The sequence below is a fragment of the Collinsella aerofaciens genome, from assembly GCF_009876115.1.
In the GTDB taxonomy this organism is placed as follows: Bacteria; Actinomycetota; Coriobacteriia; order Coriobacteriales; family Coriobacteriaceae; genus Collinsella; species Collinsella aerofaciens_N.
The window spans coordinates 57,672-115,342 of record NZ_WWSY01000005.1 but is presented as its reverse complement, the minus strand read 5'-3'; the positions used below and the strand labels follow the sequence as shown (position 1 = coordinate 115,342).

Sequence of the window (57,671 nt, the reverse complement as noted above, 5' to 3'; positions counted from 1 at the left end):
TGCTCGGGCTCGCCCTTGCGCAGCAGGCCGTGGTTGATGAACACGCAGGTCATCTGCTTGCCCACGGCGCGGGCGCCCAGCGCAGCCACGACGGAGGAGTCGACGCCACCGGACAGGGCCAGAATCACGCGGTCGTCGCCGACCTTCTCGCGAAACTCGGCCGTCATGGTCTCGACCAGGTTGTCCATGCTCCAGTTGGGCTCCAGGCCGCAGATCTCAAACAGGAAGTTGCTCAGCAGCTGCTGACCGTACTCGGAGTGCTTGACCTCGGGGTGGAACTGCGTGGTGAAGATTTTGCGCTCGACGCACTCCATGGCGGCAACCGGGCACACGTCGGTGCTGGCGGTAATGGTAAAGCCCTCGGGCACCTCGGACACGGCGTCGCGGTGGCTCATCCACACGGTCTGCTCCATAGGCGTGGAGTTAAAGAGCTTGGCGCCAGCCGTGCGCGTGATGGTGGCGCGGCCGTACTCGCCCACCTCGGAGTGGCCGACCTTGCCGCCGAGCGTCACGGCCGTGATCTGATGGCCGTAGCAAAAGCCCAGGACGGGAAGGCCAAGATCAAAGATGGCGGGATCGATGGACGGAGCGTCCTCGGCGTACACGGAGGCCGGGCCGCCAGAAAGGATGAGCGCAGAGGCGTTCATCTCGCGAATCTCATCGGCCGAGATGTCGCAGGGAACGATCTCGGAATACACGTTGAGGTCGCGGACGCGACGGGCAATGAGCTGACCGTACTGCGCACCAAAGTCGAGTACGAGGACCTTTGCGGAAGCCTTTTGATCCATGGTTTCCCCCTCTTGTTGGCGGGGAGCCGATGCCCACCCGCGCGAATGAACGAAAATTGCCTTCATAGTGTACACGTTATATGGGGTTTCTCGTCCCTCGCAGCCATCAGCGCACGGCAAACGCACGACCTGGGCTCCTATTTGACAGCAATTGAAGTGTTACCAAACGTTACAGATGATGTAATACGTTTGAACATTGGACGCCCTGTGCCACAATACTGCCGAACGGCTCCGCCCTTGCGGCGGCAAATACGATAGGAATACCAGAATGAAGCGCATCCTTCTCATCGCCACGGGCGGCACCATCGCATCGACCGAGGACGGCAACGGCCTCTCCCCCGCCCTGACCGGTGAGGAACTCGCCCAGAGCGTCCCCGAGATCTCGGGCCTCTGCGAGCTCGACGTCGTGCAGCCCATGAACATCGACAGCACCAATATGCGCCCCAGTGACTGGATGCGTATCCGCGACGTCATCGTCGAGGGTTATGTCGACCACGACGGCTTCGTGATTCTGCACGGCACCGACACCATGAGCTACACCGCGGCAGCGCTTTCCTACCTGATTCAGGACAGCCCCAAGCCCATCGTGCTCACCGGCTCTCAAAAGCCCATGGGCAATCCCTTTACTGACGCCAAACTCAATCTGTACCAGAGCCTGCTCTATGCGCTCGACGAGCACTCACACGATGTCTCGATTGTGTTTGGCGGCGTCGCCATTGCCGGCACGCGCGCCCGCAAGCAGCGTACCATGAGCTTTAACGCGTTCATTAGCGTCAACTATCCGCCCATCGCCTATATCCGCAACGACCGCATCGTGCGCAACGGGCTTCACGGCACGCATCAGGGCGAAAACCCGGTGCGTTTCTACGACAGCATCGACCCGCGCGTGTTTGTCCTTAAGCTAACGCCCGGCGTGAACCCGGGTATCCTGGACGCCCTTGCCGACAGCTACGATGCTGCAATCCTTGAGACCTTTGGCATTGGCGGCATTCCCGAGTTTGGCGAGTCGGGCGAGTCGTTCCAAGAGGCAATTTTCCGCTGGGTCGATTCGGGCCGCACCGTCGTTATGACCACGCAGGTCCCCGAAGAGGGCCTCGATCTGGGCGTTTATGAGGTCGGCCGTGCTTACGCCGATTATCCGGGCATTCTGCGCGGCGACGACATGACCACCGAGACACTCGTGGCCAAGACCATGTGGGCACTCGGCCAGTCACGCGATGCCGCCGAGATCCAGCGCCTGTTCTACAGCCAAGTCAACCACGACCGCATCCCGATGGCGTAATTCGGTTGTCGACGGGTATCCCCTATTCGATACCCTCGAGAAGTTCTGACACCGTCATGCCGAGTGCGGGCGCGATCTTAAATAGAACCTTGAGCGTGAAATTTGCCGTCCCATCTTCGATTCGGTCGAGGTAGGGTCGGCTGATTCCTGTCGCCACACAAAAATCAACCTTGGAGATACCAAGGTCCCTGCGTGTCTCTTCGACCCGCCTGCCAAGAATCTGTTTCGCACGTTCGTCCATGCATCCGAGTTTGAAATGGAGCCGAACATAAACGTAAACTATAGTTTACGTTTTGCCGAATACACAGGAGTTTTCTATGTCGGGTTCTTCGGTCCGCATGTACCGAGCCACGCCTCGCACAAACAGCGCACCACCCACGCTCGTCGTCGTTGAAGCAGAATGCCTTTCGCCCGATGAGCGCACAGCATTTGCATTGCTATCAAGTCGCGTCGCCGCCGTTCTGGTCCATTGCCCGGCGCAAGGTGAACTTGCCATTCAATGCCAAGCGCACAGCTGCTCGCTCAATCAGGCTGCCGTAATCGCAACCAGCCAGCGTGGCCTGCCACTTCTCTTGGAAGCCGGTACCGCGCTCACCCTTCGCGGCGCCGGATACGAAAACGAGGCCGCCGCCGACATGGTCTTTAAACCACGATCGAGCGGCGGCCTCGCAGCAGCCATTGAATATGCGTGCAGGCTCGTTGCCTAAAAGGACAAGCTAGAAACCAAAGCCAAAGCCCGTTCCGGTAATCGCCGAGTACATAAAGTAAACGTTAATCACGTTGAGGAACACGCCCGTGATGCAGCCGTTTCGCAGGTAGCGCTCGCACACGATGCGCGCCATGGCGGCGGAGTCATCATTGTTTTTAGCCTGGCGTCCCGCCGTAAAGTACGTCGCCACGCTCAGCAACAGGTTGAGCACCGGCAGTGCCAGCAGCTCGTAGCTCTTGCCCCAGCGCGTCACCTCGCCGGCTGCGTTAAACTTTGTTGCAACCTCGGGACCAATGTTGGGGATAACACACGCTGCGACCACCAGCGGAATCACCGCAAGTACGAGCAGTGCAATACCCATGTAGCCAGCTTTTTTGCCATATTTAAACATATGCGTCGTCCTTACACGTTAAAGCGGAAGTGCACGACATCGCCATCGGCCATGACATAGTCCTTGCCCTCGATACGCAGCTTGCCGGCGGCCTTGGCGCCCTGCTCACCGCCGAGCTCGATGTAGTCGTCATAGCCAATGACCTCGGCCTTAATAAAGCCGCGCTCAAAGTCGGTGTGGATAACGCCGGCGGCCTGCGGGGCAGTCGCGCCCTGGCGAACCGTCCAGGCCTTGACCTCCATCTCGCCAGCCGTAAAGAACGACTGCAGACCAAGCAGCTTGTAGGCAGCCTGCGCGAGCATGTCCAGACCAGGCTGCTCCAGGCCCAAGCTCTCCAGGTAGTCGGCCGCATCCTCGGAATCGAGCTCGGAAAGCTCGGCCTCGATCTTGGCGCAGATCGGCAGCGGCTTGACGCCATCGATGGGCGCCAGATCGTCGTTGAGCATATCCTCGTCCACGTTAGCCACATACAGGATGGGCTTCATGGTGAGCAGGAACAGGCCCTTGGCAGCGGCGCGCTCCTCGTCGGTCATCTCCATGGACGCAGCACGCTTACCCTCGTTGAGCCAGGCGAGCAGGCGCTTGGCGACCTCGAACTTGGGCATGAGCTCCTTGTCGCGCTTGGCCTCTTTCTCGAGCTTGGGCAGCTGCTTCTCGAGCGTGCCCATGTCGGCCAGGATAAGCTCGGTCATGATGGTGTCGGCATCGCCGGCGGGATCGACGAACTCGCCCGTGCGGCCCACCTCGCGCATAACGTTGGGGTCCTTAAAGTAGCGCACGACCTCGCAGATGGCGTCGGTCTCGCGAATGTTGGCCAGGAACTGGTTACCCAGACCCTCACCCTCGTTAGCGCCCTTCACCAGACCTGCGATGTCGACGAACTCGACCGTCGCCGGCACAATGCGACCCGGGTTGACGATGTCGGCGAGCTTTTGCAGACGGCTATCGGGCACATCGACGATACCCACGTTGGGGTCGATCGTGGCAAACGGGTAGTTGGCGGCAAGGCCGGTCTTTTTGGTAAGCGCGGTGAACAGCGTCGACTTGCCCACGTTGGGCAGGCCCACGATACCGATGGAAAGGGACACGACAGCTCCTTTTGGTACAAGCATTTCAAACTGCATAAGTATAGCGCCGCCGCAGCATCTGGGCGAACCCGGACACCACGGCGGCACGAATGAAGCAGAGATAGGGGTCGCTGACTAGTCCGCGAGCTTTTCCACCTGGTCGAGCATCTTGTCAAGCTTGGCCTTTGCCTCGGCCTTGACCTTCTCAGCTTCTTCGTGAGCCTTCGCCTTCTGGGCGGCCTTTTCCTCGGCTTCGGGATCGACGACGACCAGATTGGACGCGTCATGCTTAACTAACTTGAGCGCATGCTCGGGGCACACCTTGACGCAGGCACCGCAGCCCAAACAATACGTGGACTCCAACGCAAAGCGGCCGCTTCCCACCAAATCGCAGGCGAACGTGGGACATACATTGACACACTCGCCACACGACGTGCACTTGTCAAAATCACACTCAGGCGTGCTCACCTGCATGTTCTGGGCAAGCTCGGGGTGGTTTTGCAGCGTCGAGAGCACCAGCTGCCGCCCGTGCGTGAGCGAACGGCGACGCTTGGTCGTCGTGGTGCCGCACATGGTGTTGAGCGTGCGCTCCAGTTGGGTGATCTGATGACGATGGGCTTTGAGCTTCTGCGTCACCGAGGCCAGTGCCGCCGTTGCCGGATTGAGCTTTGTCACGGTAAGGCCCGTGGTGCGGGCGATCTTTTCCATGTACTCCTTGCGCTCGTACTCGCGGCGCTTATGGCACTTGAGGCTTTTGGGATCGACCTCCAGACCCATGCCCGTGCCCGCCCACTCCTCGGCGGTAGCAATGGCCTCGCCCAGGATGTCCTCGCCACCGGTGTTACGGCACTTATCGCACACGCCCAGCGGCAGGTACACGCTCACGTTGGGATAATCGGCCAGCACCGAGAACCAGGTCTCGGCCGTAATATCGCCCACACAGGCGACGACGACTTCATTTTCGCGCGGCATGCGCTTGAGGGCGCGCGTGCAGGTGACGTAGGCGGTCTCATGGCTCGTAGCAGCAGAGACAATGTCGTCGTAAACGTTTTTGGGCGCAAGGCGCGGAGAGATGATCGCCTCCGTCGGGCAAGCAGCGGCGCACAGGCCGCACTTGCGACAGGAGTCGAGGATCTCGATGGCGTCTTCCTCGACCTCGATGGCGTTGACCGGGCACACGTCCATGCACGCGGTGCAGCCGCTCTTCTCGTTTTTGCAGGCCAGGCACGGAATCGTGTTGCCGCGCGGACGCTCCTTATAGTCGGCAGGATTCCACTGCGGCGCTGACGGATCGAGTGCATCGGTCACGCCGCCAAGCGGGTTTTTAAGAAAGTCGAAACCCTTGCTGATCTCGATAATGTCATCAAATAGATCGTGTTCCTGCGCCATGCGCGGCCCCTCCCTGAGCAGTGCAAACAAGCAAGAGATAATGATACGCTATCGGCCCACGCCTCGGGCAAATTACACGCGGAGCATCTTTGCGGCAAATAGCCCCGGTCTATCGCCGCCTCGATTGCACAAGGTAGATCAAGCGCCAAACTATGCCTCGCGCATGAGCTCGACGAGCTTTTGTTTGGTCACCTTGGCCTGCTCGTTGGCCATATTGCGTTCGTTTCTAAAGGCCGCATCCGCAACACTCATCAGGTCGGCATCGGAAATCTCGCCAAGGCCCAGCTCCTTGAGCGTCGTCGGCAGACCGACGCGCTGGCAAAACTCGAGCACCTGTTCAAGCTCGGGCGCACGCTCCAGGCGCAGCTGGACCACCAGACCAAACGCTACGGCCTCGCCGTGCATAGCCTTGCACTCGGGCAAAATCGTCAGGCCGTTGGCGATGGCATGCGCCAACGCCAAGCCACCGCTCTCAAAGCCAACGCCCGAAAGCAGGATGTTGCACTCGATCAGGCGCTCAACCGCCGGCGATGTACGCCCCTTTTTGAGATCGCGCTTGGCAGCGACGCCGCATTCCATAAGCGTGTCGTAGCAGGCACGTGCCGCGACCAGCGCCAAGTGCCCCGACGCGCCACCGTGCTCGTTGGCACCGTGCGCCGCGGCGCACGAACGCGCCTCGAAATACGTTGTCAGCGCATCGCCCATACCGGCGACCGTCATACGCAGTGGGGCCGCCGCGACCACGTTGGTATCGACCACGACCAGGTCCGGATTCTTCTCGAGCATCAGGTAGCGGTCGAACGACCCATCCTCGTGATACAGCACCGAAATCGCGCTGCACGGACCGTCCATCGAAGCCGCCGTGGGGCATACGCACAACGGCAGCTCGGCATAAAACGCAACGGCCTTAGCGATATCGAGCATCTTGCCACCACCGATACCGACTACCATGTCGCAATACTCAGCCCGGGCTTCCTTGGCCATTTCGACAACGGCATCTTCCGTACAGGGACCGTTGTAAATTTTAAAGAACGGCTCGCTTAGATCTTCATCCAGAAATCCATCGACGATCTGCCTGCACAGCCGATCCTCGGTGCCCTGGTCAAACAATACGTAGGCAGCGCAGCCCAACCATGACAAATACCTGCCCTGACGCGAAAGTTCGCCCGGCCCCTGAACATACCGGCCGGGACCGCCATAAACCATAGGAAGCGCCATACGCGAATCCGCCCTTCATCAAACAAAGATTGATGCAAAGTAACCTGTCCCCCCTGCACCAACTCGTGCATTGGAACAGGTTACTTTGCACCATAGCAAAAAGGGGCAAAGCCATCTTCCGGCTTTGCCCCTTCCTTAGCGTGATTTACTCATCCATGAGGTAGTAGTGACCCAGTGCGTCGGCACCCAGGATGGCGTTTGCGACCATCTCGGGCGTCACCTCAAACGGCATGTTGCACATGGTGTCATCGGGCGCGCAGGCGGCCTCGGCAACAATCATGGCCTGCTCGCGCGTAAGCTCGGCAACGCCAAGTTCCTTCATCGTGACCGGCAGGCCCAGCTCAATGCAGAAGCCCAAGACTTCCTCGAGTTTCTCAGTCGGAGCATCCTCGAGTACCAGCTGGACGATGGTGCCAAAGGCGACCTTCTCGCCGTGATACATGCCGTGGCACTCGGGCAGCATCGTCAGGCCATTGTGGATGGCATGAGCAGCAGCAAGGCCCGAGCTCTCAAAGCCAATGCCCGAAAGCAGCGTATTGGCCTCGATGATATGCTCGACGGCAGGCGTGAGCGCACCCTTCTCCAGCGCGACCTTGGCCTTGACGCCATCGGCCATAAGCGTCTCGTAGCAGAGCTTGGCGAGCGCCAGGCCGGCCATTCCGCCCTTACCGCCGGCGCAAGTGCCACCGTCGGCATCGTGCGTCGCCTGAGCCTCAAAGTAGGTTGCGAGCGCATCGCCCATACCGGAAACCGTCAGACGCACCGGGCTCGCCGCGATAACCGTCGTATCCATCAGGACAATGTTGGGGTTTGCCTTAAGGAACAGGTACTTATCGAACTGGCCGTCATCGGTGTAGAGCACCGAAAGCGCCGAGCACGGTGCATCGGTCGAGGCGATGGTGGGGCAAATGATAACCGGGGACTCCAGGTAGTAGGCAACGGCCTTAGCGGTATCGAGGATCTTGCCGCCACCGACGCCGACGATGATGTCGCAACCGTTGTCGCGAGCGAGCGCAACCAGGCGATCGACCTCGCCCTTGGAGCACTCGCCGTTAAAGTCCTCAAACAGCAGCTCGGCCTTAGCCTCGGCAAAGCCGCCCTCGATCTTGGCACCGACGCGCTTCTTGCCCGAAGGTGTCACGATGACGAGGGCCTTAGCGCCGAGCGGCTCGACATAGGAGCCGAGCTTGGCGAGCTCGTCCGGACCCTGGATGTACTTGCTGGGGCTATTGAAAATTGCAGCCATTTTTATCCCATTCTCTAAAAAAGAAAGGGGCTCCGTACAGATACGTGCGGAGCCCCTCGTTACGATAACAAGAGTCGATTAGAAATCGATGTCGGTGTCGTAGTAGCAGGCCTTGAGAATCTTCTCGAAGTCGGCAGCCTTGGTCTCACGCGGGTTCTCGGGCGTGCAGGCGTCCTGCTCGGCGTTCGCGGCGATCTCGGGGAGCTTGGCGAGGAACTCCTCCTCGGAGACCATCTGCGGGTTCTCGGCGTCGACCTTCACGCCACCATTCGCGTAATCCTTGATGGACTGCGGAATGTTGAGCTGGTCGTTGAGGTCGCGAATCTTCTGGACGAGCGCAGCGATGAGCTCCTCGTTGGTCTCGCCGGGAAGGTGCAGGATCTCCTTGGCCACGTAAGCGTAACGCTCGGCAGCACGCGGATCCTTGGAGTTCCACTGGATGACCTTGCCCAGGTACATGGCGTTAGCAGCACCGTGGATGATGTGGCCGTTCTCAAAGGCTGCACCGGTCTTGTGAGCCATGGAGTGAACGATGCCCAGCAGGCCCGAGGAGAAGGCGATGCCGGCGATGCACTGAGCCTCATGCATGTGCTGACGGGCCTCATGGTCACCAGCATAGGACTTGGGCAGCCACTCGACGATCTCGCGGATGCCGTGCAGAGCGTTAGCGTCGGTGAACATGGAAGCACAAGTGGAAACGTAAGCCTCCATGCAGTGGGTCAGAGCGTCCATGCCGGTGTGAGCGCACAGCTTGGCGGGCATGGTGTAGGTGAGCTCGGGGTCAACGATGGCGACATCAGGGGTGATGTTGAAGTCGGCCAGCGGGTACTTGATGCCCTTGGCGTAGTCGGTGATGACGGAGAAGGCAGTGACCTCGGTAGCGGTACCGGAGGTGGAGGAAATGGCGCAGAAGTGAGCCTTCTGACGCAGCTCGGGGAAGCTGAACGGCTGGATGATGTTATCGAAGGACTCCTCGGGATACTCATAGAAGACCCACATGGCCTTAGCGGCATCGATGGGCGAGCCGCCGCCGATGGCGATAATCCAGTCGGGCTCGAACTCGCGCATGGCCTCGGCGCCCTTCATGACCGTCTCGATGGACGGATCGGACTCGACGCCCTCGAACAGCTTGACCTCGAAGCCGCCCTCTTTGAGGTCGGCCTCAACGTCCTGCAGGAACCCGCCGCGACGCATAGAGCTGCCGCCAGAAACGATGATGGCCTTCTTGCCCTTGAGGTTCTTCACCTCGTGGCGAGCGCCCTCACCAAAGTACAGATCGCGAGGATTGGTAAAACGTCCCATACTGTGCCTCCTAAACAAGCCCCTCTTAGACTTGCGTATATAACGGAGCACCCAATTGGCTCCGTTAGGACCGTTTGCGCGTTGCCGGCGACGACAATGCGCGATGTCTAAACGTCTCAACGCTCAGACAAACACTATTTTACCGTTCTGGTTGGTCAGTTATTCACCTAAAGCCAACAATGATGAAACGTTTTTTCTATCCCTGAAGACCCTTGTGGGGCATTCATACTCCCAAGCTGGGCAAACGTTTTATCAAGGTTGACTACATATCCCAGGCAGGACTGTGCCCCTCCAAAATGCACCCCGTTCGCCGCCAAAAATCGACCGTTTGCGGCACCGTGATACCACTCAGTCGTCCAAGGTGCCGACATTTGTGCGACATCCGTCTTCGTGGTGCAAAGGTGCATGTCCAAGTGCGGCACCCCCGGTGTGCCACATGCGGGTAAACTAGAACCTTATATAGAGACATTTGAACCCTAACCGCAGCAAAGGAGGCCCCATGGCATTCGATCCCATTCAAGAGGATTGCCATCGCCTCGTTCTTGAGGCCTTGCGCCGCGACAATATCCCGCTCACCGACGGTGCCGCCGTAGAGCGTCTGATGGAACAATTCACCCGCGACCCCGCGCCGCTCATCGTGCACGACCGCGACCGCGCCGGGCACCTCATTGCCAAGGTGGTCGAGGCTGTCGACTACCGCATTCCCTTTATCCCTGACGATACCCAGGCAGAGCAAGAAGAGACCGCAGCCGAAAACATGCTTCGCGAGGCAGCCGCGCTCGACCCGACCAACTGGGACGCCCAGCGCATGCTGTGCGCCCTCACCGCCGAATCTAACGAGGAATACGTGCAGTATCTGGTGTCCAAGTGCGACGAGGTGGAGCACGATCTGGCGCTCAAGATTGCCTCGACGCAGGACCCCTACGAGCGTGAGGCCGCAGGCGACCTTATGCGCCGCCCCTACCTGCGCTGGCTTGCCGCCCTTGCGTCGCGCGCGCTCATTAGCGGCCGCTACCGCATGTCGCTGGATGCCGCGAATCGCAGCCTGGACTTTGCACCCAACGACCCCGCCGGCGTCCGCCATACCGCGATGCTTGCCATGGCAAAGCTCGAATACCCTGCCGAGGAGCTCAAGCGTTTTCGTTCCGCCCACTCCGTGCCCTATCTCGCCAACACGCCGCTGCGCCGTCGTCCCAAGGATGCGGAGCGCGACTTGGACCCATGGACGCTCATCGCGCTGATGAGTGCTGCCTGGCGCGAGCTGGACTACGAGGGTGCCGAGCACTACTTGCGCATCCTTGCACGCTCGTGCCCGCACGCGGCCGAGGCACTCTACTTCCAAACCGAGTTTCCCGATGGCGTCTATGCCCGTGTCAACGTGGGCGTGGGCTCCACCGACGAGCTTGTCCTTGCACTGTCCGAGGCGACGCCGGTACTGCAGGAGGGCCTGGGCGCCCCCGACAACGCCAGCTTTGCCGCCTGGGTCGCCACCAACGATATCGTGCGTTCCCAGATCGACGAGCGCATTCTGCGGGCGGCCGAGCAGGGCTTGCCGTTTAAGGGAGGAGACCTCTAATGGATCCGAGCGTCTACATCCCCGCCTACCTGGAGCGCGCCTACGTTGCGTCGCACCCCGAACTCACCGATGCAGCACGCGAACTTGTCCATAACGACGTGAGCGTTAACCCTCAAATGTACGCGCAGACCGAGCATGCGCAGGCGCTGCTTTCCTATGCCGGCGTGCATCGTCATTTGCTCGACGAGCTCCATCGCATCGAGGACATGGGCAGCGACGAGGAGTTTGAGCAGACGCGCAACCGCCTGTTCGACGATATGCGCGATGAGCTGCTCAAGATCGTTCGCGTCGATGCGCTGGCGGTCGATGCCCAGCTGCTCGCCATCATTTTGGCGGACACACCCGTCGACGCCTGCCTGGGCGACCTGATGAAACTCGAGGCGACCACGGCCGATTACCTGCGGCAAAGCGTGCCCGGGTTCGACATGGAGGCCCCACACTACTGGGCCAACAAGGTTTTGACGGACGGCGTAACGGCGGCCGATCTCACCGTAAGCGAGCCGGCGCTTATCGGGTGGCTCCACACGCTCGAGGCCATCTCGCAGCTGTGCATGGCGAGCGCTCGTTACCGTGCCGCCGCCAACTATTCTCGCCGTGTTCTTAAGGCGGAGGGCTATCCCACCCGAGCTGCAGGCACCGTGCTACTCGCCCTCGCTCGTCTGGAAGACGAGGACGGCTTTTTTGCCCTGGCCCACCAGCTCGAGGAACAGATGGGGGCCGATGTCCTCGAGGACTCCCCCTGGTACCTGCTCGCCCGCACGATCTTGCTGTTCAAAACGAACAAGATGCGCCCGGCTACACGCGCGCTGCGCGAGTTTGCCAACCGCTGCGAGGGCGGCGCGTTCTTTTTGCTGAACCCCATGTATCAGACACCGTACCTTCCCTGCCGGCCCGAGCCGCACGACCCCTGGGACCTTTCGCATCAGGCAGTTTGGGAAGCCGACGGCATCATCTCGGATACTCCCGACTTTGCCCCCTGGGCCAGCGCTTGCGAAGAGGTATCGCAGCTTGCCCAGGAATTTGCGCGCCGTTACGGCTTTTAACGGCGCAAACGTCACGACCATGTCATTCACGTTAGGAACGGCTTCATGAACTTCCGCTCATCTCTCGCCTGCACCTCGAGCGATATCGCCCGCTGGGGGCTGCGCTCCGTCCTTAAGCGCCAGGGCGGCGTACTCCCCGGCCGCATCGCCATGAAGATCGACCCCGAGTTGCTGAGCGACCTCGCGGACCTTGTCGACCGCAGCGTGGTAATCACCGGCACCAACGGCAAGACCACCACCTCCAACCTCATCGCCGATGCCGTTGCCGCCAGCGGCGCCACCGTGGTATGCAACCGTGCCGGAAACAACATGGAGCCGGGCGTGGTGGGCGCGTTGCTCGAAGCGCGCGGCAACCTTAAGCGAACCGCCAGCAGCAAGCGCGTGGGCGTTTTTGAGTGCGACGAGCTCTACACCGTACGCGTTCTGCCCAAGCTCAAGCCGACGTACTTTGTGCTGCTCAACCTGTTCCGCGACCAGCTAGACCGCTACGGCGAGATCGACCATACCCAAGACGTCATCGCCCATGCATTGGAGCTCTCTCCGGCAACAACGCTCATCTACAACGCAGACGACCCGCTGTGTGCCGCAATCGCCGCGCGCGTTCCCAATGCAAGCATCGCCTTTGGCATCGACGGCGCCACGGGCACCGAGTCCGATCGCATTAGCGACTCGCGTTTTTGCTCGCAGTGCAATGCGCCGTTGGAGTACGACTATGTGCAGTACGGCCAGCTCGGCGCCTATCATTGTCCTTCGTGCGGTTGGAGTCGTCCCGCGCTGGTCCGTCGCGTGACAGGCGTTGAGCTCACCTGCAGCGGCTACGACTTTGACCTGAACTTTGGACCCGAGGCCAAAGCGCCCACCACGCACATCGCCACGCGCTACAACGGCCTGTACATGGTCTACAACGTTGCCGCCGCCTTCTTTGCGGCGCGCGAGTTGGGCGTGGACGCGACACATCTGCAGCCCACGCTCGATGCCTACGTCCCCGCCGGCGGACGCATGGGCCGCTGGGAAATCGCTGGCCGTACCGTCGAGGCAAATCTGGCCAAAAATCCCGTGGGATTCGATCGCCAGATTCAGTCCATTAAAACGGCAGGCGGCAGGCTCTGCGCCTTCTTCCTCAACGACAACGACGCCGACGGCCACGATGTCTCGTGGATCTACGACGTCGATTTCGAGCGCATCGCCAATACCCCAGGGCTTGTCGCCTTTGTCGGGGGTACGCGCGCGCACGATATGCAGGTACGCCTCAAGTACGCCGGCATCGACGCCGCCATCATCTCGAATATCGAGCAGGCGATCGGCGCCGTGGCGGACGAGGAGGCTGGCGATACGTTCTACGCCGTCGCCAACTACACGGCCTTCCCGCCGCTGGTCAAGGAGCTCGACGAGCTTAAGGGCACCGATGCAACCACGGTTGCCGCCTGCGCCGTAGCCCGTGCCGACGGCAGCGCTGTCCCCACCGATATTGTGCCGGTCGAGCTCTCGCGCCCCCTGCGCATCGTCTATCTGTACCCCGATGCCCTCAACCTCTACGGCGACGGCGGCAACGTCATTACCCTCGAGCGCCGCTGCGCCTGGCGTGGCATTCCCGTGCGCGTGGACGAAGTCCGTATGGGCGAGACGCTCGATCTCACCGACGCCGACATCGTCATGATGGGCGGTGGCTCCGACCGCGATCAGTTGGCCGTGGCACACGAGCTGCTCGCTCAAAAAGACAAGGTCGCAGCCTATGTTGAGGACGGCGGCTCGCTGCTCGCTATCTGCGGCAGCTATCAGCTGCTCGGCCGTTCGTACTATATGGGCGAGAATCGCATCGATGGCCTGGGCGTCGTTGCCGCCGAAACCGTGCGCGGCTCCGACCGCCTGATCGGCAACGTCGCCGTTAAGACCGACCTGGCACCCGAGCCCTTTGTGGGATTCGAGAACCATGGCGGCCGCACCCTGCTCGATGCAGAGGCCACGCCGCTCGGAACGTCCGTCGTCGCGGGCACCGGCAACAACGGCGACGATGGCTTTGAGGGCCTGATCCACAAGGGAGTCATCGGCACGTACCTGCACGGACCAGCGCTACCCAAGAACCCCGAGCTCGCCGACTGGCTCATCGCCCACGCCCTTGAGCGCCGTGGCGACGCACAGGCCGCCGCCCTGCTGCCGCTCAAACCCCTCGACGACACCTACGAGCACGCCGCCCACGACGCCGCGATGAAGCTCCTCCCCTAGCCACCACAAAGGGGACAGGCACCTTTGTGGTGGTTTTCCAGTTTGCCAACGATATACGCGCCGGCAAAAAAGTCTGCTATACTCTTTCCCGCTGTCCCCATCGTCTAGCGGCCAAGGACGCCACCCTTTCAAGGTGGATATCGCGGGTTCGAATCCCGCTGGGGGCACCATTTAAATTAAGAAGCCCGTACCCCCGCGGTGACGGGCTTTTTGCTACCGATATGCCGGGATTCGAACCCGACAGGGTGCGGAGCTGAGGAAACGCGAAGCGTTTTCCAGCGCAGCACGCAAGGAGCGGAGCGACGCAGCGAAAGCGGGCGGCGCCAGCCGCACGCGGACATCCCGCTGGGGGCACCACAGAATCTGAGAAGCCCGTTACCAATTCGGTGGCGGGCTTTTTGCTACCCATACGCCGGGTTTCGAACCCCAAGGGCATTAAATCACACTGTCATCCAAGGGCCTGTGGGCAAAAAATAGCAAATATGAGTACTGTTACCAATTTAGTAACAGCGATTTCATGCCATCAGAAGACAATTTGGACGCCAAGCGTCCTACGGCGGAGGAAATGCAGGCGTTTATCAGCCAAGTACTTGGATATATGTTGCGTAATTCTGCGTCTTTTTCAAAAAGATAATGCTACAGGACTTGTGACAGTACTCATATTTGACGTTTTTTGCCCACAACCCCTTATTGCGCGGGCGAATCAGTTGCAAAACGGACTCCAAAGCGTCCCTCGCAAACAAAAAGCCGGGGCCCGCGCGATGCGGACCCCGGCTTTCAACCGTGACGGTATGCTGTCCCAGTCCTACACGTAGAACAGGATGTCGTCGTAGGTCGGGACCGGCCAGTAGTCGGCTGCCACGATCTCCTCCATGGCATCCACGGCGGCGCGCAGCGTATCCATAGCGGGAACGACCTCGTGTGCATACACATTGGCCTGCTCCTGGCCATCGAGGGCCTCGGCCTTCTGATGCACGGCGTCGAGCGCCTTGATGGAGTCGTTGATGGCGGTGATGCCGTTGCAGAGCTTGTTGAGCGTGTTCTGCTCGCACTGCATGGCAGCATCGGCGCCGGCAGCGCGGATTGCCTCCAGGCCCTTAGCGACCTTGGTGGCATAGGCGGTGATGACCGGGCGATAGGTACGACGCGCCTCGCGAACCATCGTGGTGGCCTCGATGTTCATGAGCTTGTTGTACTTCTCGAGCTTGCAGTCGTAGCGGCACTGAGCCTCGGCCTTGGTCAGGACGCCCGTCTCCTCAAAGAGCGCAATGGCCTTATCGGAAACAAAGGCGGGCAGGGCGTCGGCCGTGGTCTTGTTGTTGGCAAGGCCGCGCTTCTCGGCCTCGACGGGCCACTCATCGGAGTAGCCGTCACCGGAGAAGAGGATACGCTGGTGGTCGGTCAGGACCTTCTTGCAGTACTCGAGCGCGGCGTCCTGGAAATCATCCTCGGGCGTACCCTCAAGGGCATCGGCGAAGGACTTGAGCGACTTGGCCACGGCGGCATCGAGCACCAGGTTGGAGTCGGAGACGTTCTGCTCGGAGCCGCAGGCACGGAACTCGAACTTGTTGCCGGTGAAGGCAAACGGGGAGGTGCGGTTGCGGTCGGTGTTGTCCTGCATCAGCTTGGGCAGGGTATCGGCGCCCAGGTCGAGCACGCCGCGCGTGGCATGGACGGAAGCCTTGCCATCGATGATCTTCTCGACGACCTCGGTAAGCTGGTCGCCCAGGAAGATGGACATAATCGCCGGAGGAGCCTCATTGGCGCCCAGACGATGATCGTTGCCGGCCGAGGCAACGGAGGCACGCAGGAGCTCCTGATAGTTATCGACGGCCTCGATCACCGCGGTGAGGAAGACGATGAACTGCAGGTTGTCGAGCGGGGTGTCGCCCGGGTCGAGCAGATTCTCGGACTCGGTGCCAAGCGACCAGTTGTTGTGCTTGCCCGAACCGTTGATGCCCTCGAAGGGCTTCTCGTGCAGCAGGCAGACCAAGTCGTGGCGGGAGGCAATGAGCTTCATCTTCTCCATCATGACCAGGTTCTGGTCGATGGCCTCGTTGACCTCGCCATAGACCGGTGCGAGCTCATGCTGGCAGGGAGCGACCTCGTTGTGCTTGGTCTTAGCGGGAATGCCGAGCGCCCACAGCTCATCGTCCAGGTCCTTCATATAGGCCGAGACGGTGGGGCGGATAGCGCCAAAGTAGTGCTCCTCGAGCTCCTGGCCCTTGCAGGGAGCGGCGCCAAAGAGGGTGCGGCCGGTGATAACCAGGTCCTTGCGTTTGCGGTAGGCGTCCTTCTTGATCAGGAAGTACTCCTGCTCGTCGCCCACGGAAGGAACAACCTTCTTGGGAGTCTTGCCAAACAGCGCCAAAACGCGCTTGGACTCACGCGAGAGCGCAGTCATGGAACGCAGCAGCGGGGTCTTCTTGTCCAGGGCCTCGCCCGTGTAGGAGCAGAAAGCCGTGGGGATGCACAGGACATCGTCCTTGATAAAAGCGGGGCTAGTGGGATCCCAAGCGGTGTAGCCACGGGCCTCGAAGGTGGCACGCAGACCGCCGTTGGGGAAGCTGGAGGCATCGGGCTCGCCCTGGATGAGGTTCTTGCCCGTAAACTTGGTAATGGCGGTGCCGTCGTGGTTGGGCTCGAGGAAGCTGTCGTGCTTCTCGGAAGTAATGCCCGAAAGCGGCTGGAACCAGTGCGCGTAGTGCGTCGCGCCCTTGGAGATGGCCCAGACCTTCATGGCGTGGGCAACGGCGTTGGCCACATCCAGGTCGAGCGGCTCACCGTCCTCGAGGGTTGCAGCAAGGCGCTTCCAAATGTCCTTGGGGAGGTAGTCCTTCATGACTTCCTCAGAGAACACCATGGTCCCGAAGCGGTCAGTAAGATCGGCCATACGGAACTCCCTTCGTATCGGCACCGCGTGAGATGCGGTGTTGATTACTAACGAACGAGTCATAGATTAGGCTCGTCGTGTTTCCGCAACATTACCGTTATGTTGCTGTCGCGAAACCAATCAATGAGGTTAACGCATCGCGGCGGCGTTGCCACCCTCAACAGCCAATCAACTGTATAAATTGCAGACCTCTCCCCATAGTTTAAGGGTAGTCAATTTGGGATGGGGCTCTATTAACTGGTATTTCGCATCAGATACCATTCAATATAGCCCTTTCCTACATTGACCGCTCTGTTATAGGAAATGCCGATAGCGAAGCATTTTCGATTGGTATCCCCAAATAGCGAGTGAAACTCCACCGTGACACAGCGGTGCTGTAGAATCCTTAAAACACATCACACTATTACGTATCTAAAGGAGCACGATATGCGCGTCGACGAGGTTTTTAAGCAGGCAGCATCCCAGGGCACCGCGCCCATTTCGTTTGAGATGTTCCCGCCCAAGGGCGAGCTGACCCTCGACACGGCTCGCGAGGTGGCAGGCAATCTGTGCAAGCTTTCGCCGAGCTTTGTCTCGGTCACCTGCTCGGCCGGCGGCTCGGGCAACGGTGCCACCACCGCCCCCATCGCGCATATGATTACGAGCGAATTCGATACACCCTCGGTGGCACACCTTACCTGTGTGGGCCGCTCGCGCGCCGATATCGCCGCCAAGATCGACGAGTATCGCACCGCCGGCGTTGAAAACATCCTGGCCCTGCGTGGCGATCTTCCCGCTGGCGCGACTGAGGACGACAAGCCCGCCTCCGACTACGCCTACGCCCGTGACCTCATCCCCGAGCTCGTCGACGCCGGCTTTTGCGTGGGCGCCGCAGCCTACCCCGAGGGCCACATTGCCTGCGAGGATCTCAGCCTCTCGGTCGAGCACCTCAAGCAAAAGCAAGACGCCGGCGCGAGCTTCTTTGTGACGCAGCTCTTCTTTGATAACGAGTGCTTCTATCGCTTCCGCGAGCTTGCCGACAAGGCCGGCATCACCGTGCCTATTACCGCGGGCATCATGCCGTTTATGGGCAAGTCGCAGATCAGCCGCATGGTCTTTATGTGCGGCGCGTCGCTGCCCTCCCCCGTCATCAAGATCCTCGCCAAATACGAGAACGACCCCGAGAGCCTGCAGGCAGCCGGTGTAGATTATGCCGCCCGCCAGCTTTGCGACCTCAAGGAGCACGGCGCCGACGGTCTGCACCTGTACACTATGAACCGTCCTGCAATCGCCGCGACCATTATGGAGCGTCTGGGGTAATGGAAAAACCGCACATCGATACAACCGTTGTTGAAGTGCCGGCCGACCTTGCGTCGCCGGCGCTTTACCGTATCGACGCTGCCCACCATCCTCGTGTCGACCGTGCCGAGATGCTGCGGTATCTGGGCTACGGCGGCCAGCAGATTGAGCCCGAGCTAGCGCAGCGTATTGAGCTTGTCGTTGAGCGTCTGGAGCTGGACATTGAGCCCCGTGGCGTGCGCCGCATATTTGCCATCGATGCCACGGGCGTCGATGAACAGGGCGAGCCCTGCATTCGCTTAGTCGGCACCAACGTTGAACTGCGCGGTCGCGATATCTATCGCCACCTCAAAGACGCCCGCTTTGCCGCACTCATGGCATGCACCCTCGGCATGGACGCCGAACGCCGTCTGCGCACCACGGGAGCTCAGCAGCCCCTAGAGGGAGCCGTGCTCGACGCCGCATGCTCCGCCTACGTGGAGGCCGCCGTCGAGCAGATGGACCAGCAAGTCAATGCTGCGGCCGCCGCACACGGGCTCGCCGGCAACTGGCGCTTCAGTCCCGGCTATGGCGACTGCCCGCTCTCTGCCCAGCGCTCGATCGTGGATGCACTCAACGCCACGCGCCTCATTGGACTTACCGTCACCCCCACCAGCCTGCTCATGCCCACCAAGAGCGTGACCGCGGTGATCGGTCTGTTTGACGGCGAAGTCCACGACGCCCAGAGCCGCCCCACCTGCAATATCTGCCGCATGCGCGAGCACTGCCGCTTCCGCGCCGCCCACACCACCTGCTATTCCAGCCATTAGGAGCCCCCGATGTTTACTCCGCTTATCACTCATGATCTGGACGGTGCCGCGCTGGCGGCACCCGTTGATGCCGCACGCCGTAATGGCGCCACGTACAAGACGCGCACGATCGACGACCTTCGCATTAAGGACGATCGCCTGTGTGCGGCCATCGAGGGCACGGGACACCTGCTGTTCGACGGCGGCATGGGCACCATGTTGCAGGCCGCTGGCATGAAGGCGGGCGCCCTGCCCGAGCTGCTCAACTTTGAGGAGCCACAGGTCATTACCGATATCCAGCGCCAGTACGTCGAGGCTGGCTGCGACGTAATCACCGCCAACACCTTTGGCGCCAACGCCCACAAGCTCGACGGCGCCGCCACCGTGGCAGATGTCTTTGCCGCCGCGGTCTCTTGCGCCCGCGCGGCCGGTGCCCATTACGTCGCCGGCGACATCGGCCCCATCGGTGCGCTGCTTCGCCCCCTGGGCACCCTCAGCTTCGACGAGGCCTACGACCTCTTTGCCGAGGAAGTGCGCGCCGGCGTCGATGCGGGCGTGGACCTCTTTATTATCGAGACCATGACCGACCTTGCCGAGATCAAGGCGGCCGTCCTCGCCTGCCGCGAGAACTCCGACCTGCCCGTCTTTGCCACCATGACCTTTGAGGAAGACGGTCGCACGTTCCTGGGCACGAGTCCCGAGGTGGCCGCCATCACGCTCGACGCCATCGGCGCCGACGTTTTGGGCATCAACTGCAGCCAGGGACCGGCCGAGCTCCGAGGGCTCGCCGCACGTATGCTCACCGTTACGGACAAACCCGTTATGGTGCAGGCCAATGCGGGACTGCCCCACGTGGACGACGACGGTAATACCGTCTTTGACATCCAGGCCCCCGAATACGCCAAAGCCGTCGCCGGCATGATTGAGGACGGCGTGAGCGTCGTGGGCGGCTGCTGCGGCACCACGCCGGCGCACATGGCCGCCTTGCGCACGCTTATCGATAACCACACGCCCAGTCCGCGCCACCGCAAGCCCAGCATGTCGGTCACAAGTGCCCAGACTGTGGTGGACCTTCCCTGCGACGGCCACAAGATTGCCGTCATCGGCGAGCGCATCAATCCCACCGGCAAAAAGCGCCTGCAGCAGGCCCTGCGCGACGGCGACCTGGACTACGTCGTGAGCCAGGGCATCAGCCAGCAAGAACAGGGCGCCGACATCCTGGACGTCAACGTGGGCCTGCCCGAGATCGACGAGGTCAAGGTCATCCAGCAAGCGACCGAGCAGCTCCAAGGCTCCACGCTGCTGCCGCTGCAGATCGACTCCACCGACCCCGCCGCCGTCGAGGCCGCCGTACGTCGCTACGCCGGCAAGCCCATCATCAACTCGGTCAATGGCAAGCAGCAGATCATGGATGAGATCTTTCCGCTGGTCGCCCACTATGGAACCAACGTCGTCGGCCTTACGCTCGACGAAGGCGGCATCCCCGATACCGCCGAGGCCCGCTTTGCCATCGCCGAACGCATCGTGGCCGAGGCCGCCCGCTACGGCATCGGCCCGGACCGTATCCTCATCGACTGCCTGGTCATGACCGCCTCGACCAATCAACGCCAGGCCGAGCAGATCCTACGCGCCATGTCCCTGTGCAAGGAGCGTCTGGGCGTCAAATGCGCGCTCGGCGTGTCGAATATCAGCTTTGGCCTGCCTGCCCGCCCGTTGCTGGGCTCAGTCTTTTTGGCCGCCGCGTTTGGCGCGGGCCTGGACGCCCCCATCATGAACCCGGGCTCCAAGCGCTTTATGGATACCGTCTACAGCTATCGCGTCCTGAGCGTTGAGGACGAGGGCTCGACCGGATACATCGAGCGCTATGCCGGCTGGACCGATCCGTACAAGATCGCCGCCAACCCGGCAGCGGCTCAGGCCGCATCGACCGACACCGCGCCCGCTGCCGGCACCGCCGGCACCGACGGCAACGACGACCCGATTCGTCGCATGGTCGTCTCGGGCCGCAAGGGAGAGATCGCTGCCGAGACCGAGCGTCTGCTGGCAGACCACGACGCTATGGACCTCATCAACAATCACTTTATCCCCGCCCTCGACGAGGTGGGCGTCCTCTTTGACCAGGGCAAGTTCTTCTTGCCGCAGCTCATGGCCTCGGCCGAGGCCGCGCGTGTGGGCTTCGACACCATCAAGCGCCTGATGCCCGCCGGCGAGATTGCCGACAAGGGCAAGATCTGCGTGGCCACCGTCAAGGGCGACATCCACGATATCGGCAAGAATATCGTCAAAATGCTGCTCGACAACTACGGCTACACCGTCTTTGACCTGGGCCGCGACGTCGATCCGCAGGAGGTACTCAAGACCGTCAAGGAGCGCGATATCAAACTCGTCGGCCTCTCGGCGCTTATGACCACCACCGTCGTCGCCATGGAGGAGACCATCAAGCTGCTCCATGCCGAGATTCCGGGCGTCAAGATCATCGTGGGCGGCGCCGTGCTCACCCCCGAATACGCCAAGCAGATCGGCGCGGACTACTACGCCAAGGATGCCGCCGAAAGCGCGCGCATCGCCGAAGAGGTCTTTGGGCAGTAACACAACGGAAACAACCGAGCACCAAAACGTGCCGCATGCGCCACTTGGCACGTGCGGCACGTTAGAATAGATAAGACTATGCTCGTTTTGGCAGATAGGAGCGCAAGGATGGCGATCACGCCCGCAGAAATCGCGGAAACCCGCGGCATGGTTGAGGAACAGAACCTCGACATCAGGACCATCACCATGGGTGTTTCGCTCATGGGTTGCGGCGACGAGAACCTCGACCGCATGTGCACGAAGATCTACGACCACGTGACGCACACGGCTGAGCATCTGGTCGAGACCGCCGAGAACCTCGAGCGCGAGTACGGTATCCCCATCGTCAACAAGCGCGTTTCCGTCACCCCGGTGGCACAGATCGCCGCATGCTGCAAGGATGAGGACCTCACCCCCATCGCGCATGCCCTCGACCGCGCGGCCGAAACGCTCGGCATCGATTACCTGGGCGGCTTCTCCGCACTCGTCCAGAAGGGCATCGGTGACGCCGACCGCCGCGTCATCCAGTCCATCCCCCAGGCGCTCGCTACCACCAGCCGCGTCTGCTCCAGCGTCAACGTCGCCAGCCTGCGTGCTGGCATCAACATGGACGCCGTGCTTATGGCCGCCCAGACCATCATCGATGCCGCTAAACTCACGGCCGACCAGGATTCCGTCGGCGCTTCCAAGTTTGTCTGCTTTGCCAACATGGTCGAGGACTCCCCGTTTATGGCGGGCGCCGTCCACGGCGGTGGCGAGGCCGACGCCGTCATCAACGTAGGCGTCTCGGGCCCCGGCGTTATGGCCGCAGCCCTGGAGACGCTGCCCGATTCCGCATCGATGATGGAAGTCGCCGAGAAGATTAAGCAGACCGCCTTTAAGATCACCCGCGCCGGCGAGCTCATGAGCCGCGAGGCCGCCCATCGCCTGGGTGTCGAGAAGGGCATCGTCGACCTGTCGCTGGCCCCCACGCCTGCCATCGGCGACTCCGTTGCCCGCATTCTCGAGATCATCGGCGTGGGCACCTGCGGCGGCCCGGGCACGACCTGCGCGCTCGCCATGCTCAACGATGCCGTCAAGAAGGGCGGCGTCATGGCCAGTTCCAGCGTGGGCGGTCTTTCCGGCGCTTTCATTCCCGTGTCCGAGGATGCCGGCATGATCGCCGCCGTCGAGGCCGGTGCGCTTTCGCTCGAGAAGCTCGAGGCCATGACCTGCGTGTGCTCCGTCGGCCTGGACATGATCGCCATCCCCGGCGACACCCCGGTCGAGACCATCGCCGGCATCATCGCCGACGAGATGGCCATCGGCGTCATCAACAACAAGACCACGGCCGTCCGCGTGATTCCCGCCATCGGCAAGGGCGTGGGCGACTGCGTCGAGTACGGCGGCCTGTTCGGCCGTGCGCCCATCATGCCGGTGAACCCCAACGCCGGCACCGTGCTTGCCCATCGCGGTGGACGCTTCCCGGCGCCGCTGAACTCGCTGAAGAACTAGCCTAGGGATACGAGGCGAGGAGCCCCGCCGCCGGACGGCAGACATATAAGGTCGCCTGCTCGGACAGTCCTGACTCGCACGGAGAGCACATTAAGTGCTCTCCGGCTCGTGCGGAACTCGCGATCGACCTTATATGTCTGCCGCCCGGCGGCGGGGCTCCCGCACATCTCAACCTTGGCTGGGTTCTGGCTCAGTGGCAGTCGCTTCGCTTCTGCCCGCCTTGGTTGGTGTGGCGGTTTGGCGTTGGAGCGGTTCTTTTTCTGATATATGCTGGTTGCGGCTCTTCTTTTGGGAGGAGTCGCTTTTTTGTTGCTAGGAGGTTGGCCCGTGGTTGATGGGGAGATTCGTTCTGAGCTGCTTGCTGCGGATTGGAATGGCGAATGGATGCGTCTGCAGGCCGCTCGGCATCGGGCTGATGATTCTTTTGAATGGGATAAGCGGGCTCGGCATTTTCGGCCGTTGGAGACTGCCCCGTATGCCCGGGACTTTATGAAGCTGTTGGCGTTAAAGCCTGGTGAATCGGTGCTTGATATGGGGTGTGGGGCTGGGTCGATTGCTATTCCGCTTGCTCAGGCTGGGCATCCTGTGATTGCGGCTGACTTCTCCCCTGCTATGTTGGGCACGCTTGATGCTGGCATTGAGTACTATGGGCTCGAGGATCGCATTACGCCGCTTGAGCTTGCTTGGGATGATGATTGGGATTTGGTTGGACCGGTCGCGAAAGCGGTAGATGTTGCCTTTGCCAGTCGCTCTGTCACCACGACCAACCTAAAAGGCGCGCTTGCCAAGCTTAATCGAACGGCTCGTCGGCGTTGTGCTGTCACGATGGTCGCCAACTCCAGCCCGCGCTATGACCTGCACCTGATGAACGCCATCGGCGCCTCGGTTACCTGCAGCAATGGTTTTGTGTATGCCTTTAACATCCTTATTCAGATGGGTGCCCTGCCGCAGGTTACGTACTTTGAATCGCCTCGTCGCGATACCTTCAATAGCCTTGAAGCGGGCGTGGCGGACTTTTCTCGCATGCTCGAGCATGGCAACGAGGATAAGGTTGACCGCCTGCGCGACTATATCGCCCAGCACATGATCGAGAATCCCCATGCCGGCGAGCCGGGGTCCAAGGGCGTGCCGCAGGGGCGCTATATGCTCGATCATGTCCGCAAGGTTCGTTGGGCGTTTATTGCATGGGAGCCGGTCTCTGCGCCCAGCTCATAGCCTGTTCGCAGCCCACGCCGCCCACTCACTCGGCATCCGCATTCTTTTTGAACTGGGCAAACGCGCCCCACACCGCGCCGTTCCTGCGCTATCGTGGGACAGCTCACGTAGATTAAGGCCCCATCGTGGGGCGCCCCATACATAGAAAGCGAGAACCCATGGCACTGACAGGAGCACAGGTCAAGCAGCTTCGCAGCATGGCCCATCACCTCAACCCCGCCATCATCATCGGAAAGTCCGACGTCAACGAGGGCACCGTGGAGCAGACGGTCGCCTATCTGGAGAAGCACGAGCTCGTTAAGTGCTCCGTGCTCGATGGCTCCAGCCTTTCTGTCCGCGAGGCCGCCGAAGAGCTCGCCGATCGCTGCCATGCCGAGGTCGTCCAGGTCATCGGCCGCAAGTTCTCGCTGTATCGCGAGTCCTCGCGCAAGGATATCGAGAAGATCAAGCTCGTCTAAGAGCCAATGATCCGGCGAGCCAACACATAGCAAGCTTACGGGTGCCCGAGTACTTCGGGCGCCCGTTTTTTATCGCTCGACCAGCACGCGGTTGAGCCGACCCTCCACCAAGCGCTCGTATAGACGCCGCGTCTCGGGCTCGGGCACGCCATTGACCTGCTCCCTCAGATGGTGCATATGCCCGCTGTACAGCTCGACGATATCGCGCCGCCGCCCCGCCGCACTGTAGACATGCATGGCACAGCGCACCATATCCTCACGCGCCGTTTCCTGCCGAAGCCCCGACTCCGCCAGCCAAATCGCCGACTGCAGGTCGTTTTCTTCTAGAGCGGCATTGGCCCCCTTAATCATGCAATCGATGTACTTTGACTGCATAATGCGTCGCATACGCAAAAAGTAGGTGGGATTACAGCCATTGGGAACATACAGCGGTCCGGCATAAAGCTGCTCAATCTTAAGGCACAGCTCAACTAAATGGGGCCCGCGCGCACCTGTGCGATTTCCCAAAACCTCGCGGCTTATCTGATCAAACAGCCGTACATCGGTCTTGACGTAGTCGCCGTTGAGTCCAATGCATTCATTTTGGATGAGCACACACGACTTGCCATCCGGCGTCGGCCCCAAAGCCGACCGCAAGCGCGATATCGTCGAGTACAGGTTATTGCGGGCGCTATTGAACTCGGCATGGGGCCACAGCTCCATGGCCAGCGTCTCACGATCGACGAGCGCATCCATGCCCAGTGCAAGCCGCTCGGCAAGTGTCGCCGCCTTCTTGCGGCGCCACATTTTGTCCGTGATGGGAAACCCGTCGCGCTCGGCGCGAAACGCACCAAACATGCGAATCTCGATATGGTCGATGGTATCAACGGCTTCAACCTCGCCGGCCTGGAACAGGCGCTCGCCCTCCCCTTCCAAATCGTCGCGCAGCGAGTACCGCGACAGCTCGCGCACGGGAAGCTTCTTGCGTATCCTGCCCGCCGGCTCGCCCAGACAATGCATGGCAAGGCGCGCAAAGAGCCGATACGATGGCTCTAGAATCCCCGCACGATTCATGGACATCCAGGCCGCAAGATCGCTGTCTCGGCCCGCACAGGCCAAATGCAGAGCCACCATCCAGGCCTCCGCTCCACCAACCTGCGTCTGGCTTATATCGAGTAGCTCCGCTTCCTCGCGCACCGAAACCATCGAGGTGTTACGCAGATACGCTGCGCGCTCCAGCAGCAATGCGTTATCGCGCATGTACGCAATCGACTCCTCGGCAAGTTTGAGCACTTGGACCGCACGGAACTTTGCATTAACCGGCCGTCCCTCTGCCAGCGACTGCCAGCCTTCTAGCAACAGGCCAAACAGCTGAATCTGGTTGTCGCGCATGCGCACGGCAAAACGATCGAGCTCGTTGAACGCCGCGTCGTCGGTTACCGGCAAGCCGGAAAGGAGCCGCCGTGCCGCCAACACCATGCGCACCCAGATAGCCATCGCCTTAAGCCCACGTACGTCGAGCGCCTCCCGCACCATCGTCATCTCGTCGTCGCGCTCGTCGATTCCCGCAAACGACCCGTCAAAGAGCTCCACCAGCATGCTATCGGCCCGTATAACAATCCCCGCGATGTCGAGCTCGCAGTCATAGGCCTTGCTCGTTTTGAGCTGCTGTAGAACGCCGCCGTCATCTCCCCGCTCGGTCAGGCATCGCTTGACCTCGATATGCGCGGACAGCATGTCGAGTGCGGTGTGGGACGTCTCTATTTCTGGCACGGCCAGGTTCGTAGGAAGCCCAAGCCCGTTGTCCCCATAGCAAACAGCCGTCAGTGTCTGGGCCACCCTCCATGAAACAGGGTCTATTTCGCAGGCCGCCCGTTCGCCCCCGCGCTCGATGACCGATGCCATATAGCGAGCGAGCTTTGTATTGGACACGCTGACCGCTGCCAAATACACGCCGAGCGCCTCGGCAGGCGTTGGCTCTGGAGCCGGATCGTCGGCATCGATCGTGCCCAGCGCTGCTCGGCAGACATCGGCCCCGTGCCCCGTCAGAGCCAGATCGACCCCATACTGCCCAGCAAGTTCAAGGACCGCTTCACGGTCCAAAAAGGCGTCCGCCAGGCCCATCGCCGCATCGCATCTACCCGCCTTAAGCAAAATACGGGCCGCCCTCGGAACAAGTTCGGGGCGAACCTCGGCCACCAACTTGCGCAAGCGCAAGCGTCCGTTATCCTCCGTGCCCAGACACGTAAAACTCCGCTCGGCGGGATCCAAGCCAAAGATCGGGTAGTCGCGTACAAAATAGGACTGGTCGACCATCGACAGCCTCACCCCGCAAGCCTCGAGTTCTGCGATATTGCCCTCGCCCATCAAAACCATGAGACATGCCACGCAAAACAGCCCATTATTGTCGAGCGAAGCCAGATCGACAAGTGCCGCGCCATATACGTTGACAATCTCGTTTTCGAGCAGACCGGCTACGTCGCCTTGGCCATACAGACCCGTCTGCAATGCCGAAACGAGCTCGGGCACGCCCTGCGTGAGCTGATAAAAGTCGAGCGATGTGCTGATCGAAAACGCCGATGCCCACGCCGAATACTCATAGGCATGCACCTTGAGCATCTGCGCATTGATCTTAACCGAATCGCCCAGCCCATGAATCAGCTGACGATTTGAAGGACGGCAGGAGATAAAGACCCCTATCCCCATAGCGCGCAGGCCGCGAATCCTGTCGATGAGGTCTTCGGTATCGCGCTGATCGAGGTTTGGCACATTATCAATCGCGATAAGGGAGTGCGGTTTATCTTTGAGTTCTTCGGTGACCACCTCGAGCTGCATAAACACCTCGCGCCCAGTGGCGCGATCGGCCTCGATAATCCGCACGGGGCCTCGCGTCGGGTCGCATTTAACCTCATGGGTGTACTGCAGCAGCACCGAGGTCTTCCCAAACCCGTCGGGCGCATAAAGAACCACGATGCCGGCCTTTCGGCCCTTGGCGATAAGCTCATTCATCAAGCGTTCGCGTCGCACCATATAGCCTCCGCCCAGCGGCATCAGCTCGAGGTCGTCTATACTGCTCAAATCGTTTACCATGCCCGCTCCTCAACTCGACCGTATGGACACTGTAACCGCAAGACCATACAAGCCGCGCTATGAATAGAGCGACCTTGTGTTTTAGGTTGTCTTTTGGTACGCAAGCGGCAAGTTTTTGTACAGCGAGGGCCGATTGTTATTAATCCCCCGACTAATCGGTCTTTAAGCAGGTAAATGAGCTTGTCAGCTTGTCCCATCTAAGCGGCAGTGTAACGCAAATGAACAAGGTTCAGCCATGTCATTCAACTCGCCTAGCACCCGCTACCGTCTACGACCTTTTAGTGGCATTTTTGCATAGAATCTGGTATGGAATGAATCAAGCTGTTGGGCATCCGGCATTCGTCAAGCTTGCGGCAAGATTTTGGTCAAGCGGGCGGAGAGGGATAACAAAAAGGCCCCCGCAAAGCGGAGGCCTTCGGCAAAGCTATGTCGAGGTGATAGGCTTTCGCTACTTGCAGAGCGAAAGGGCGGCCTCGTCGGCAACGACAACGCAGTTGGTGTGCAGTTGCAGGATCGAGGCAGGGCACTCGGGGGTAACCGGACCATAGCACATGTCATGCACGGCCTGCGCCTTGGCCTCGCCGTTGGCGACGACTAGGATCATGCGGGCATACATGATGGTCTGGGTACCCATGGTGTAGGCCTGACGGGGCACGTCGTCGATGCTGTCGAACAGGCGGCTGTTGGCCTGAATGGTGCTCTCGGTGAGGTCGACACAGTGCGTACCCTTGGAGAAGTGGTCATCGGGCTCGTTGAAGCCAATGTGACCGTTGTTACCGATGCCGAGCAGCTGCAGATCAGGGTAACCGGCAGCAGCGACGATCTTGTCGTACTCAGAGCAGGCAGCGGCAGCGTCGGGATTGGAGCCATCGGGCACATGTGTGTTGTTCAGGTCGATGTTAATGTGATCGAAGAAGTTCTCACGCATAAAGTAGTGGTAGCTCTGGGGATCGTCGTGCGAAAGGCCACGATACTCGTCGAGGTTGTAGGTGCTGACCTCGGCAAAGTCGACGTCACCCTTCTCGTACCAAGCGGCGAGCTGCTTGTAGGCGCCAATCGGGGTGGAGCCGGTGGCAAGACCCAGCACGCAATCGGGCTTGAGGATAACCTGGGCCGAGATGATATTGGCGGCCTTGCGGCTCATATCCTCGTAGTCTTTAGCTTTAATAATCTTCATTACGCGTCCTTTCTCGTACAAGAGAGGCAAGGCTCCCCTTACAAGCACTTGCCCGCGGCCCGCGTCGGCCGCAACCAACGTGTGCGGCCACCAGGGCGAGGTCGCGTAATGTATATGTCTCGTGTCTACCCGCGTCGAGGCCCCTGCCCGTCCACGGTGACCCAAAGCTGTTTAGCTTCGGACAAATCCCATCTTGCCACGGAGGGCGTCCTCTTTCAAGGGCGCCCTCCGTAAACGTGTTTGAATTGTAGGCTAAAGGCCGAGCGCGCTCACTAGCGCTCGCGAGCGACGATGAGTTGGTCCATCTCCTCGACATGCTCGCCAACGGAACCCTTGATGCTCGAGAACTCAACGGAGTTGCACACCAAGATGGGAACCGTCACATCGTAGCCCTCGGCAGCAATTGCCTCGCGATCGAACTCGATGAGTACATCGCCCTTATGGACGATGTCACCCACTTGCGCATGTACGGTAAAGTGCTTGCCCTCGAGCTGAACAGTGTCCAAACCAACGTGGATGAGCACGTCTAGGCCATCGACCGTGTTGAGCGCAACGGCGTGTCCCGTGGGAAAAATGGCCTCGACCTTGGCGTCTGCCGGCGCAATCACGCGCGTGCCGGCAGGCTGAATCGCCACGCCCTGGCCCAAAAGGCCGGTGGCAAACGTCTGGTCATTGACCTCGGACAACGGAATGACATCACCCGAGATGGGAGCATCCAGCGTAAGGACTCGACCACGCATACCAAAAGACCTTAGGACTTTAGTGAACATGCTCCCCCTCGGACATACCAATCAATCAAAATAACCTTGTCAGTTTACCACTTGGCACCCGTTTTTGGCCATTAGGGAAGTTCGCGCTTGACAACCTCGACGATATCGTCAACAACACGCTGGGTCAGCTCGTGCGTCTCCGCCTCGGCCATAACGCGAACCAGCGGCTCGGTACCGCTCGGGCGCACCAAGATGCGGCCGCGACCGTTGAGCTCTTTCTCGGCGGCAGCGACGGCGTCCCAAATGGGCTGGCAATCGTCCAGGCCGGCCTTGTTGTCCGAATGCACGTTGACGAGCACCTGCGGGTACTTCTTCATGATGCCAGCAAGGTCGGTAAGGGTGCGGCCGGTGCGCTTGAGCACGGCCAGCAGCTGCAGAGCCGTCACCAGACCGTCGCCGGTGGTGTTGTGCTCCAGGAAGATGATGTGGCCGGACTGCTCGCCACCGATAACGGCACCGTCCTCGAGCATGCGCTCCAAAACGTAGCGGTCGCCCACGGCGGTCTGGACCATCTCAAAGCCCTGCTCCTTCATTGCGATGGAGAAACCCAGGTTACACATGACGGTCGAGACGATCTCGGAGTTGGCGAGCTTGCCGCGAGCAGCAAGGTCGGAGCCGCAGATAGCCAGGATGTAGTCGCCATCGATCTCGTTGCCCTCACTGTCCACGAACAGCACGCGATCGGCGTCGCCGTCGTGGGCCAGGCCGATATCGGCGTGGGTGCGCAGCACGAGCTCGCGCAGGGGCTCAAGGTGCGTGGAGCCGCACTCGACGTTAATGTCGGTGCCGCAGAAATCGGTGTTGATGGCATGCACCGTGGCGCCCAGGCGCTGCAGCGCGGCAGGCGTGGTCTGGCAGGAAGCACCGTGACCGCAGTCGACGGCAACGACCAGGCCGTCGAGCTTAAGGCCGTCGAGCGTGCTGATGGCATGATCGACATAGGCCTTGCGGGCATCCTTCATCTTGATGATGTGACCCACACCGGCGCCGGTCGGCAGCGTGTCGGCAGCCATGGCCTCCTCGGACATGACCCAGGCGCTGATCTCTTCCTCAACCGCGTCGGGAAGCTTCATGCCCTTACGACTAAAGAACTTGATGCCGTTGAACTCCGGCGGATTGTGCGAAGCAGAAATGACAATGCCGCCGTCGAGCTCGTTTTGAACGGTGAGCAGTGCCACGGCCGGCGTAGGGATAACGCCGCAGCAATGCGGACGGCCGCCCTCGGCCATAATGCCGGCGGTCAGAGCACTCTCGAGCATGGTGCCCGAAAGACGCGTATCGCGACCGATGCAAATGTCCGGGCCAAGGAACTTGGTCGCCGCGCGGCCCAGACGAAATGCAAGGTCGCACGAGAGGTCGGCGTTGGCGACGCCACGGACGCCATCGGTACCGAAGATGTTCTGGGGCATAGGATCGCTCCTTCCCAAGTGGGCAAAACGCAGTCGCCCACCCTAGTCGAAAAAGAAAAGCGGGACCCGCCGAGCAATCGGCAGGCCCCGCTTGTACATTGTATCTCGTAAGGAGATAAAACCTTAGCGCTTGGAGAACTGGGGAGCGCGGCGGGCCTTCTTGAGGCCGTACTTCTTGCGCTCGACCACGCGAGCATCGCGCGTAAGGAAACCGGCCTTCTTGAGGTCAGCACGGTAATCGCCAGCGTTCAGAAGAGCACGAGCGATGCCCAGGCGCAGAGCGCCGGACTGACCGGAGATGCCGCCGCCATCGCACAGAGCGATAACGTCGAACTGACCGGCGGTGTCGGTCACCTTGAAGGGGGCAAGGGCGTTCTCAACGAGCTGATGACGGCCGAAATACTGCTCGGCGTCACGCTTGTTGATGGTCACCTTGCCGGTGCCGGGGACGAGACGGACGCGGGCGACGGCGTTCTTACGACGGCCGGTACCCTGGTAGACAACGGTGTTCTCAGCCATCTTTAAGCCTCCAGCTCAATCTTCGTGGGGTTCTGGGCAGCGTGCGGATGCTCGGCACCAGCGTAGACCTTAAGCTTGGTCATCTGGGCACGGCCGAGGGTGGTCTTGGGCAGCATGCCGCGAACGGCGCGCTCGATGACCTTCTCCGGGTGCTTCTCCATAGCCTGGCGGAAGCTCTCAGCCTTGAGGCCGCCGTTGTAGCCGCTGTGGCGATAATAGGTCTTCGTGTCGGCCTTGTTACCGGTAAGCTGGACCTTATCGGCGTTGATGACGACAACGAAGTCGCCGCAGTCGCTGTTGGGCGTGAACTGGGGCTTGTTCTTACCGCGCAGAATCATTGCGATCTGGGTGGCAAGACGGCCCAGGACAGCACCATCGGCGTCGACGAGAACCCAGTTGCGCTGGACCTCGCCCTGCTTGGCGTAGTGAGTCGATTTCGAAATCACTTAGACTCCTCCATGTACAGTACGTGTTGTTACAGAGATTCACGGGGCTCTGCAAGTAACCCGTCCATATTACCCCGCTCGCCGCCCGAGTCAACAGGTATTTTGGCTCCGACCAGAGTTTCTGCACATGTCATCCATGGGTCATGACGTCGCGACACTAGCGCTCGACAAATGCCTCGATATCACTCAGTAGGCGCTTTGCCTCCTGGCGGCCCTGAATATACAGGTCGAGGAGCTTTGCCGGATCATGCTCAACGTGACCGACCTCGACCGGCTTTTGTGGAGCAACGACCAGCGCGCGGCCCTCGCGCTCATACTTCCACAGATGCATGCGCTGGATGTTATAGCGGTCGTGGCGCGTCTCGATAGCCTCAAGCAGGTAGGGGTAGTCGGCATAGCGAGCGCGTGCGGCGGGCATAAACTCGTAGGGCTTTTTCTCGTACGAGCGATCCTGCGTGACAATGACGACTGCACGGTCGAAGCCGGCCTCCTCCAGCACGTGCTCGATGGGGACCGAATCGGCTACGCCGCCGTCGACGTATTTGTGCCCATCGATCTCGACCGGCGGCGTCACCAGCGGCAGCGACGTCGAGGCGCGCACGGCATCGAGGTCGAGCACGGCGCTTTTGACCGGCAGGTATGCAGCGGTTCCAAAGAGCATGTCCGTCGCGACGGCGTACATCTTGGTGGGGCTCGCGTCGAACGCTTCGTTGTCAAAGGGATCCAGGCGGTCCTGGACATCGTTGAAGATAAAATCGTAACCCACGATGGAGCCCGTGGACGCAAACGATGCGGCGCCCATGAAGCGGTTGTCATTGCAGAAAGCCAGGTTGATGCGGTTGGCACGGCCGATCTGATGCGACTTGTAGTTCACGCCGTTGAGAGCGCCGGCCGATACACCGTAGACAGCCGGAATCTCGACGCCGGCCTCCATGAGAACGTCGAGTACGCCTGCGGTAAATTGCCCGCGGAAGCTGCCGCCCTCCAAAACGAGCGCGACCTTGCCGGCGTTCTTTGCCTTATCTTCTGCAGTCATATTGACCTCCTGCGATTGCGTTTTGGCTTTCTTCTACCCAGTTTTGGAATGGAGGGCGCGCAGGTTTTTCGAGGCGGCAGGTGAAGCGAAAAGCGCGTCCCAGTTTGAGGCGGGATTCCGGGATGCGCTTTCCGCTTGGACCGTCATTGGGAAAGCGCGACCCGTTCTGAGCGCGGATTCCGGGATGCGCTTTCCGCTTGAGCTGCCATTGGGAAAGCGTGTCCCGGTCTGAGTCACTGAGGCGTTTTTCTTTACGCCCGCGCCCTGCATAGAGTTCGATTCTCCGCGGGTTTGGGATTCCGTTGATGCGGCGCATGACCGGCTGAGATTCGATAACATCGCATCTGTTTTGGGCTGAGGCTTTGCGCGGAGAATCCGCGTATTCGCTTCGCAAATACGCACCGGCTTCGGCCGGCTGCCGCCGCCCTCGCCCGCGGGCTACAAACGCTTCGCGTTTGCTTAACGCCCGCGCCCTGCATAGAGTTCGATTCTCCGCGGTACGGGCTAGAAATGAAAAGGCAGGTAGATACGAATATCTACCTGCCTGTAACTATTGGTGGAGGCGCGGAGAATCGAACTCCGGTCCACGAAAGCCCCCTGATTGGCATCTCCAAGCTCAGTCGCTGGTTTAGTCTCGGACGCTTTGCGCGCAGCGACACGCTCGCAGCATCCCAACCGGTTCGATCTTAGCCTGCGCCATACCGATTACGTGCGCAGGAGCATTCCCCTAACATGACGTCGCGCCGGTGTCGGGGAAATCACCGGGTTGACGCGCCGCTATAAATTAAGCAGCGAGAGCCATAGGCTCAAAAGAAGAGTTGTTGTCAATTCAATTTGACGGTACCCCTGTTTAACGAGGCGAGGAGACCTCGGCTTGCTTCCTCTCTCAGAGCTATCGTGTCGAAACCAGTCGCCCCCGAATGTCGGGAAAGTCTGGATGGTATCGGGCCTGCAAACACCCGATAACCGTCGACTTTTCAAGGAACATACGGGGCGAGCCCCGCTTGTGGAGTGTTATCTTACCACGTTCTGAAAGCGGACAGCTGTTCTATGCACGAGCTGTGAAGACCCCAATGTGCGCCGCACTTCGCACTTTTGTTACCGATCGCGTCACGTATATTTTCGCCAAGCAAAATTGACCCGTCGAAAGGACCGTTATGGATACCAAGCAGCAACTCGTCAATGCCCTCGCAGGCCTGGGCTCAACCATTACCGAAGCTATGGATGTCATCGAGGGCTTTGTCCCCTGCGGACATCCCGCCCTCACGGTATCGAACGCACTCGTCGCGCTGGACGTTGACGATGATGCAGCTCTCACTCAGCAGCTTGAGACCGTCGAGGGCTTTATCGACCACGTGAGTGAGAACCGCGGCGTGGCCGCCTACCACGGTATCGAGGTCGAGCTCGCGGGTCCCAAGGCCGATCTGTTCGCAGCAATCCGCGAGGTAGGCGCCCTTATGCAGACCGCAGGCGTCAAGAACACCCAGGTCAACGAGTGGGTCTACCGAAGCCTGGCAGCACTCGATAGCTCCGACGAAAAGGCAGCCGAGCAGCTCGCAGAAAGTCCCGCCATTAAGGCCGAGCTTTTGTAAATAGCAGACGCGGGCCCCTTGGCGCATCGTCGTCCAAGAGGCCCGCAAACAGTTTGCGTCAACCGATAGCCGCGCGGCCGCGTTCGGCCAAAGCCAGAATCGGCATCATTTGGCGCGGGGTCTTTGCTGCAAGATCGGCATGTTCGAGCAGCTTGCGATCGTTAGTCACCAAGTAATCGACCTGCGCGCGCTTGCACGCGGCGAGCACCAAGTTGTCTTCGTAATCGCGATGGAGCGCTAAGTATTTGTCGGCCAGCCAAAGGTCCGACGCATCTGCACCCACGGCCGTGGCGTTTTCGGTCATGTTCCGAACAAACGCCAGCGCCGCATCGCCAATCGCGCGGGCAGAAGCCTCGCCGAGCGCTCCCCCGCTGGCAAGAACGCTGCGCTTCAGTTCGTGCTGTACAACATACAGCACGTCCTTGGCGATATGCACCGGAAAGAACATCAATGCCCCTGCCTCCGCCGCCTGCCCAATAAACGCACGCGCGGCAAGCGACTCGGCATGGTCGACGCAAAACGAATCAACCCATACGTTGGCGTCCACCATTATTTTGAGGGGAGCCCCGCTCACAGGATCATCCCCTTTTGGCGATAGCGCTCGTCCATGGCTTCGGAATAGATTGTGTCCCAATCGCGATCGTCGGATACGGGCGACGTAGCGATGCCCAAATCTGCATAAAGCCGGTCTGCCGCTGCCCATGATGCGGCGAACGGAGTATCGGGCGCGACGGATTGCCGCCGGTCGTCGACGGCCGCAAGCACTTCCTCGCACTTCCCGCCGCCCTGCGCAACCTTTGCCACCACCTTTTTGATGAGCTCGGGCAGTGACCCGCCCGAAAGCCGCAGCGCCTCCTCGGCACGGTTCTTGACCTGGCGATCCACGCGAACGTTCACCTGCGCCATGCCGCTAACAGCACCCACGTCGATCCCGCTCCCTTCAATTGCTAGCCCTGTTAGCAACACTATATAGAGAAGCTAGCACATGGTCAAACGCAAAAGGCCTGCGCCCAGACGACACAAATGCCGTCTGGGCGCAGGCCAGATAACGTGGGCGAACACGTCTGCTAATGCAGGTACGCCTTTGCGTTGCTCAGGCTGTAGGCAATCGTCGAGCCGTTGTGCAGTAACGACGACGTCTGCGGGGTAATCGCGCCGGTAATACCCAATGCCAACAGCGCCGAGTTGGTGAGCATCACCTTAGAGTAGGAGCTCGTCAGACGATCAATGAGGCCCTGACTCATGCGGCGCAGGCGCACGATTGCGGCCAGATCCGTATCGGTCAGGATGATATCGGCGACCTCCTTGGCGATGTCGCTTCCGCCACCCATCGCCAAGCCCACGTCGGCCAAACCGAGCGCCGGCGAATCGTTGACACCGTCGCCCACCATGGCAACGTGGCGCCCCTCGCCCTTAATGCGCTCCACATACGCGTACTTGTCCTCGGGCAGCAGCTCGGCCTTAAACTCGTCGACCCCTGCCTCGCGAGCAATGCGCTCGGCCGTGCGCTCCGAGTCGCCCGTGAGCATAACGACATGCTTAACGCCCAACGCGTGCAGGTCGGCGATGGCCTCACGGACCCCGGCCTTGAGCGGATCCTCGATGCCGAGCACGCCGACGACCTTGCCGTCGACCGCCAGGTACAGCGGCGACAGGCCCTGCATCTGGGACTCAATGCGCTCCTTAATGTCGGAATCGAGCTGCGCGCTCTCGTCCTCAAACACAAAGTGTGCCGAGCCGATAATCACGCGACGCCCCTCGATGGACGAAGCGATGCCGTGCGCCACGATGTACTCGACGGCAGCATGGCGCTCGCGGTGCTCGAGCCCGCGCTCGCGTGCCGCATTGACCACGGCACGCGCCACCGGATGCGGAAAATGCTCCTCCAAGCAAGCGGAAAGGCGCAGGACCTCGTCCTCGCTCCAGCCATCGGTGGTGAGCACGCAGGCAAGACGCGGCTGCGCCTCGGTAAGCGTGCCGGTCTTGTCAAACACAATGGTGTCGGCCTTGGCAAACGACTCAAAGTACTTCGCGCCCTTGACCATGACGCCCATCTTGGCAGCATCGCTCATAGCGGTCATGACGGCAACGGAACCCGTGAGCTTGAGTGCGCACGAGTAGTCGACCATCAGTGCCGCCGAGGTCTTGATGAGGCTGCGGGTAGTAAGCGCAACCAGGCCCGCGAGCAGGAAGTTCCACGGGACGATCTTGTTGGCAAGGTCCTCCATATGCGACTGGCCCTCGGACTTGAGCGAGTCGGCCGTCTGCACGAGCGAGACGATTGAGCGCAGTTTGGTTTGCGCCGTATTGGCGCGCACGCGCACCAAGATGCCGCCGTCTTCCACGACGGTACCGGCGAACACGTCGTCGCCCACGCTGCGCTCGACGGCCAGCGGCTCGCCGGTCAGGGTCGCCTGGTTGACCATAGCGCTCCCCTGCTCGACAACACCGTCGATGCAGATGGACATGCCGGTGCGCACGGCGACCAAGTCGCCGGGCTCGAGCTCGGTGGCGGCAACGCTTACCTCGGTGTCGCCGACGACCTTTTGCGCCTTGTCGGGCACATCGAGCAGCGAGTTGATGAGCTCGTTTTCGCTCATGGCGCGCGTGTAGTCCTCGAGCAGCTCTCCCACATTGAGCAGGAACATCGTCTGGCCCGCGGTGTCGACATCACGTTTGACAAACGAGATACCGATGGCCGAAGCGTCGAGCACGGGAACGGTCAAGCGCGGCTGCGCGAGCTCACGCAGGGCGGCGCGCAAAAAGGTCATGTAACCGGCCACGACAAACACCGCACGCAGGGGCGTGGGCAAAAACCAGCGACGTGCGTAATGGGCACCGATAAGTGTGGCAAGATCCATGACGAGCTTGTGCTTGCGTGGCTCAAGCTGCATCACGTAGCCTGTCTTTGCGTCGGCAATGGCCTGAGCGTCGAGCGCACCGACGGCGGCCAGCACGGCATCGCGGCGCGACTCGTCGTATTCGAGCGCCATCTGGCCAATACGGCCGTAGACGCGCACCTTGTGCACGCCGTCGATATCGCCGCTGAGCTTAAGAAGTGCATCGAGATCGCTCTCTGGCACAGGACCCGCCAATTGAAGACGGGTCCTGCCGGGGATCTCGCTGATAATCGAGAATCTCATAGTTTGTGCCTGGGAGCGTTACTCGGCTGCCTCGTCAGCAGCGGCCTCGCTCTGGGTGATGTAGGCCGCCTCGGCAACCATGTCGTCGACATTAGCCTTGGCCTGCTCGACCATGTCCTGGTAGCCGTTCTTGATGCGCATGCCGCACGCGATACCCTGCACGCAGGCGTTCTTTACCGGAGCGCTGGTGAGCAGCTTGATGCCAGCCGTACCAAGCAGAAAACCGCCACCAACAAGCAGGGTGTTGAACGTGGACTTCTTCATGATGTCTCTCCCTTTTGCCGCATTGGACGCGGCATGGTGCCTCAGCACCCGAGTAAACAAGTTTGCTCGAGCACGCTTTGAAATATCTCAATTTTATCTAACTATCTAGGTCAGCCATGGCTAATCTTTTGAAAATTAACGATGCGGAGTAACCGATTGTCAATGTGACAAAGGGACTGTCCCTTTGCCCCTTCTTACAACTGCCAGGTAGCTGCTTCCTTTTGCAGCGCCACCATGCGGGCGAATTCTCCACCTGCCGCCTTGAGCTGCGCCGGAGTGCCCTGCTCGGCAACCACACCATCCTTGAGTACAACGATTTTGTCGGCATTTTCCACCGTACGCATACGGTGGGCAATAACGATAACCGTCTTACCTGCGAGCAGACGGGAGAGCGCCTGCTGAACCACGGTCTCGTTCTCCACATCCAAGCTCGCCGTCGCCTCGTCCAACAGCACGATAGGCGCGTCTTTGAGCAGCGCACGGGCGATAGAGATGCGCTGGCGCTCACCGCCGGACAGCTTGGAGCCGTTCTCGCCGATCATGGTGTCATAACCCTGCGGCATGCGGCTCACAAACTCGTCGCAGTTGGCGGCACGCGCGGCAGCAAGCACTTCCTCATCGGTGGCATCGCGACGACCAAGACGGATGTTTCCCATCACCGTGTCGTCAAAGAGCAGCACGTCTTGGAACACAATGGCGTAGTCGCGCAGCAACACCTCGGGATCCACGCTCGCAACATCCACGCCGCCCACGGTGACCGTGCCTTCGGTGGCGTCCCAAAAGCGCGCGGCCAGGCGGCTCACCGTGGACTTACCGGAGCCCGAAGGACCGACCAGTGCCGTGACCTCGCCTTCCTTGGCGGTAAAGCTCACATCGGTAAGAACTTTCTCGCCGGCGCGGCCGTCCTCGCCCGCACCATAGCCAAATGCCACGTGATCGAACACCACATCGTGGCCTACGGGCTCAAACTGCTCGCTGCCCCGCGCCACGGGCTCTTCCATGATGGAACGCATGCGCTTGGCCGACGACTCGGCGGCAAACAGCTCGGACATCAGCATCAGCGCCTGATCAAAGGGCGCATAGATGCGGCTCACCATAAGCAGGAAGGCAAACATCATCAAAAAGTCGGCCTGGCCGGAGGCGACCATCGCAGCGCCCGTGACCAACGTGGTGGCAATCCCCAGGCGCAGGATGGCAAAGGCGGAGTTGACCAAAAGCCCATTGGCGAGCTCGCCCTTGGTGGTTTCGCGCTCCTCGGCATCGATCACGGCGTTGAGCCCCTCAAGATAATGGGCCTCCTGGTTGGTGGCGCGGATCTCGCGCACGCAGTCGAGCGTCTCCTGGATCGCCTCGGTGACCTTGACCTTCTCGGCGCGCACATGGTCGAACACCGGGGTCATGGGCCCGCGTGTCAGATACAGCACGGCAAAGGCCACGGGCACGCTCCAAAACGCCGCAATCGCCAGCTGCCAGCAAAAGAACAGTGACGCCACGAACACGATGGCACTTGCGATGATGGCACCCCAAAGCTCTCCCAGCACGTGGCTGTAGGCGTGCTCCATGACCTGGACGTCGCCCATGATGGTCTCGGTTAAATCGGCCAGATCACGACGGCCAAAAAACGACAGCGGCAGCTTGCGCAAGCGCTCGGCGATCTCCATACGCTGCTTGCCGCACTCCTCGTAAAAGATGCAGTAGGTGTAGTAATACTGCTGCCAGTTAGAGGCAAAGAGCAACACGAAAAAGACCAGGAGGCCGCCCACAATCGGCAGGGCATCCGGCAGGTCAGCCCCGCTGGCGAGATGTTCGACAAAACCGCCCATGACCAGGAATAAAAAGCCCATGCCGGCCATGGTAATGAGATTAGTGAGCGTGGTCCAGAAAATGCCGCGTTTTACGCCGGCGACGCCTTTATCGGATAGGAAATACTTCTTTTGGAATGAGGCGAACATTTAGGCCTCGCCTCCCTTCGTGACGGCGGCATCCGCGGTCGCTGCAGTGATTTTCCAGCTCGCGGCCTGTTCGTATTCAGCCCACATCTTGGCGTATAGACCCTTTTGGGACAGCAGCTCGGCATGGGTGCCAGTCTCCTGCACGCTACCTTGGTTGAGCACCACGATCTTGTCGGCCCCCACCACGGTCGAAAGCCGGTGCGCGATCATAATGACTGTGCGACCCGCCGCCAGTTTGCTAAAGGCGCGCTGGATGAGCGCCTCGTTCTCGGGGTCGGCAAAGGCTGTGGCCTCGTCGAGCACCACGATGGGCGCGTCCTTAAGGATTGCGCGGGCGAGCGCCACGCGCTGGACCTCGCCGCCCGAAAGGTACGCCCCGCCGGCGCCGAGCATGGTGTCGATGCCCTGCGGGAGCTTGGCCACGATATCGTCGCACTGAGCTGCGGAGAGGGCCGCACGCACTTCGTCGTCAGTGGCCGTGGGCTTGGAGGCACGCACGTTATCGGCAAGTGTTTGGCGGAACAGCTGGTTGGTCTGGAACACGAAGGCAACCTGGTCCATAAGCTCGTGCGGGTCCATGTCGCGAACGTCCACACCGCCTACGAGCACTCGACCCGAGGAAACATCCCAAAAACGCGGGATCAGGCTTGCGCAGGTTGACTTACCGCCACCCGAGGGACCCACCAGGGCGAGGGTGCTACCAGCGGAAACGCTGAAACTCACATGGCTAACGGCAGGTGCTTCGGCACCCTCGTACGTAAAGCTCACGTCCTCAAATCGCACGTCGCTGCTGGCAGGATGCTTGGGTTGAGCGGACACGGAGAGCTGCTTGGAATCCATGACGCTTCGGATGCGAGCCAGCGAATCGGCACTCATCTGAGAGGCCTCGCCCACAAACATGAGCTTGGTCATGGCCGTCGGCACCACGGCCGAAAATATCGCGTAAAACGTGAAGTTGGCCATAAAATGCGCGAAGTCCGTCTCGCCCGGCGCCAACAGCAACGCCACGGGCAATAGGAATGCCACAAGACCATTGAGCGCGGTAAGGTTGAGTACCTGCGGACCTCGACAGAACGTGCCCGCATAGTTTTGCGCCATGTCGGCGTATTCGGCGATCGCGTCGTGGAACGCCTTAAAGGAATAGACCGTCTGCTGAAACACCTTGACCACGGGAATGCCGCGTACGTATTCGGTACCTGTCTTGTTCATCTTGACCAGCGCGCCCATGTAGGCCTTCATAAACTCGCCGCCCTTGCCGCCCATCATGGTAGCCATGGCGCCAAGCGAAACGACGACCGAGATAAGGCACGCCGCGCCCAAACGCCAATCGAGGGCGAAAAGCAGCACGAGCAGACCTGCAACCATGGCGGTGGCGCCGGCGATATCGGGTAGCATGTGTGCGAGCAGCGTCTCGGTTGAGGCGGCGCATCCGTCTACGATACGGCGCAGCTCACCGGTGGCATGCGTGTCAAAGTAGCCGAGCGGCAGCTTAAGCAGATGCTCGCTCGTAGCCTTGCGGATATTGGACGCGCAGCGAAACGCGGATAGGTGCGTACACATGAGTCCCACGAAATAAACCACGATGCTCGCCAGGGCAAAGCCCACAGCCCACCAACCATACATCGCGATGTCGGTGGCCTCGCTCCAGTTAGGCGCCACGGCGATAAGGTCTCGCGCAACAAACCAGATACACACGTACGGGCCAAAGCTCAGCAGCTGCGAGAGCGCCGAGAGCGCCATGCCCAAATACGTTAGGAATTTGCGGTCGCCGGCATATGCAAGCAGCTCGCCGATACCGCCGCCTTCCCTTTTTGATCCCTTTGCCATGAGATTCCTTTCTAACGGCTTGAGAGTTAACCGTAATGAACTTATCATTGATATGTTAGCCTTGGCTCACAATCGAGCCAGGCGTGGACGTTTCTGCAAAGGAAAGGGACGCTTTTGCAAATACGGCGGGCAGCGACCGACATAACCGAGCTCTACGCACCGCAGTTTGAGCAGTTTGGCCTGGAGCTTACCGGCAAGGGCGCCGTCTTTACCGGCGAGGTGGCAAACGACCGGGCGCACGGCCGCGCATGGATCATGCCCCTCTCCCCTGCCTGCATCGTCATGGAGCATTTCATTACCCCGACGCACGATATGTACCTGGCGGAATACACACCCGAGCCGTACGCCTGCGTGAGCGAGGTCAGCGCGCCCACGCTCATATGCATGCCCAAGGCTGGCATAACGCCTGCGAACCTTAAGCCACTGCGCGGGCCGTGGCCGAACAGCGCGGTGTGCAGCTTTATCCAAGATAGCTGCGGCGAGGAGCTAAGTCCGCTGTTTGCAGGGCAGCTTTATCACTCGCGCTCGGTGCTCTTTTTGCCTGGATTTTTTGACGAACTGGAGCACCGCTATCCCACCGAGTTCGCGGGAATCTTCGAGGCGTTTGCCGAGCCATGGCACGAGGAGGCGACGTCTGCCATCTGCCACACGCTGCGTCGGATTAACGAGGAACGCGCCCGTACCGTAGGCGGACACGTCTATATGCAAGGCATCGTGGAGACCATGGTCGCGGAGCTCGCCTGTTCGCGCGCGGCCCACAAGCAGGCGCGGCAGGCGGCAGACACACGCGTCAGCATAACCATTGCCGAAGAAGCAACGGCAATGATTGAGCGCGCGCTCGACAAGGGCAAACATGTGGGCATCAACGAGGTGGCCGAGAGGCTCTACACAAGCCGCTCCAAACTATGCGCCACCTTTAAGGCCCAAACTGGCGAGTCCCTGGGCGCCTACATTCGCAGACGCCGTATGGAGCGAGCACAGGACCTTTTGGCCGATAGCGCGCTCACGATAGCGCAGGTGGCAGAGCGTCTAGGCTACCCTCAGCAGGCCGCCTTCGCCCAAGCCTTCAAGCAACACACCGGCACCACCCCCACCGCTTGGCGTTCCCAACATATATAAAGAATGAAGGCGCCAACGGCACCCTCATTCACCAAATTCAATTCAGCCCCACCTGACCCGAACGGCCGAGTCGTCACGGAACCGAGGGGCCGGGCGCAGGGCCTTGCCTCTCAATGAGTTCCCTTCAAAACAATGGGCGTGCCGACGGCACGCCCATTCACTCTATTCCATTCAGCCCACCTGACCCGAACGGCCGAGTCGTCGCAGAACCCGGGAGCCCCGGCAGGGCGGGTGCTTGCTCAAAATGAGTTCCGCACGCAAAGAAGGCCACTTAATGTGGCCTTCGTCTTGCGCAGGACTGTTTGAAATTTTGAGGAAGCACCCGCCCTGCCGGGGCTCCCGGGTTCCCGCTTACGAGAGCGACGTTCTCAGCAACTCGTTGAAGAGCTTAGGGTTGCCCTTGCCGCGGCTCGCCTTCATGCACTGGCCCACCAAAAAGCCGATGACCTTCTGGTTGCCGTCACGATACTGCTGCGCCTGATCGGCACAGTTAGCCAGCACCTCGTCCACGATCGGCTGCAGTGCGCCGGCATCGCTCACCTGACGCATGCCGCGCTCGTCGACAATCTTGTTGGGATCGTCACCGGTCTGGGCCATGGCCTCAAAGACCTCGTGCGCCTGGTTGGAGCTGATGGCATCGGTCGCCAGCAGCTTGGCCAGCACCGCCACCTGAGCCGGAGCGATGCCGGACTCGGCCAGCGAGACGCCCGCGCCCTTAAGGTAGGCGATCATCTCGTTGACCAGCAGGTTTGCGACCGTCTGGGCCTCCTTGCCGGCCATACCGGCAGCGGCAGCCTCAAAGAAGTCGGCAAACTCGGGGTCGCCGGCAATCTGCTCGGCGTCGGCCGTCTTAATGCCAAAGTCGGCCTCAAAACGGACGCGCCTGGCATCGGGCAGCTCGGGGATCTCACCACGACAGCGGTCGATGAACTCGTCATCCAGATCGAACGGCGCCAGGTCGGGATCGGGGAACAGACGATAGTCGTCGGCCGTCTCCTTAACGCGCATGACCACGGTGCGCTTGCGGCTGGGCTCCCAGTGGCGGGTCTCCTGATAGATGATGCCGCCCTCCTCGAGCACCTCAGCCTGGCGGCAGATCTCGTAGGCAAGGCCGTCGTGCAGGCTCTTGAACGAGTTGAGGTTCTTGAGCTCGGTCTTGGTGCCCAGCTTGGTCTCGCCGCGGCGGCGCAGCGACACGTTGCCGTCGCAGCGCATGGAACCCTTCTCCATGGAGCAGTCCGAGATGCCCAGCGTCACAAAGATGCGACGGAGCTTCTCCATAAACAGGCGAGCCTCCTCGGGCGTACGCAAGTCGGGCTCAGTCACGAGCTCGATGAGCGGAGTGCCGCAGCGGTTGTAGTCGACGAGCGACTCGGCCGCGGCGGTAATGCGGCCCTCGGCGCCGCCCACGTGAACCATCTTGGCGGCGTCCTCCTCCATGTGGATGCGCAAGATGCGGATGGGCACCGTGTAGGAACCGTCCTCGCGACGCTCGGGCATCTGCAGGCTGGACGCGTCATAGCTGGCCAGGTGGCCGGCGCGCTGGTTGCCCTCACGCATGGTCGACGTCATGGACGTGGACAGGCCCTCGGCGTTGGCTGAGGCGCTCGCCAGGCTCTGGGCCTCGGCCTCACCAAACGCGCAGTCGGGGCGCTCGGCGGCACCGCGACCGGTCACGTCCAGGTCCAAGTGACCGTACATGGCAAAGGCGACCGGACCCTGCGTGGTCTGGAAGTTCTTGGCCATATCGGGATAGAAGTAGTGCTTGCGGTAGAACATCGAGTGGCGCTGAATCTCGCAGTTGGTGGCGAGACCGGCCTTGACGATGCTCTCGATGGCGCGCTTGTTGGGCACCGGCAGGGCGCCGGGCAGGCCCAGGCACACCGGGCACACGTTGGCGTTGGGCTCGTCATCGTGGCTGAGCTTGCAATTGCAGAACATCTTGGTATCGAGTGCGGTGAGCTCGGTATGGATCTCCAGGCCGATCACAGCCTCCCAATCCTGCAGGACCTCGGAAAGCTCCTTCATTACAGCTCGCCTCCCTTCCCGGCAAAATCGGGCGCGACGGAAAGCGCGGGCGCACCCGTGGCGGCATCGGCAAAGCCGCGCTCCAGGGCGCGGGCAAACGTGAGCAGCTGACGGTCCTTAAAGGCAGGCCCCACCAGCTGAGCAGAAACGGGCAGCTGAGTATCCTCGCCCAGGCCCAGCGGCACCGAGATGCCACCGTTGCCGCAGATGTTGAGCGAGATGGTGTACAGGTCGGAGAGGTACATCTGCGTGGGGTCGCTGATCTCGCCAAACTTAAAGGCCGTGCGCGGCGAGGCGGGCATGAGGATGGTGTCCACCTTGGCATACGCGGCGTCGTAGTCCTGCGTGATGAGTGTGCGAGCCTTCTGTGCGGCGTAGTAGTACTTGTCGTACACGCCCGAGCTCAGCAGGTAGGCACCGAGCATCTGACGGCGCTTGGCCTCGGCGCCAAAGCCGTGGGCGCGCGACAGCGAGCTCTGGTCGGACAGGTTGGCGCAGCCCTCCTCCTGATAGCCGTAGCGAATGCCGTCGAAGCGGGCCAGGTTGGAGAACGCCTCGGCCGGGCCGATGACGTAGTAGGCGGCGATGGCGGCGTCCAGGTGCGGCAGGTCGACCTCGACCAGCTCGGCGCCCTGATTCTGCAGCTCCTGGGCGGCACGCTGAACAGCGGCCTTGACCTCGGGCGTCAGGCCCTCGGCCTCCATAAACGCAGGGATGATGCCCACGCGCTTGCCCTCGATGCTGTCGTTGAGATGCTCGGTAAAGTCGACGGCGCAATCTTGGCTGGTGCAGTCGTACGGATCGTGGCCCGCGCCGGTAAGCGCGTTCATGGCCAGCGCGACATCCTCGACCGTGCGGCCAAAGGGGCCCACCTGGTCGAGCGACGAGCCAAAGGCAACCACGCCGTAACGGCTCACGGCACCATACGTGGGCTTAAAGCCCACCACGCCGCACAGCGACGCCGGCTGGCGAATGGAGCCGCCGGTGTCCGAGCCCAGCGAGAGCGCGACTTCGCCCGCGGCGACGGCGGCAGCGGAGCCGCCCGAAGAGCCGCCGGGCACGCGCTCGGTATCCCAAGGGTTGTTGGTGCGGTGGAACGCCGAGCTCTCGGTGGAGCTGCCAAAGGCAAACTCGTCCATGTTGGCCTTGCCCATGGGCAGGCAGCCGGCATCGAGCATGCGCTGGACGCAGGTGGCGGTGTAGACGCTCTGGTAGTCCCCGAGCATGCGGGAAGCACAGGTGGTGCGCGTGCCCACGAGGTTCATGTTGTCCTTGATGGCCAGCGGCACGCCCGCGAGCGGGGGCAGCGGCTTGCCTGCGGCACGGTCGGCATCCACGCGCGCGGCGGCCTCGAGCGCAAGCTCGGGCGCCACCTGCAGGAATGCCTGGACCCCGCCCTCGCGCGCCTCGATGGCGGCAAGGGAGGCCTGGGCTACCTCGGTAGCGGTAAAGTCGCCGGCGGCAACGCCCGCGGCGATCTGGGCGGCGGTAAAGGAATCGAAGCCCTGCGCCATTACTCGCTCTCCCCCTCTCCCAAAATGGACGGCACGCGGAAGTAGCGGTCGCGCGCGCTGCCGGCGTTTTCGAGCGCAATGTCGAGCGGCAGGTCGCGCTCGGGCTCGCGCAGGTCATCGCCCATCACGTTGGACAGGCTTCCGATGGGATGGAACGTGGGCTCCACGTCGGGCAAGTCATATTGCAAGACGGGCTCGAGCATCTGGACGGCGTCGTTCATGTAGGACGTCATCTGGGTGAGCTCGTCATCGGTCAGTGCGATCTTTGCGTACTCGGCGATGCCGCGCACGTCTTTCTCGCTGAGTGCCATAGGCGCTCCCTTCCGCATAACAGATAAACCGCTCTAGTATACAAGGCAACGCCGCTTGGAGCAGGTGCTTTACCCAAATGCAGCGAAAACGTAACGAGGGCGGCGGATGCGTCCCGGCGGTTATGCAGCAAAAACCGCATCGCCACAATGCAAAACCGTCCCGCCCACAACGAAAACCATCACAACATTCGACGCTTTTCGTCCAAATCGCGATTTTCATCGAATGTTGTGATGGTTTGGAAGCCCCGACCACCACAAAGGTGCCTGTCCCCTTTGTGGTGGTTCTGCAGAATGACCTATGCCGAGGCCTTGGCCTTGCGGCGCTTACGGATCGTGTGGATCACGATGTCCAGCAGCAACAGCACAATGGCCACGACCACGATGAGCACGGCAAACTCGCGCTTGCCCCAGTGGCGACCGGCCAGCGACTTTTGCTTGTCGACGTCCTTCTTGTTGTACTTGGTGCGCACGCAATGCACCAGCAGGCGATGGTCGTTCACGCCGTAGGGCGTGCAGGTGACGAGCGTCACCTTGTCGGCGCCGGGCTCGATGGTCAGCGACTCCATCTCCTCGGGCAGCACCACCTCGGAGTCCACCATCTTGTAGGCGAGCGTCTTGTTCATGGTGTGCAGCAGCACCAGGTCGCCGGGCTCCAGCGAATGGATGTCGTCGAACATGCTCAGGTTGCGCATGCCCGAGTGCGCGGTGAGCACGCAATGCGTCGAGGTGCCACCCACCGGCAGGCTCGTTCCCTCCAGGTGGCCGACGCCCGCCATAAGGACTTCCTCGCTCGTGCCGTGGTAGATGGGCATGCTCACGTCGATGGAGGGGATCTCGACCCAGCTCATCATGGGGTCACGGTCAAAGATGAGCTGCTTGGCGTAGGGCTCGATCTGGTCGGCGGGAAGCTCGGTGGCCTCGCCCGCCAGCTGCTCGTTAAAGGAGCGCGCCTGGAGCAGGATGCGCTCGCGCTCCTCGGCAGACAGCGCGTCCACGGTGCTGGACACCGTGCTGATCTGGTTGAACACGCCCGAGGCCTCGAGCCGGTCCAAGATCCACGGCCAAGTCATAAGGCCCACGCCAATAAGGATGATGACGATGGTGATGAGCCGGTCGGCCCAGCGCGGCAGCCGCTTGCGGCGGCGCTTGGGCTTTGGTTGAGATTTGGGCTGAGGGCTTGAGCCGCCGTTGTCCACGGCGTTATTGCTCTTCATATGTTTGGCGCCCTGCACCATCGCCGGTCACTCCTCTACAACTCAAGTTGTCTAAACAAATAATAGCCGATTAGCGAGCCCATGCGCCGGACAACGCAGCTAGGAACGAAACACCGCCTACGGTTCGAATTCTTGGAGACCTTCTACAGCGCTTCTTGCCATGGATATTCCTTTCCAAACATGCGATCGACTTCGAGCTGAATTCGCTCATCGTCGATTGCCGCCAAAGATAGCGCAAGCGAAATGTCATCGACGCGGGAGGAGTCAGCAAACACAGGCGCATAGCGCCACGCTTGGATCATCGCCGTCTCGTTATCCGGCAACTCCCCGTCTGCGACTTCGAGGTCGCTCAGTTGACGCCATGCACTTCTTAAGACGGCCTTTTGTTCCATACCCGGCGCAGTGAGCATCGAACGCGCAGCGAGCGCCGTCTCCCCGGCGTCAACAAGACAGTCAATCTGCGGTGTCTTCCTTGCAAAAAAGACCTTTGAGACAGGCGAGGAGAGCTCCGCCATGTGCTCGCTGAGCAGAAGATCGACGGCAACAGGGAACACGACGACACATCGCTCGCGACGCTCGCGCCTCGCGAGCCCCCTATCAACAAGCTCGGTTATGGCCTCACTCGCGCGGCTTGCCGAAATCCCAAGCGCACGACAAAGGTCATAGGGGCGATATGGCTCCTGGGCTGCTCCCCAGATTGCGGCAGCCTGCGCGTTGGGTGACATCTTGGTCGCGTGATTGCGAAACCGGGCACCGCCCCTCTCCGTGCAAGCTGTGCCCATAAATGGAAGAAAAGCCTGTCTACCAGGACAGACAAAGGGAATCCCTTGTGCGACCAATGCTTTGCGCTGACGTGCATCGGCATCAGGAAACGAAACGACAACAGGAGTCTCCGCGCGCAAGGCTAGCTGACTATAGACTCTCTTGGCCTCGGGAAGCCCGACGCCAGTAGGCAAACTTGCAAGCAAAAACGAAAAACCGTTTGCGTCAACAGCGCGGACTTCAATCGCCCGCAGATGCAGCGGCAAGCGTGCGGATCCAGGCCAAGTTTTGGTCTTGGCGGAAAGGCCTAGTGCTTCTTGTAAGTAGATTAGCGCTTCGTTCATTTCCATTGTTTTCGTTCGATTCCAGTTTGTATTAGAATTATACATAATTTTCGGAATTAGCGAGCTTCTTCTCATGCATAGGTCCGCATTTGCGTTTTCAGAATATCCCGGATCGGCGGGGCGATTCGGGATACAATGTCAATAGGAAACGACGCATCCCGCGTAAGTACTTAGGAGCGCGGGCGGCCTAGTTTTCTGGTTTTGTTAAATGCTCGGGATCCGACCCCCGGGCATTCTTATTTGCGCTTGTTGCGGCGCAAATGCCTTCTACCGTCCGCACCGCGCGTGCGCCTACGGACCTTAATCCGAACCTCATACGAGTCAAGAAACGCGATGACGAACGTACCCGCATCGGACGGTGGAGGCTGGCTGCGTTGTCCCAAAAAAACGGGGCAGACTCCAGTGCGGAGTCTGCCCCGAAAAGAGAATGGCAAAGCAAGAACGTGGATGGACGAGAAAAGTGTCCGCAAGTCTCATGGCCATCACATCCCACCTGCCAAAGGGATGGGTGAGCGAGCGTTACTCCTGCTCGGACTCCTCAGCCTGCTTACGGCTGCGGATGAGGTGCGCCACGCCGATGCACAGCACCGCGCCACCAGCAATCCAAGTGAAGGTCACGCCATTGAGACCGGTCAGCGGGAGGCCGGAGCCCTTCTTGTTCTGGATGGTGACAGGAATGGTCGCGTCATTTGTAGCACTGGAAGTAACCATTTCGGTATTGCTGGACGTTACATCGAGACTCTGCAGGCTACCGTCTGCGTTGTACTTCGGCTTCACCGTAATGGTAAACGGAGCAAGGGTGTTGTAACCAGCAGGAGTATTGCATTCGGTAATCTCATACGTTCCCTCTACAAGACCAGGGATATAAATCTTGCCAGTTTCCTTGTCGGTCTTGAATTTTCCGGCATCTTTCTCATTTTCGGTAATGCCGCCAGTTTGGGTCAGCCACCTATTAGTCTTAAGCGAAGTATCTCCCTCTTTGGTCATTTTGACTTGGAAGGTAGCTTCAAGTTTTTGATTCTGGTTGTCCTTTTCGACCTTGGTCACATCCAGGCGGAAGACATGGTCAGTAACTCGCTCCGGCGTGGAGGTGCCAGTACCTTCAACCATGGGGTTATTCGAATAGACGAGTTTGACATCATTGGTGTTGCCGGTGGCAGTGTATTCAGCCTTATCGGTCAGTTTTGCTTTATAGGTCACAACGACCTTAGAGTCGCCCCCAAGCGTCACGCCTGCAGCTGCTGCAGCATCCTTAAGATTGGAGAAGGAAATCGTCAGGTCTTGACCGCCAGTAAGGTTCCCAGAAGCGTTCTTAGTGTCCACAAGGTCTACCGTGTAGCCATTTGCAGGCTGGATAACTTGACCGTTAATTTTCACCTCAACGGAGCTCTTGATAGCCTCCAGTCCAACAGAAAGATGATCCTGGAACGTATATTCGTACTTGGTGAAGGTGTCGATGTTGCTCGCAACGGAGCCAGTCAGTTTATATTCGAGCTCCTCGCCAATATACGAGTCACTCACCTTTCCCCATGTCGCGCCCTCACGAACTTCCTTGTTGACGGTAGGAATGCTGGTCTTCTCGGCAACGGTCACGCTGCTACCGCCGACAACGGCGAAGATGGGCGAGGTGCCCGTGTTCTTCTTTGCCGCTTCGGAAGTGCTCAGTGAAGATTCATCGGTCAGGAACAGGTAGTAACCCGTCTTGGGGGAATTATTCTCATCGTTAGGCACAGTGAAACTATTGCCTGCCAAGAACGAACTGCCCGTAGCGGTAACGCCACTTTTCACAATACCGGCAATCTTGTTGAGAAGGTGATCCTTATTAACAGCAGTCTCAGCATTAGTACCGGTAACGTTCTTAGTCAACCAATCGGCCACGTCCTGGGCGGTAGCCTTATTGGGCAGCTTAGGATTAGAAGTCTCATACTTCGAATCCGCTTCAATAGCCGCGATAATGGCATTCTGAACACTCGGCTCCACGTCGTCTGCCCACTTGACGTTGGAGACGATCTTATCAGCCGTCCCCTCCTCAGTAGGATCTACGACATCGGCCTTAAAGATCTGATATGCCTTGAACGTAGTGGATGCGTTACCCTCCGACTGCGTAATGGTGATGCTGTTGCCGCCATCATCAGCAAACGCCATGGTCACCGGGGCCATTACGCCGCCGAAGCTCAGCGCTGCTGTGAGGCCGGCGGTTACTGCCAGGCGTGCGATGTTCTTGCTCATGCTCATCTTCTTTTCCTCTGCTTTCTGCTCGAATTCCATTTGATCTAAATCTGTCTGTCTGTGTCTTAGCATCTACTTCGCTACGTCTCGCCCCGCTCTCTGTGGGGCTGCCAGCTACTCTTTATGGCTGCCACCTCCCCGCTTGACCAGGAGCGCGACCACGATGAGCGCGGCTCCGGCGACCGCTGCGGCGGCCGCGGCGTACATTGCCATATCGCCAGTCGAGGGCATAAAGCCTCCGGTGGTAATGCTAGGGGGTGTGCCGGTGGGCGTGTTGATGAGCGACGCCTCCAGACTGCCAGTCGACCCGTCCGCGCTGTCGGCGCGCAGGGGCGACTCGGCCGTGATGGTGAGCTTGGGCTTGGCGGCGGCCACCTGGTCGACGTCCAGACCCTCGGCCTTGACCGTCACGGAACGCGTGCCCTCAAAGGCGGTGTAGCCCTTGGGTGCCTTGAGCTCGCGGACCTCCAGCTTGCCCGAGTCCACGCCCGAGACGGTCACGCGGCCGTCCTCGCCCGTGGTGACGGTGGCCTTGCCCTCCGCATCCCACGTGCCGTCGGCCGCCAGTGCGCGACCGCGGTCGTCGGCGATGCTCAGGACCGCCCCGGCAAGCGGCTTGTCGCCGTCGCTGCCGCGTTTGGTGAGTGCGAGATCCCAAGTGTAGGCGCACGCATCATCGCTCGGCGTGCGGGTGAGGCCGGCGTCACCGGACTGGTCGGCAAAGGGAGAGCGCGGGTAGCGCAGGTACACCTCGTTGGGGTTGCCCTTCGCGATGCCGTGGTTGCACGCGCTGTTGAGCGGTGCGTTGTACACGGCGACCACGCGGGCACCCGCGGTGAAGGCGTCGGCCCCGCCGAGCGCGGCGATGAGGTCGCCGGTGCGCACGGTGAAGGTCTTGCCGTCGGCCGCTACCTTGGTGGCGCACTGGGCCGTGATATCGGTCCAGCCCTTCGCGGGCTCGGTGCCGACGCGGCCGTCCTTGCCGGTCTCGACCGCGTCAAAGCCGCCGTCCGCGCCCGCCGCCACGTACACGCGCATGCTCGCGGCGACCTTGGAGGGGTCGAACCCCGCGCTCATGGTGTCGACGAACCGTACCGTATAGGTTTCGTAGGCCGTGAGGCCCGCCGGGACCGTGGCAGAGAGGCGCCAGTACAGGTCGTCGGCGACCGTGGCGTCGGCGGCCTTCTGCCAGGCGGCGGTGCCGTCCTCCAGCACATGCTTTTGGACCTTGGGGGTCGCCGTCTTGGGCTTGACGGTAACGGCGCTGCCGCCGACCAGGGTCATGATCGGCGCGGTGCCGGCCTCGCCTTGGGCGATGGCGTCGTCTTTGGCGACGATGAGCCAGTAGCCGCAGGACAGCTCGGCCGCGGTGCCCGCGTTAAGGGCCACAGACTCGGCACCAGAGCTCTGGAGGGAACGAGCGAGCTGTGCGCTCAGCGCGCTCGTAAGGTGGGAATCGGTGTTGAGCCACTCGGCAGCTTCCTGCGCGGTGGTCTGGGAATTGGGCATGCCGGCGCTGTGCAGCACGGGCAGTACGGCGTCGCGCACGGCGTCGCTTGCCCAGGTGAGGTCGGTGGCGATCTTGGCGTCGCTGTCGCCGTCGACGACGTTGGCGCTAAAGATCTGGTAGGCGTCGTAGCTGCGCGCCACGGTGCCGCTCACCGTGATGGAACCGGTCGAGGTCGGCGCGGCCTGCGCGGATGCGGGGAACACAACCGCGCAGGTGCCGATCAGGAGGGTAAGCAGAGCAAACAAGATCGGGAAGGAGCAAACTTTCTTATTCACGACGCTCGCCTCCCTTCGCATTCGCCTTGCGACGAATGTGCATCCAGGCCGCAGCAGCGCAAAGCACCGCCGCGCCGGCAAGGTACGTCAGAGTGACGCCCGACATACCAGAAAGGGGCAAAGAGGTGGAGTAGGTGTTGGTGAAGGTGGAGGCGGGAATGGCGTTGGGCGCGGCGTCCTTGCCGATGGTGTTACTCACGGTGTTGCCCATGTCGTCCTTCACCTGCGTGACCGTGGTGGAGGTGGTGAGGCCGGAGTACTTGCCAGTGGTCTCATCCATGACGGCCTTCACCGTGACGGCCACCTGGTACTCGGCCTTGGAGTAGCGAAGCTTGTCGATGGCACCGGTGGTAGGCGCGACCTCCTTCACCGTGTAGGTGTAGGTCTTGGCGTAATCTTTATTGGTGCCTGCTTCAGTGGACAGGTGCGACTTGTTGAACGTCATGGCGCCAAAGGTCGCCGTGATGTTGTTGAGCTTGGCGGCATCGGTCTCCCCTGCCTTTGGGGCAACAGAAATCTTGGGCGCTTCGGGCATGGGGGCTTTGGCTGCATAGTCACCCGTAGCCACAATGCTGAACTCGAACGGCACATAGCTGCCTTCGTCGTCCTTCGGCCAGTCCGTATTGCGAACGGATTTGGTCACCGGGATCTTCACGGACGTAGCGCTGCACTTGTCGGAGATGTACGTAGTGCCACTAACGATGCTCGGCTGCCCGTTCTCTTTCCACGTAATGGAGCCGTTTGTGCTGTCCACCGTGAACTTGTAGGTGTTCTTGTTCAGTTCGTAGCCAAACGGAGCCTGGGTCTCCGTGAGCGTGTACGTGCCCGGCAGCAGACCGGCCAATGTGAACTTGCCATTCGTGTCGTCGGTATCGGCCCAAGTGGTTTCGCTCGAATCCGACTGATCGCTCACGGTCCGAGACTGCGCCTCGGTCGTACCATCGGCACCCAGTTTCGCAAGCTTCCACTCGGAACCAGCCAAAGGAGTGTATCCCTTGTCTCCTTCCTCAACCTTAGTCCAAGACACCGTACCGGTAATAATCTTGGTGTTGGGAATGGCACCTTTGGGGTTATTCTCGAACGAAACGTTGTTCCCGTTCTCATCCACATAACCCTGAACATAGTTCGGCTTCTCGCCAGTATTGTTCATAGTGGCGTAGTAGACGGTGTCTGACTTCTGGTAGCCCTCCGGCGCCTTGACCTCGCGAATGTAGTACGTGAAGTAGTTCGTGTCGCTCGTGTCGCCAATGGTGGCCTTTTGGTTCAGGTAGTCGTACTGAATGGTGCCAACGGTAGAATCGGAGTCATTCGTGCCGTTATCCACAATAGAGACGATGCGGTCCCAATCGTTCTCCGCATCATTTTTGCTCGCGTAAATCGCCCACTCAGAACCTGCGAGCGGTGTGGTGTCGTCTGCAGCGTCAACCTTGCCCCACGCAACCGCAGACCCGTCGGGCGTGTAAGTACCGGACCATGGGAAGTTGTGGCGCTCCTGATCCATATCGATGACGGAAGCCGAGTCACCCTCGATATCCCCGAAATTCCACGCGACCGTGGGGTTGTACATCTGGAAGTCATCGCCAACATAAACACGCCCGTTGGTGGTCACGTGATCCTCGAAGCTGCCGTTGGGAACAACGATACTGCCCAACATGGCGGCTGCCGGGTCGTCGTCTGTCCACTTCCCGTCACCACCAATGCCCTCAAGGGCCATACCACCTCGGATGGTGACCTGCTTGGCCGTTGCGAAATTCCACAGGATGCTCTGGGCGGCAATGGAGTACTCAGACTTAGTCTTGTCGTTGCTACCGCTCTCGTACCCACGGGAGATTTCCTCACCATTCCACCAGAAGCGCCAGCCGGTGTTGAACTCAACCGGGGTCCCCTCTTCATCGATGATGTTGACGACCACGGAGGCGCCCACGGGTATTTTATTGAAGCTGAAGTCCACGCCACGGTAGATCGTGCCTTTATAGGAGTTGGTAAGATCCGACGCCTTCAGGTTAAAGACTTGAAGCGAAGAACCCTTGCCGCTATCGTCCGCATCGCCGGTAAACGTGATGAGCTTCTCGTTGTTGACAAGGGTCACCTCGCCGGAAACGCTGTTGCCGGTTACATCGGTGTAACTCGTCTTGCGGTTAAACTTCTTAATGGAGTTGTCGAACTTGAGGCCGTACGTCGCCCTACTGTCTTTGTTGTACTTTGCAATGGTGTAGTTGGAATTCTCCTCGGCAACATCGACCGTACAACTCCCGGTGGGTTTAAGCTTTGCGAGGGGCGTGGAGATCTTCGCCTTTACTTCGGAATCCAGGAAATTGGTGTAATTCTTACCGTTGATGCTCGACATGATGCTCGCGCCATCATCGTTGCCCGTGAACAGGCCATCGTCAGACCAGTCGCCCTGCATCTTCACGACAGACTGGCGATCGGCGTTGTTCATCCAGGTTGTACGGTTTCCCGCGATTGCCGCGGTATAGTCGTAGCCAATGGCTTCAGCGTTATGTGAGCTCTTTTGCCTACCAACCCAGGCACCCTTGTTCCACGCGCCAACGGAAGCCGATGCGGGCTCGCTTGTACCAACCTGGATTTCTTTGATAGAGGTCGCGTTACTCAAGCCCGCGACCGCAAGAACGACGCTGCCCGCAGAAGGACGAAACTGCGCACCAAAGCCAACGGTACCGAAGCGAAATCCCGCGCCAGACGTATTGTTATTACCATCCGTGTAAGGCCAGCTCTCCTTGAGGGGATTGAGCGCAAGCTTACCCTGCACGACGGTAAGGCCCTCGGCCTCGACGGCATATGAACCTGCAACGTTGTCGCGTGTGAGGTAGGAGGGGTCCGCAGGCTTGCCTCCTACGTACATGTCCCTTCCAACGAATGTGGCAACGCCGGGATCGGGGGTGGAAGAACCGATATTCGTGCCGATACCGATAGACGTGGGAACGTAAATACCCGGCCCCACGGTGGCCGTCGCTCTCGCTGAAGCCGCATTCGCACTCTGAGCCTGCTCAGCACTATTTGAAGAGCCAGCCTCGCCGGCATCGGTCTCGTCGCTATTCTGGTTTTCGGCATCCTCGCTGGTGTTATCTACAGCAGCGGACTCACTTGAGGAACCCCCCCCCATCACAGTTTCCTCGGTAGAATCTGTCTGGGCATCGTTGGCAATGGCCTGCGAGATCGGGGGCATGACGAGCGACAGTACCAGGCTCAAAACGGATGCTCCGCACAAAACGCCTGCCAGTACACGGCGCGTCGCTTTATTACTCTGCTTAGATTTGTCCGAATTCGCTTTCATCGATGTCTCCTCCCCAAGAGACCGCGATCTTGCTCTTTCACCATCAAACGTATCTGCGCAATCTGTAATTGCGCTCGTTTAGTAATGCAATTATAACGATTGTTTAAACATCTGAGCAATAAAACCGACATTTTTGTAGCGAGTTCTCAATTCTCTTGACATTTGCTCAGATTTACCTTCGTTTATTCGCTATCTATTTTTTGTTTCTGCTGGTAATTTAGTTGCCTATTATTTTTTAATGGCATTAGATTTATTTGCACAACATTTTGCTCAAGAGCAAACATCCTGTGAACGGTCGAAAATCGACCGTGAGCGGTAGATCATCAACCGGGATGAATATCCTACCAAATTGATGAGAATATCTTAAACCCATCGGTAGTTAGAAGCGTGATGTTCAGACAACAATATTTGAATTTTCGCGCAGATTTTAGGCATCATTTCGCCCAAATCGCCTGAGGCCACCGCAAAGGCGCCTGTCTCCATTGTGGCGGCTCTCCCCCAGCGCTACAGCAGATGTTCCTCGATAAAGATCGCGATGCCGTCTTTGTCGTTGCTGGCGGTTACAAAATCGGCGGCGGAGCGGGTGGCGTCGCTACCGTTTGCCATGGCCACGCCCACGCCGGCGTCAGCCACCATGCAGGTGTCGTTATCGGCATCGCCAAACACGCAGATGTTCTGGAGCTCCATGCCGTTGAGCTCTGCCACGCGCACCAGGCCGCGCGTCTTGGACACGCGCGGATCCATGAACTCGTAGAGCCGCTGCGTGGTCTGCAGAGCCGCCGCCTTAACGGTGTTATCGGCAAACGTCGACGCCCGCTCAATCACCCGCGGCATTACCTCAGGCGCCATGGTAAACATCACCTTGGGCTGTGGCTCGCGCAAAAACTCGGCAAAATCGACCACCTGGTAGGGCACGCCGTCGACACGCGACAGGTGCT

General features: G+C 60.4%; 44 protein-coding genes, 1 tRNA gene and 1 other RNA gene (2 of these 46 cut by a window edge). 14 read left to right on the top strand and 32 right to left on the bottom strand.

Annotated elements, in window-relative coordinates; genetic code table 11:
- Positions 1–788, bottom strand: partial view of a glutamine-hydrolyzing GMP synthase gene (guaA, locus tag GT571_RS04490; RefSeq protein WP_161155746.1) — the 5' end (the start) only. Its footprint begins 811 nt before the window's first position; the window shows 788 of its 1,599 coding nt (coding positions 1–788); its start codon is at positions 786–788; its stop codon lies off the left edge, out of view.
- A 268-nt stretch (positions 789–1,056) separates the two neighbouring features.
- Here guaA and GT571_RS04485 point away from each other — a divergent pair, with 268 nt between their 5' ends.
- Positions 1,057–2,070, top strand: coding sequence for an asparaginase (locus GT571_RS04485; protein ID WP_161155744.1), 1,014 nt, complete (start codon positions 1,057–1,059; stop codon positions 2,068–2,070).
- Positions 2,071–2,092: 22 nt separating this feature from the next.
- Here GT571_RS04485 and GT571_RS10265 read toward each other — a convergent pair whose 3' ends face one another.
- Complete coding sequence (locus tag GT571_RS10265) at positions 2,093–2,311, bottom strand: helix-turn-helix domain-containing protein (RefSeq protein WP_035136926.1); 219 nt, start codon at positions 2,309–2,311, stop codon at positions 2,093–2,095.
- Positions 2,312–2,387: 76 nt separating this feature from the next.
- Here GT571_RS10265 and GT571_RS04475 point away from each other — a divergent pair, with 76 nt between their 5' ends.
- Positions 2,388–2,777 (top strand): hypothetical protein, encoded by a 390-nt coding sequence (locus GT571_RS04475; protein ID WP_161155742.1) that lies wholly within the window; start codon positions 2,388–2,390, stop codon positions 2,775–2,777.
- 9 nt (positions 2,778–2,786) lie between these two features.
- Here the strand turns inward: GT571_RS04475 and GT571_RS04470 are convergent, their stop codons facing one another.
- The 6 genes from GT571_RS04470 to GT571_RS04445 form a co-directional block, all read right to left on the bottom strand.
- Positions 2,787–3,170, bottom strand: coding sequence for a DUF1648 domain-containing protein (locus GT571_RS04470; RefSeq protein WP_089572786.1), 384 nt, complete (start codon positions 3,168–3,170; stop codon positions 2,787–2,789).
- A gap of 11 nt (positions 3,171–3,181) precedes the next feature.
- Entirely contained in the window at positions 3,182–4,258 is a 1,077-nt protein-coding gene (ychF, locus tag GT571_RS04465) for a redox-regulated ATPase YchF (RefSeq protein WP_161155741.1), read from the bottom strand.
- Between the two features lie 114 nt (positions 4,259–4,372).
- Positions 4,373–5,626, bottom strand: a complete 1,254-nt coding sequence (locus GT571_RS04460) for a 4Fe-4S binding protein (protein WP_161155739.1) — start codon at positions 5,624–5,626, stop codon at positions 4,373–4,375.
- A 150-nt stretch (positions 5,627–5,776) separates the two neighbouring features.
- Positions 5,777–6,844 carry a glycerol dehydrogenase gene (locus GT571_RS04455; RefSeq protein ID WP_161155737.1) on the bottom strand — a complete coding sequence of 356 codons (1,068 nt, stop codon included), beginning with the start codon at positions 6,842–6,844 and terminating at the stop codon, positions 5,777–5,779.
- A gap of 145 nt (positions 6,845–6,989) precedes the next feature.
- Positions 6,990–8,090 (bottom strand): glycerol dehydrogenase, encoded by a 1,101-nt coding sequence (locus tag GT571_RS04450; RefSeq protein ID WP_117563611.1) that lies wholly within the window; start codon positions 8,088–8,090, stop codon positions 6,990–6,992.
- A gap of 78 nt (positions 8,091–8,168) precedes the next feature.
- Positions 8,169–9,392 (bottom strand): iron-containing alcohol dehydrogenase, encoded by a 1,224-nt coding sequence (locus GT571_RS04445; protein WP_035136916.1) that lies wholly within the window; start codon positions 9,390–9,392, stop codon positions 8,169–8,171.
- Between the two features lie 499 nt (positions 9,393–9,891).
- Here GT571_RS04445 and GT571_RS04440 point away from each other — a divergent pair, with 499 nt between their 5' ends.
- The 4 genes from GT571_RS04440 to GT571_RS04420 all read left to right on the top strand — a co-directional run bounded on the left by GT571_RS04440 (position 9,892) and on the right by GT571_RS04420 (position 14,404).
- Complete coding sequence (locus tag GT571_RS04440; RefSeq protein ID WP_161155735.1) at positions 9,892–10,968, top strand: tetratricopeptide repeat protein; 1,077 nt, start codon at positions 9,892–9,894, stop codon at positions 10,966–10,968.
- Complete coding sequence (locus GT571_RS04435) at positions 10,968–12,011, top strand: hypothetical protein (protein WP_161155733.1); 1,044 nt, start codon at positions 10,968–10,970, stop codon at positions 12,009–12,011. The genes GT571_RS04440 and GT571_RS04435 overlap by 1 nt, the downstream gene beginning before the upstream one ends.
- 45 nt (positions 12,012–12,056) lie before the next feature.
- Entirely contained in the window at positions 12,057–14,234 is a 2,178-nt protein-coding gene (locus GT571_RS09995) for a MurT ligase domain-containing protein (protein WP_204987198.1), read from the top strand.
- Positions 14,235–14,327: 93 nt separating this feature from the next.
- Positions 14,328–14,404: transfer RNA gene (locus GT571_RS04420), tRNA-Glu, on the top strand.
- Between the two features lie 635 nt (positions 14,405–15,039).
- On the opposite strand, the gene GT571_RS04415 is transcribed toward GT571_RS04420, so the two are convergent.
- Positions 15,040–17,127: a glutamine synthetase III family protein gene (locus GT571_RS04415; RefSeq protein ID WP_161155731.1), complete on the bottom strand. Its 2,088-nt coding sequence runs from the start codon at positions 17,125–17,127 to the stop codon at positions 15,040–15,042.
- 426 nt (positions 17,128–17,553) lie between these two features.
- On the opposite strand from GT571_RS04415, the gene GT571_RS04410 reads away from it, so the two are divergent.
- The 6 genes from GT571_RS04410 to GT571_RS04385 all read left to right on the top strand — a co-directional run bounded on the left by GT571_RS04410 (position 17,554) and on the right by GT571_RS04385 (position 24,928).
- Complete coding sequence (locus tag GT571_RS04410) at positions 17,554–18,426, top strand: methylenetetrahydrofolate reductase (RefSeq protein WP_161155729.1); 873 nt, start codon at positions 17,554–17,556, stop codon at positions 18,424–18,426.
- A complete protein-coding gene (locus tag GT571_RS04405; RefSeq protein WP_161155727.1) occupies positions 18,426–19,214 on the top strand; it encodes a hypothetical protein in 789 nt (262 codons plus the stop codon). The genes GT571_RS04410 and GT571_RS04405 overlap by 1 nt, the downstream gene beginning before the upstream one ends.
- A gap of 9 nt (positions 19,215–19,223) precedes the next feature.
- A complete protein-coding gene (locus tag GT571_RS04400; protein WP_192934634.1) occupies positions 19,224–21,782 on the top strand; it encodes a homocysteine S-methyltransferase family protein in 2,559 nt (852 codons plus the stop codon).
- Positions 21,783–21,890: 108 nt separating this feature from the next.
- Positions 21,891–23,255, top strand: a complete 1,365-nt coding sequence (locus GT571_RS04395; protein ID WP_035136908.1) for a PFL family protein — start codon at positions 21,891–21,893, stop codon at positions 23,253–23,255.
- Between the two features lie 489 nt (positions 23,256–23,744).
- The gene (locus tag GT571_RS04390) at positions 23,745–24,470 is read left to right on the top strand and encodes a methyltransferase domain-containing protein (RefSeq protein ID WP_161155760.1); all 726 of its coding nucleotides are present in this window, start codon (positions 23,745–23,747) and stop codon (positions 24,468–24,470) included.
- Positions 24,471–24,628: 158 nt separating this feature from the next.
- On the top strand, positions 24,629–24,928 hold the full coding sequence (locus tag GT571_RS04385; protein WP_161155725.1) for a YhbY family RNA-binding protein: 300 nt from the start codon (positions 24,629–24,631) through the stop codon (positions 24,926–24,928).
- A gap of 69 nt (positions 24,929–24,997) precedes the next feature.
- Here GT571_RS04385 and GT571_RS04380 read toward each other — a convergent pair whose 3' ends face one another.
- The 8 genes from GT571_RS04380 to ssrA form a co-directional block, all read right to left on the bottom strand.
- Complete coding sequence (locus tag GT571_RS04380) at positions 24,998–27,997, bottom strand: AfsR/SARP family transcriptional regulator (RefSeq protein ID WP_161155723.1); 3,000 nt, start codon at positions 27,995–27,997, stop codon at positions 24,998–25,000.
- A gap of 448 nt (positions 27,998–28,445) precedes the next feature.
- Complete coding sequence (gene nagB, locus GT571_RS04375; RefSeq protein ID WP_161145374.1) at positions 28,446–29,174, bottom strand: glucosamine-6-phosphate deaminase; 729 nt, start codon at positions 29,172–29,174, stop codon at positions 28,446–28,448.
- Positions 29,175–29,446: 272 nt separating this feature from the next.
- Entirely contained in the window at positions 29,447–29,914 is a 468-nt protein-coding gene (locus tag GT571_RS04370) for a PTS sugar transporter subunit IIA (RefSeq protein WP_306462842.1), read from the bottom strand.
- 101 nt (positions 29,915–30,015) lie between these two features.
- Positions 30,016–31,353 carry a phosphoglucosamine mutase gene (glmM, locus tag GT571_RS04365; RefSeq protein ID WP_161145372.1) on the bottom strand — a complete coding sequence of 446 codons (1,338 nt, stop codon included), beginning with the start codon at positions 31,351–31,353 and terminating at the stop codon, positions 30,016–30,018.
- Positions 31,354–31,476: 123 nt separating this feature from the next.
- Entirely contained in the window at positions 31,477–31,872 is a 396-nt protein-coding gene (rpsI, locus tag GT571_RS04360; protein ID WP_022094634.1) for a 30S ribosomal protein S9, read from the bottom strand.
- A 2-nt stretch (positions 31,873–31,874) separates the two neighbouring features.
- Positions 31,875–32,318 carry a 50S ribosomal protein L13 gene (rplM, locus tag GT571_RS04355; RefSeq protein ID WP_022094635.1) on the bottom strand — a complete coding sequence of 148 codons (444 nt, stop codon included), beginning with the start codon at positions 32,316–32,318 and terminating at the stop codon, positions 31,875–31,877.
- A gap of 157 nt (positions 32,319–32,475) precedes the next feature.
- A complete protein-coding gene (locus GT571_RS04350) occupies positions 32,476–33,354 on the bottom strand; it encodes a patatin-like phospholipase family protein (RefSeq protein WP_118094438.1) in 879 nt (292 codons plus the stop codon).
- 554 nt (positions 33,355–33,908) lie between these two features.
- Positions 33,909–34,272, bottom strand: a transfer-messenger RNA (tmRNA) gene (gene ssrA / locus GT571_RS04345).
- Positions 34,273–34,511: 239 nt separating this feature from the next.
- Here ssrA and GT571_RS04340 point away from each other — a divergent pair.
- Positions 34,512–34,946 carry a hypothetical protein gene (locus GT571_RS04340; protein ID WP_161155721.1) on the top strand — a complete coding sequence of 145 codons (435 nt, stop codon included), beginning with the start codon at positions 34,512–34,514 and terminating at the stop codon, positions 34,944–34,946.
- 58 nt (positions 34,947–35,004) lie between these two features.
- On the opposite strand, the gene GT571_RS04335 is transcribed toward GT571_RS04340, so the two are convergent.
- The 6 genes from GT571_RS04335 to GT571_RS04310 form a co-directional block, all read right to left on the bottom strand.
- Positions 35,005–35,520: a PIN domain-containing protein gene (locus tag GT571_RS04335; protein ID WP_204987197.1), complete on the bottom strand. Its 516-nt coding sequence runs from the start codon at positions 35,518–35,520 to the stop codon at positions 35,005–35,007.
- Positions 35,517–35,870: an eL13 family ribosomal protein gene (locus GT571_RS04330; protein ID WP_161155717.1), complete on the bottom strand. Its 354-nt coding sequence runs from the start codon at positions 35,868–35,870 to the stop codon at positions 35,517–35,519. Before GT571_RS04330 ends, GT571_RS04335 begins: the two co-directional genes overlap by 4 nt.
- 143 nt (positions 35,871–36,013) lie before the next feature.
- Positions 36,014–38,029: a heavy metal translocating P-type ATPase gene (locus tag GT571_RS04325; protein WP_338400640.1), complete on the bottom strand. Its 2,016-nt coding sequence runs from the start codon at positions 38,027–38,029 to the stop codon at positions 36,014–36,016.
- A 78-nt stretch (positions 38,030–38,107) separates the two neighbouring features.
- Positions 38,108–38,353, bottom strand: coding sequence for a DUF6110 family protein (locus tag GT571_RS04320; RefSeq protein WP_055250999.1), 246 nt, complete (start codon positions 38,351–38,353; stop codon positions 38,108–38,110).
- Positions 38,354–38,547: 194 nt separating this feature from the next.
- Entirely contained in the window at positions 38,548–40,305 is a 1,758-nt protein-coding gene (locus GT571_RS04315) for an ABC transporter ATP-binding protein (RefSeq protein ID WP_161155713.1), read from the bottom strand.
- Complete coding sequence (locus GT571_RS04310) at positions 40,306–42,132, bottom strand: ABC transporter ATP-binding protein (protein ID WP_161155711.1); 1,827 nt, start codon at positions 42,130–42,132, stop codon at positions 40,306–40,308. It lies immediately after the preceding gene.
- Between the two features lie 114 nt (positions 42,133–42,246).
- On the opposite strand from GT571_RS04310, the gene GT571_RS04305 reads away from it, so the two are divergent.
- Entirely contained in the window at positions 42,247–43,251 is a 1,005-nt protein-coding gene (locus GT571_RS04305) for a helix-turn-helix domain-containing protein (protein ID WP_161155709.1), read from the top strand.
- 351 nt (positions 43,252–43,602) lie between these two features.
- Here the strand turns inward: GT571_RS04305 and gatB are convergent, their stop codons facing one another.
- The 9 genes from gatB to GT571_RS04260 all read right to left on the bottom strand — a co-directional run.
- Positions 43,603–45,279, bottom strand: a complete 1,677-nt coding sequence (gene gatB / locus GT571_RS04300; RefSeq protein ID WP_161155707.1) for an Asp-tRNA(Asn)/Glu-tRNA(Gln) amidotransferase subunit GatB — start codon at positions 45,277–45,279, stop codon at positions 43,603–43,605.
- Positions 45,279–46,793: an Asp-tRNA(Asn)/Glu-tRNA(Gln) amidotransferase subunit GatA gene (gene gatA / locus GT571_RS04295; protein ID WP_161155705.1), complete on the bottom strand. Its 1,515-nt coding sequence runs from the start codon at positions 46,791–46,793 to the stop codon at positions 45,279–45,281. The genes gatB and gatA overlap by 1 nt, the downstream gene beginning before the upstream one ends.
- Complete coding sequence (gatC, locus tag GT571_RS04290) at positions 46,793–47,104, bottom strand: Asp-tRNA(Asn)/Glu-tRNA(Gln) amidotransferase subunit GatC (protein WP_118094387.1); 312 nt, start codon at positions 47,102–47,104, stop codon at positions 46,793–46,795. The genes gatA and gatC overlap by 1 nt, the downstream gene beginning before the upstream one ends.
- Before the next feature lie 296 nt (positions 47,105–47,400).
- Entirely contained in the window at positions 47,401–48,318 is a 918-nt protein-coding gene (locus tag GT571_RS04285; protein ID WP_161155703.1) for a class C sortase, read from the bottom strand.
- Positions 48,319–48,461: 143 nt separating this feature from the next.
- Positions 48,462–49,430: a MarR family transcriptional regulator gene (locus GT571_RS04280; protein WP_161192138.1), complete on the bottom strand. Its 969-nt coding sequence runs from the start codon at positions 49,428–49,430 to the stop codon at positions 48,462–48,464.
- A gap of 513 nt (positions 49,431–49,943) precedes the next feature.
- Positions 49,944–51,653 carry an isopeptide-forming domain-containing fimbrial protein gene (locus GT571_RS04275; protein ID WP_161155699.1) on the bottom strand — a complete coding sequence of 570 codons (1,710 nt, stop codon included), beginning with the start codon at positions 51,651–51,653 and terminating at the stop codon, positions 49,944–49,946.
- Between the two features lie 114 nt (positions 51,654–51,767).
- Positions 51,768–53,438: a SpaA isopeptide-forming pilin-related protein gene (locus GT571_RS04270; RefSeq protein ID WP_161155697.1), complete on the bottom strand. Its 1,671-nt coding sequence runs from the start codon at positions 53,436–53,438 to the stop codon at positions 51,768–51,770.
- Entirely contained in the window at positions 53,431–56,733 is a 3,303-nt protein-coding gene (locus tag GT571_RS04265) for a SpaA isopeptide-forming pilin-related protein (protein WP_161155695.1), read from the bottom strand. Before GT571_RS04265 ends, GT571_RS04270 begins: the two co-directional genes overlap by 8 nt.
- A 504-nt stretch (positions 56,734–57,237) precedes the next feature.
- Positions 57,238–57,671: the 3' portion of an HAD family hydrolase gene (locus tag GT571_RS04260; RefSeq protein ID WP_161155693.1), read on the bottom strand. It continues 388 nt past the right edge of the window; the window shows 434 of its 822 coding nt (coding positions 389–822); its start codon lies beyond the right edge, outside the window; it ends in the stop codon at positions 57,238–57,240.

Bases quoted from the DNA above. Each gene is read 5' to 3' on its own strand.
- GT571_RS04470 (WP_089572786.1), bottom strand. From the start codon at position 3,170: ATGTTTAAATATGGCAAAAAAGCTGGCTACATGGGTATTGCACTGCTC.
- GT571_RS04485 (WP_161155744.1), top strand. From the start codon at position 1,057: ATGAAGCGCATCCTTCTCATCGCCACGGGCGGCACCATCGCATCGACC.
- GT571_RS04320 (WP_055250999.1), bottom strand. From the start codon at position 38,353: ATGAAGAAGTCCACGTTCAACACCCTGCTTGTTGGTGGCGGTTTTCTG.
- GT571_RS04265 (WP_161155695.1), bottom strand. From the start codon at position 56,733: ATGAAAGCGAATTCGGACAAATCTAAGCAGAGTAATAAAGCGACGCGC.
- GT571_RS04440 (WP_161155735.1), top strand. From the start codon at position 9,892: ATGGCATTCGATCCCATTCAAGAGGATTGCCATCGCCTCGTTCTTGAG.
- GT571_RS04385 (WP_161155725.1), top strand. From the start codon at position 24,629: ATGGCACTGACAGGAGCACAGGTCAAGCAGCTTCGCAGCATGGCCCAT.
- GT571_RS04285 (WP_161155703.1), bottom strand. From the start codon at position 48,318: ATGAAGAGCAATAACGCCGTGGACAACGGCGGCTCAAGCCCTCAGCCC.
- glmM (WP_161145372.1), bottom strand. From the start codon at position 31,353: ATGCCCCAGAACATCTTCGGTACCGATGGCGTCCGTGGCGTCGCCAAC.
- GT571_RS04400 (WP_192934634.1), top strand. From the start codon at position 19,224: ATGTTTACTCCGCTTATCACTCATGATCTGGACGGTGCCGCGCTGGCG.
- GT571_RS04280 (WP_161192138.1), bottom strand. From the start codon at position 49,430: ATGGAAATGAACGAAGCGCTAATCTACTTACAAGAAGCACTAGGCCTT.
- GT571_RS04370 (WP_306462842.1), bottom strand. From the start codon at position 29,914: ATGCGTGGTCGAGTCCTTACGCTGGATGCTCCCATCTCGGGTGATGTC.
- GT571_RS04435 (WP_161155733.1), top strand. From the start codon at position 10,968: ATGGATCCGAGCGTCTACATCCCCGCCTACCTGGAGCGCGCCTACGTT.
- GT571_RS04445 (WP_035136916.1), bottom strand. From the start codon at position 9,392: ATGGGACGTTTTACCAATCCTCGCGATCTGTACTTTGGTGAGGGCGCT.
- GT571_RS04460 (WP_161155739.1), bottom strand. From the start codon at position 5,626: ATGGCGCAGGAACACGATCTATTTGATGACATTATCGAGATCAGCAAG.
- GT571_RS04455 (WP_161155737.1), bottom strand. From the start codon at position 6,844: ATGGCGCTTCCTATGGTTTATGGCGGTCCCGGCCGGTATGTTCAGGGG.
- GT571_RS04405 (WP_161155727.1), top strand. From the start codon at position 18,426: ATGGAAAAACCGCACATCGATACAACCGTTGTTGAAGTGCCGGCCGAC.
- GT571_RS04450 (WP_117563611.1), bottom strand. From the start codon at position 8,090: ATGGCTGCAATTTTCAATAGCCCCAGCAAGTACATCCAGGGTCCGGAC.
- GT571_RS04415 (WP_161155731.1), bottom strand. From the start codon at position 17,127: ATGGCCGATCTTACTGACCGCTTCGGGACCATGGTGTTCTCTGAGGAA.
- GT571_RS04275 (WP_161155699.1), bottom strand. From the start codon at position 51,653: ATGAGCAAGAACATCGCACGCCTGGCAGTAACCGCCGGCCTCACAGCA.
- GT571_RS04350 (WP_118094438.1), bottom strand. From the start codon at position 33,354: ATGACTGCAGAAGATAAGGCAAAGAACGCCGGCAAGGTCGCGCTCGTT.
- GT571_RS04380 (WP_161155723.1), bottom strand. From the start codon at position 27,997: ATGGTAAACGATTTGAGCAGTATAGACGACCTCGAGCTGATGCCGCTG.
- GT571_RS04410 (WP_161155729.1), top strand. From the start codon at position 17,554: ATGCGCGTCGACGAGGTTTTTAAGCAGGCAGCATCCCAGGGCACCGCG.
- gatB (WP_161155707.1), bottom strand. From the start codon at position 45,279: ATGAAGGAGCTTTCCGAGGTCCTGCAGGATTGGGAGGCTGTGATCGGC.
- GT571_RS04310 (WP_161155711.1), bottom strand. From the start codon at position 42,132: ATGGCAAAGGGATCAAAAAGGGAAGGCGGCGGTATCGGCGAGCTGCTT.
- GT571_RS04390 (WP_161155760.1), top strand. From the start codon at position 23,745: ATGAAGCTGTTGGCGTTAAAGCCTGGTGAATCGGTGCTTGATATGGGG.
- nagB (WP_161145374.1), bottom strand. From the start codon at position 29,174: ATGAAGATTATTAAAGCTAAAGACTACGAGGATATGAGCCGCAAGGCC.
- GT571_RS09995 (WP_204987198.1), top strand. From the start codon at position 12,057: ATGAACTTCCGCTCATCTCTCGCCTGCACCTCGAGCGATATCGCCCGC.
- GT571_RS04340 (WP_161155721.1), top strand. From the start codon at position 34,512: ATGGATACCAAGCAGCAACTCGTCAATGCCCTCGCAGGCCTGGGCTCA.
- gatC (WP_118094387.1), bottom strand. From the start codon at position 47,104: ATGGCACTCAGCGAGAAAGACGTGCGCGGCATCGCCGAGTACGCAAAG.
- rpsI (WP_022094634.1), bottom strand. From the start codon at position 31,872: ATGGCTGAGAACACCGTTGTCTACCAGGGTACCGGCCGTCGTAAGAAC.
- GT571_RS04315 (WP_161155713.1), bottom strand. From the start codon at position 40,305: ATGTTCGCCTCATTCCAAAAGAAGTATTTCCTATCCGATAAAGGCGTC.
- gatA (WP_161155705.1), bottom strand. From the start codon at position 46,793: ATGGCGCAGGGCTTCGATTCCTTTACCGCCGCCCAGATCGCCGCGGGC.
- GT571_RS10265 (WP_035136926.1), bottom strand. From the start codon at position 2,311: ATGGACGAACGTGCGAAACAGATTCTTGGCAGGCGGGTCGAAGAGACA.
- GT571_RS04475 (WP_161155742.1), top strand. From the start codon at position 2,388: ATGTCGGGTTCTTCGGTCCGCATGTACCGAGCCACGCCTCGCACAAAC.
- GT571_RS04395 (WP_035136908.1), top strand. From the start codon at position 21,891: ATGGCGATCACGCCCGCAGAAATCGCGGAAACCCGCGGCATGGTTGAG.